The sequence below is a fragment of the Streptomyces sp. NPDC006655 genome (genome assembly GCF_040703965.1).
Classification (GTDB): Bacteria; Actinomycetota; Actinomycetes; order Streptomycetales; family Streptomycetaceae; genus Streptomyces.
Map to the genome: position 1 here is coordinate 1 of NZ_JBEYJU010000077.1, position 43,673 is coordinate 43,673.

Sequence of the window (43,673 nt, forward strand, 5' to 3'; positions counted from 1 at the left end):
GCGCGGGCGGCGGAGGGCCCCCGCACGGCCGAGGGGCCGCGGGCAACGGAGGGCTCGCACACGGCCCAGGGCCCGCGCACGGCCGAGGGCCCGCGGGCAGCCGAAGAACCGCGCACGGCCCAGGGCCCCCGCACGGCCGAGGGGCCGCGGGCAACGGAGGGCTCGCACACGGCCCAGGGCCCGCGCACGGCCGAGGCCCCGCGGGTAGCGGAGGATTCGCACACGGCCCAGGGCCCGCGCACGGCCGAGGCCCCGCGGGCAGCCGAAGAACCGCGCACGGCCCAGGGCCCGCGCACGGCCGAGCAGCCGCGGGCGGCCGAAAGCTCGCGGGCCGGCGCCGAACGCGAGGCTCGGGAAAGGACGCGCGGCACGGCTCCGGCCGAGTCCGCCAGGCCGGCGACCGAGTCGACCAAGGACGCGGCCGAGTCCGTCAAGCCGGCGGCCGAGTCGGCCAAGGCCCCGGCCGGGGCCGTGAAGGCCGCCGCCGACGCGATGTCCAGGTCCGCCGGCCGCCCCGCGGCCAAGTCCGCCGCCGGCTCCTCCACCTCCGCCGCACCGCGCAGCGGCCCCTCCTTCGCCCGTGCCCTCCCCCTCGGCTTCGGCATGATCGAGGACCTGCCGAACTTCGTACCGCTCCTGGCCCGGCTGCGCACCCGCCTCGCGGAGAGCGGCCGGCAGGACCTCGCCGACGACCTGCTGCCCCGGCGGCAACTGGCCGACCGCAACGACAACGTGCAACGGCTGCTGCGCGTCCTGGACCGCGACGGCAGCACCGGCCTGCTCTCCGGCGCCATGGACGGCGGCGTCACCGTCGAGCTGTTCGACGGCCGGAGAACCCCGTACTGGGCGGTGTTCAGGATCAACCGCCTCGGCGACGGCGTTGACGACGGCCCGGCGGCCGACGGCCGGGACATGGAGTACATCACCGCGGCCGTCGCCCAACAGGCCACCTCCCACGACGACGGCGTGACGACCGGCGTGGAGGGGATCTTCGCCGGCTCCGGCAAACCGGACGGCGGCGCCGGGCAGCTGAAGAGCACGGGCGGCGCGGCGGGGCTCGGCGCGGGCTGGGGCGGCTCCCGGCGCTCCGGCACGGCCGGCCGCGGGCAGCTCGGCATGAAGACGGTCGCGGAGGCGAAGACCGCGACGTCGTCGAGGATGCGGCTGCCGATCGAGGCGACCCTCGAACTGCACCGTGGCGACCGCCGGCTCGCCCTGGTCTCGCTGGGCCGCCAGGCACTGACCCACCGCGTCCTGGACCAGGACCTCGCCGCCCTCGGCCGGCTGACCGCACCGCGCCACCAACCCCCGGCACCGGCACCGGCACCAGCACCAGCACCAGCACCAGCACCAGCACCGGGTCCCCGGGACGACCACCGGGCCGCGCTCGGCACCTGGCGCTCGGGCGGCGTACGACTGCCGATGGAGGCACAGGTCAACGGCTTCCAGGGAGCCCCACAGGTACGGGAGCTGGTCAACGCCGCGGTCCGGGAGGCGGGCGGCGGCGACCGCTTCCGCACCAAGGGGCAGGCCGCCGCCTACGCCCTGAACGAGGCCGTCTCCACCGAGTGGCTGATCGCGGCGCTGCCCCTGCTGACCTCCGCCGGGGCCGAACTTCCCCCGGTGCACGCCACCGGAGCGGCGGGCCAGGACCTGCGGACGTCACTGCACGCGCGGCTGCGGGACGGACGGGTGCTGGGCGTCGGCGACAAGATGACCTTCGAGACGGTGGGGCAGAGCCATCTGGACGCACCCCGGCCCACCCAGACCGACGGCCTGAGCTCCGCCGACCACGGCAGGTCGGCGCGCGGTCTGGCGGGCGCGGGGCTGCTCAACGCCGACGAGTTCCGCCTCAACCAGCTGATGGGCAACGCCGGTGGCGCGGGCGGCGCGGCCGGCCTGGCGGCGAACTCGGCCGGCTCGATGCCGCTGCACAAGCCCAAGTCCAGTGCCGTACTGGTGCAGTTCACGCTGGACGTGCGGGTGATGGCGCAGGTGACCGACCGCGTCCGCTCCGGCCGTACCGGCACGGCCGTACGGGAACTGACCCTGCCCCGGCCGGTGGTGATCCGGATGCCGGAACCGGTGGTCCGCCGCATGCTCGCCGCGCAGCCGGACCGGCTCCAGGACCCGGACGACCGGCTCGGCCTGAGGAGAACGGCGGCACCCCCGCCCGAGGCCTGAGCCGCCGCCGAGCCCCCCGTGCCGCCGCCCCGCCCCGAGCCGGGCCCCCCGTGCCGCCACCCCGAGCCCCCGACCCGAGCCCCGTGCCACCGCCCCGAACCCCCGAGCCGCCACCCCGAGCCCGCGACCCGAGCCCCCTGTGCCGCCGCCCCGAGCCCCGAGGCGGCCGGTGGCTCATCCCTCCACGCGGATCCCCAGCTGTACCGCCAGCACCGGTGCCAGGTCCAGCAGTTGGGACATGCTGATCACCGCCCCGGCCAGCCGCTCCACCCCGCTCGCGACCTCCAGCGACGCGGCACCGCGCAGATCGACGTCCTTCATCGTCACGCCCCGGAAGTCCGCCCCCTTCACGGCGCAGTCGACGAACTCCACCCGCTCCAGGACGGCGTCGCCGAAGTCCGGCTCCACCAGGACGCAGCTCTCGAAGACGACGTCCCTGAGCCTGGCCGTGCGCAGGTTCAGGTAGTCGATCTTGCCGCCGCGGACCACCACCCGCTCCAGCACCGAGCCGTGCAGTTGGGTGCCGCCGAGGCGGGCGTCGACCAGCTCCACATCGCGCAGGGTCGCCTCGGCCAGGTTCGTGCCGACGCCTCTTATGCCGGTGAGGACCGTGTCCAGCACCCGGGCGTGGCGCAGCCCCGTCTCGTCGAAGGCGCAGTTCGTCACCGCGCAGTCCATGAAGCGGGCGCCCGCGCCGTCCTGCCCGGCGAAGTCCGTGTCCCGGAACTCCACCCCGTCGTAGTCCCCGTCCGGTTCCAGCCCGCCGTCGGCCCACGGCTCCAGCGGGGGCAGCCGCACCTCCGGCCGCCGCGCACCCTTCACCCTGCCACCACCGACCCCGCCGGACCCGCCGGCCCCAGTCCTCGCCATGCCCCCCATAGTGCAGCCCCCCACTGACAATCCCTGTCACACTCCGGCCGCCCGATCCGTCGTACCGGTGAGGAAGCGCAGTCTTCGGCCGGCACGGCCGGGAAGGTGGTCCTGGAACCATGACCAGGAACAGCACAGCACGGGATGCGGCCCGTCCCGATCCGTGGTCTTCTGACCGAATGAGCAGCGCCCGGACGGGTGGGACGAACACCGGTGCGGAGGGGGCCGACCCGCGCCGCTGGTGGGGGCTGGTCGTCATCGCGCTGGCCCAGCTGATGGTCGTACTCGACGCGACGATCGTGAACATCGCCCTGCCGTCCGCGCAGCACGCCCTCGGCATGTCCGACGGCAACCGGCAGTGGGTGATCACCGCCTACACGCTCGCCTTCGGCGGACTGCTCCTGCTGGGCGGCCGGATCGCCGACCTGGTCGGCCGCAGACGCACCTTCGTCATCGGGCTCGTCGGCTTCGCCGCCGCCTCCGCGTTCGGCGGCGCCGCCCAGACCCCGGGGATGCTGTTCGGCGCCCGCGCCCTCCAGGGCGCCTTCGCCGCCGTCCTCGCGCCCTCCGCGCTCTCCCTGCTCACCACCACGTTCACCGACCCGCGCGAGCGCGGCAAGGCCTTCGGCATCTACGGCGCCCTCGCGGGCAGCGGCTCCGCGATCGGGTTCATCGTCGGCGGCCTGCTCACCGAGTACCTGAACTGGCGCTGGTGCCTGTACGTCAACGTGCCCATCGCGATCCTCGCAGTCGCCGGCGCGCTCGCGCTGCTGCGCGACCGGCCCGGCCACACCGGCGCCCGCCTCGACGTGCCCGGGGCGCTGCTCGGCTGCGGCGGACTCGTCGCGATCGTCTACGGCTTCAGCGAGGCCCAGCCGCGCGGCTGGAGCGACCCGCTGGTGCTCGGCCTGTTCGCGGCCGGTGCCGTCCTGCTCGCCGGGTTCGTGTGGTGGCAGACGCGCGCCCCGAGCCCCCTGCTGCCCCTGCACATCGTCAAGGACCGCAACCGGGCGGGCAGCTTCCTGACGATGGCGCTCGCGACCGTCGCCATGTTCGGCCTGTTCCTCTTCCTGACCTACTACCTCCAGGTCATCCTCGGCTACTCCCCGGTCCGGGCGGGCCTCGGCTTCCTCCCGCTGACCGTGGCGATCATCGTCGGCTCCACCCAGATATCCGCCCGCCTGCTGCACCGGGTGGCCCCGCGCCTGCTCATGGTCCCCGGCCTGCTGCTCGCCGCCTGCGGCCTGCTGCTCCTGACCCGGATCACCGTCCACTCCTCCTACCCCACCGAGATCCTGCCCGCCCTGCTGCTGATGGGCCTCGGCATGGGCCTGACCTTCATGCCGGTGTTCGCCACCGCCACCTCCGGCGTCGCCCCGCAGGACTCCGGGGTCACCTCGGCCACCGTCAACACCTCGCAGCAGGTCGGCGGCTCCATCGGCACCGCCCTGCTCAACACCGTCGCCACCACCAGCACCGCCGGCTACCTCGCCGCCCACCTGCACGACCCCGCCCAGAGGGCGACGGTCGTCCCGGCAGCCGTCGTCCACGGCTACACGGTGGCCATCTGGTGGGCGGTGGGCGTGATGCTGCTGGCCGGCCTGGTCGCGGGCCTGCTGGTGACGGCGAAACCGCCGAAACACGACGCCGAGGCCGAGACACCGATGCCGGAGCCGGTCGGCTGACCCCCCACCGGAATGTCATTCACCCGCGTGACGTCACCGCCGTGCGTGAATCGCCTCATGGGATTTCTCCGGGGCCTCGGCAGCAGGGCGTGGGCGTACGTCCGCAGCGCCCCCGGCACGTACATCTGGCTGGCGATCCTGTTCGTGACGACCGTGGCGCTGCACTACATGTCACCGGCGTTCGAGCAGCAGTTCCTGCGGCAGCGCTCCACCAACCTGCGGGAACTGTCCGACAACCCCGTGCGGGTGCTGATCGCCAGCGCGATGTGGATCGACGGCGGGGACTGGGTGCCGTACGCGCTGCTCTACACCGTCTTCCACGCGCCGGCCGAGCGCTGGCTGGGGACGGTGCGCTGGCTGCTGGTGTGCGTCCTCGCGCACGTGCTGGCGACGCTGATCAGCGAGGGCGCGCTGCTCAAGGGCATCCACGACGGCATCGCCCCGCACTCCGCCGTCAACGCCCTCGACTTCGGCGTGAGTTACGCACTCGCCGGGGTGATCGGGGTACTGACGTACCGGATCGCCGGGCCCTGGCGGTACGCGTACGCCCTGATCGTCCTGCTCGGGTACGGACTGCCCCTGACCGAGTCGCCCACCTTCACCGACCTCGGCCACTTCGTCGCCGCACTGATCGGCCTGGCCTGCTATCCGCTGGTCAGAGGCCGCGGAAAAGCATGGAATCCGAAGGAGACACTGGACGCCCTCAGAGGTTAGCGTCCGGACATGACCAGCTCGGCAGGCAGTTCGGCAGGCAGCGTCGTCAACGGCGGCATCTCCTTCTGGTACGCGGACGACGGCCTCCCCACGGGACGGGAGCCGCTCACCGGCGACGCCTCGGCGGACGTCGTGATCGTCGGCGGCGGCTACACCGGTCTGTGGACCGCGTACTACCTGAAGCGGGCCGCCCCCTTCCTCCGGGTCACCGTCCTGGAGCAGAAGTTCTGCGGCTACGGCGCCTCCGGCCGCAACGGCGGCTGGCTCTACAACGGCATCGCCGGCCGTGACCGGTACGCCGCGCGGCACGGCCGGGAAGCCGCCGTACGCCTCCAGAAGGCCATGAACGAGACGGTCGCCGAGGTCGTCGCGGTCACCCGGGCCGAAGGCATCGACGCCGACCTGCACCAGGGCGGAGTCCTCGAAGTCGCCACCACCCCCGCCCAGCTCGCCCGCCTCAGGGCCTTCCACGAGCACGAGCTGTCCTACGGCGAGACCGACCGCGAGCTGTACGGCGCCGGAGCGACCCGGGAACGGATCCGGGTGGCCGACGCCGTCGGCTCCACCTGGACCCCGCACGGCGCCCGGCTGCACCCGGTGAAACTGGTGAAAGGGCTGGCGGCGGCCGTGGAGGCACTCGGCGTGGTCATCCACGAGTCCACTCCGGTCACCGAGATCCGGCCGAAGCACGCCGTCACCCCCTACGGCACGGTCCGCGCCCCCTACGTGCTGCGCTGCACCGAGGGCTTCACCGCGAACCTCAAGGGGCAGCGGCGCACCTGGCTGCCGATGAACTCCTCGATGATCGCCACCGCGCCGCTCACCGAGGAGCAGTGGGAGACGGTTGGCTGGACCGGCCTGGAGACCCTCGGCGACATGGCCCACGCCTACATGTACGCCCAGCGCACCGCCGACGGACGGATCGCGCTCGGCGGGCGCGGAGTGCCGTACCGCTTCGGCTCCCGGACCGACAACGACGGCCGCACCCAGCAGGCGACCGTCGACGCCCTCCGTGACATCCTCGTCCGCTTCTTCCCCTCCCTGGCCGGTCTCGCGATCGAACATGCCTGGTCAGGGGTGCTCGGAGTGCCGCGCGACTGGTGCGCGACGGTCACCCTGGACCGCTCCACCGGCCTCGGCTGGGCGGGCGGCTACGTCGGCTCCGGCGTCGCCACCACCAACCTCGCCGCCCGCACCCTGCGCGACCTCGTCCAGCTCGACTCCGGGCAGGCCGGCCGCACCGACCTGACCGAACTGCCCTGGGTGAACCACAAGGTCCGCAAGTGGGAACCGGAGCCCTTCCGCTGGCTCGGCGTCCACGGCATGTACGCCACCTACCGGGCCGCCGACCGACGCGAACGCCTCCACCCCAGCACCACCTCGTCCTCCCTGGCCCGCATCGCTGACCGCGTCGCGGGCCGCCACTGACCCACCGCCCCCGCGTCCCTCCGGCACCGGACCCGCACCGCGCTGCGGGAAGTCCGTTACGGCTGCTGCCCAGGGGTACCCGTGTGCCACGGCCGGCCGCCTCCGGCACCCGCACCCCACACAGCGCGGAGCAGATACGTGAAGACCCTCGTCACCAGCAGAACCCACCGGACATCCCCCGTGCCCCCGCAGCCGCAGGCGCTGCCTCCCACGGGCGGCGCACGGCCGCCCCAGCCCACCGGACGACCGCCCGCCGCGTATGCCACGACCATGAACACCGCCCACGCAGCCGCCGCGGCGCCGGACAGAGAACCGTGGGGGCTCCGGGCGACGGGAGTCTCCGGATGACGGTCGACTCCCTCACCTCCGCCCCCCGGTTCCGGTGCTGGGCCCCGCCGGGGGTCTACCGGCCGCAGACCGACACCGGGCTGCTCGGCCGGGCGCTGCACCGGGAGCACATCACCAGCCGTACCGAGGTCCTGGACCTGGGCACGGGCAGCGGCGCCCTCGCCGTGCAGGCCGCCCGGCTCGGCGCCCGGGTCACCGCCGTCGACATCTCCTGGCGGGCGCTGGCCACCACCTGGTGCAACGCCCTGCTGAACGGCCGGACCGTACGGGTACGCCACGGTGACCTGGCGTCCGCGGTGCCCGGCCGCCGCTTCGACCTCGTCGTCACCAACCCGCCCTACGTCCCCGCCCCGCCCGGCGACGGCCCGCCCCGGGGCCCCGCCCGCGCCTGGGACGCCGGCACCGACGGCCGCCTGCTGATCGACCGCATCTGCGCGGCTGCACCGACGGTGCTGCGCCCCACGGGACGGCTGCTCATGGTCCACTCGCACCTCAGCGGCGTCGAGGAGAGCCTCGACCGGCTGCGGGCGGCCGGCCTGCGCGCGGAGATCGTCGACCGCACCCGGCTGCCCTTCGGCCGCGTACTGCACTCCCGCCTCGCCTGGCTGCACGAACGCGGACTGGTCGCCGACGGCACCGGCCGCCCGACGGAGGAACTGGTGGTGATCCGTGCCGAACACACCTGACCGGCCGCGCCGCGTCCGCGTCCAGCGCGACGGCCCGCTCCTGGTGGAAGGGCCGGTCGAAGTGGTGGGCGAGGACGGCGAGGTGTGCGTGTCACGACGCTTCATGGTGGCCGTCTGCACCTGCCGCCGCACCCGCACCCCACCCTGGTGCGACACCAGCCACCGCCGCCGTACGAAACGGGACGAGACCTCATGACCGGTGCCCCCCTGCCCGCGCCCCGCGGCCCGCTCTCGGCCGCGCTCCTCGCCGCCCTGCGCGGCTCACCCGTCCCCGACCCGCCGCCGCCGCTCCCCGCGGACCCCTACGGCGACGACCTCCAGCTCTCCCTCTACGTCCTCTACGAACTCCACTACCTCGGCTTCGACGGGGTCCCCGACGACCGCGAATGGGACCCCCGGCTCCTCGCCCTGCGCGCCGCGCTGGAGGCCCGCTTCCTGCACGCACTGCGCACCGACGTGCCCGTCGAGCTGACCGCGACCGCCGCCCGGGCACTGGACGAGCTCCAGCTCGAACCGGTCGGCGAGGTCGACGGCAGCCTCTCCCACTTCCTGCGCGACCACGGCACCCTCGACCACTTCCGCCAGTACGCGGCCGTGCGCTCGCTCTACCACCTCAAGGAGGCCGACCCGCACGCCTGGGTGATCCCACGGCTGCGCGGACGCGCCAAGGCGGCCATGGTCGCGGTCGAGTTCGACGAGTTCGGCGGGGGCCGCGCCGACGAGATCCACGCCCAGCTGTTCGCCGACCTGATGGCGGACCTGGGCCTGGACACCTCCTACGGCCACTACCTGGACACCGCCCCGGCCGAAGCGCTGGCCACCGTCAACCAGATGTCCCTGTTCGGCCTGCACCGGGCCCTGCGCGGCGCGCTCGTCGGCCACTTCGCCACCGTCGAGGTGACCTCGTCCCCGGCCTCCCGCCGCCTCGCGGAGGCCCTGCGCCGCCTGGACGCCGGCCCGGCGGCCGTCCGCTTCTACACGGAGCACGTCGAGGCGGACGCGGTCCACGAACAGGTCGTACGCCACGAGGTGGTCGCGGGCCTCCTGGCGGACGAACCCCACCTGGAACCCGACGTGGTCTTCGGCATCCGCACCACCGGCCACCTGGAGGACCGCCTGGCGGCCCACCTCCTGAACACCTGGCGGAACGACCGCTCGGGCCGGGAGAAGGACCGGGTCACCACGGTGTGAGCGGCTCGGCGTGGTGCGGATCGGCTGCGGTGACCGTCGCGGCGGGTTCGGACGGCCGGGTGAGGCCGAGCAGCGAGTCGAGTCGCTGCTCAGGGCTGCCGGTGATCGTGCGGACGGTGACGCCGGACGCGTGGAGGGTGTCCAGGAGCAGCCGGTCGGAGAGGGTGCGGAAGTGCTCGCCGATCGGCGGCGGGGCGTCGTGGAGGGGGAACTCCACCGGGAGATGGACGAAGACGTCGTACGAGGCGAGCGCGCGGTGCAGGAACTCACGGCCCAGATGGTCGAGCACCCTGCGGTAGGGGTCGTCGGAGGCGGCCGCCACGAGCTGCGGTCCCTGATCGCGCCGGGGGTACCGGCCGACGGCGAGCCGGACGGTGGCGTAGACCCACTCGTGGAGGAGGGAGCCGTCGGAGAAGAACCCCTCCGGGTGGGCGGCCTCGGCGAGCAGCCGTTCGGCGTGGCGGCGCACGACGAGCTGGACGAGTTCGGGCTCGGTGGCCTCCTCCAGCGGCTTGGGTCGGCTGCCGAGGGGGTCGCGCATGGGGGTGCCGTGTGCGGCGGGCAGCCCGGTGCGGGCGGTGGCGGCGGTGATCAGGGTGGTCTTGCCGGCTCCGTAGGCGCCGACGACGGCGATCCTCACAGCAGTGCTCCTGGCGGGGACGGGTTCGGTTCGGGCAGCGGTACGGCGAGGGGGTCGGGCGCCTTGGGCAACCGGTGCCAGCCGTGGTGGGCGGCGAGGCGCCGCAGGTCCGGGTCGTCGCCGACGATCACGGCGCGGCCGGTCAGGGACAGCAGGGGGGCGTCGGAGACATGGTCGCCGTAGGCGGTGGAGGCGGTCAGGTCGATGCGGTGGGCGGCGGCCAGTTCCCTCACGGCCCCCGCCTTGGCTTCACCGATCATCGGCTGGTGCGGTCGGTCGGCGAGCCGACCGGTGTAGGTGCGGGCGATCGGCGTGATCTCGGGCTCGGTGCACAGCAGATGGTCCGCCGCGCAGTGCTCCAGGAGCGGCAGGAGCACCGCCGGGAAGGAGCCGGAGACCAGGACGACCGGGTGGCCCTCCCGGCGGTGGGCGTGCAGGGCTCGCAGGACGGGCTCGTGGAAGAAGGCGCCCTGGGTCAGCTCGGCCTGGAACCAGTCCTCGGCGTACCGTGCGATCTCGGCGGCCGGGGCGCCGGCCAGCAGCCGGAAGTAGGCGCGGTTGGTCTCCTCCCGGCTGACGCCGGCCGCGGTCATGGCCTTCAGCCGCTGCCGTTCCCGTACGGCGTCGCGCGGGGGTCTGCCCCGGGCCGCGTACCAGTACTCCAGGAAGCGGAAGAGGGCCGTGCCGCGGGTCAGGGTGTTGTCGACGTCGAAGAAGGCCGCGGGGCGGTGCTCGGCGGAGGTCATGGCGGTCCATCCCGGTGGAAGGGCGCGGCCGGCCCGGACGGGGCCGGCCGCGCGGGTGGTCGAGGTGACGGCCGGGTCAGGCGACGGCGCCCTTGGCGGCCAGGAGCTCGGCGGTCCGGGCGGCGGTGCCGGCCTCCTGGAGCTCGTCGTCGGCGACCTCGATGTCATAGCGGCGACTGAGGTCCACGGCGACCTCGACGAGGATGAGCGAGTCGAAGCCGAGGGCTTCGAACTCGGTGTCGACGGTCATGGTCTCGGCGGGCGCCTCGTATTTCTCGACGAGGAGCTTCACGACCGCGTCCGCGAGGGTGGCGGCGGATGCGGACGTCACGGAGCTGCTCATGGAAGGGTGTTCCTCTCCGGTTCGGTGTGGTGCACGGTTCCGGTGCGTTGCGCGCGGAAGGTCCGCGCCGGTGACGTGCGTGCGGGACGCGCGCCCGGTGCGACGGCGGCGTGCGGGCGCCGTCAGGCGGGGGTGATGTCCGGCCAGGTGAGGGCGGCGGATCCCCACGTCAGGCCACCTCCGAAGGCGGTGAGCAACAGGCGCTCACCGGTGCGGAGCTCTCCCGTCGTCGCCGCGTCGGCCAGCGCCAGGGGGATGGAGGCGGCGGAGGTGTTGCCCACCTTGTCGAGGTTGGTGACGGCGCAGCCGGGTTCGAGGCCGATCTGCTCGGCGACGGCCCTGAGGATGCGGAGGTTGGCCTGGTGGCCGACCAGGTGTCCGACCTGGTCGGTGGTCCAGCCGACGCTGCGGAGCAGGGCGAGCGACGATTCCGACATCCGGCGGACCGCCTGGGCGAACACCTTCTTGCCCTGCATGGTGAAGTAGTGGTCGTCCTCGGGTGCGGCCACCCCGCTGGAGCGCTGTCGGGAGCCGCCCGCCGGGATCGTGATGAGGTCCCTGCCGGTGCCGTCGCTGCCCAGGTCGAAGCCGAGCAGCCGGCCCGGCTCGTCGGGGGCGCCACGGCCCAGCACGACGGCACCGGCCCCGTCGCCGAAGATCACGGAGGTGGTGCGGTCGTGGGGACTGAGGATGGTCGAGTACGTCTCGGCCCCGATGACCAGCGCCCGTTCGACCCGGGCCGCCTCGATGGCGTTGGTGGCTGCTTCGAGGGCGTAGACGAAACCGGAGCAGACCGCGGCGATGTCGTAGGCGGCGGCGTGGGCGAGGCCGAGGCGGGCCGCCACGTCGGGTGCGGTGCCCGGGCACGGGTGGTCGGGTGTGGTGGTGGCGACGATGAGCAGGCCGATGTCGGCTCCGTCGTCGAGGCCGGCCGATTTCAGGGCGCGGCGGCCGGCCTCGGTGGCCAGGTCGCCGGTGGACTGGCCGGGGCGGACCCAGCGGCGCTCCTTGATTCCGGTGCGGGTGGTGATCCACTCGTCGGAGGTGTCGAAGAGGGTGGCGAGTTCGGCGTTGGTGACGCGTCTGGGCGGCAGGTGGGTTCCGAGCCCCCGCAGGACGGCGTACGGCATGGAGGTCCCCCGTCTGTCTCGTGTGGGTTGTCGTTGTCTCTTCCTGTGCGGCTCTCTTCGGTGACGGCGGTGGGGTACGGGGTTCAGGCGGCGCGGGTGAGTTCCGAGCTGGTGTCGATGAGCGCGTACTCCGCCTGGGCCCTCTCGATCGCCTCGTCGATGCTCACCACGGGCTGGAAGCCGTAGATGTCGACGATCTTCTGGAGGCGCTCGGGGACGGTGCCGCCCACCGTGTGGTACGGGATGTTGAGTTCCTTGAGGGTCTTGAGCATCAGCTCGTCCGCGAGGGACCGGAAGCGCTCGTTGACCGGGCGGTGCCCGTCGGGGACCAGCGGGAACTCGATGGGCAGGTGGACGAAGGAGTCGTAGGTGGCCTTGGCGTGCTGCTTGGCGGGCACCGCCATCTGGTCCAGGACCTTGGCGTAGAAGCTGATCTCCTCGGTGAGTTCGATCGTCTCCAGGTCGATCGACTCGTTGGGGTTGATGCCGACCAGGACGCGGACGGTGCCGTAGGCCCACTCGTGCAGCGAGGAGCCGTCCGAGACGAAGCCGTCGGGCAGGTGCGACTCGTTGACCGCGCGCTCCTGGTTGCGCCGCATGATCAGCATGATCAGCTCCGGCGGGGTGCACTCCTCCAGCGTCTTGCCGGGGATGGATATGGGCAGCAGTTCCCGCATGGTCTTGGCGGCGGAGCGGGGCAGGCCGGTCAGGTGCGAGACGGCCATCGTGGTCAGCGTCTTGCCGACGGAATAGGTGCCGGCGATGGCGAGCTTCATGTGCTTCTCCCGTGAGTGGTGGAACCTGGGTTCAGGTGGCGGATCGCGGCAGCCGGTGGGCCACCGAGCAGACGACCGTGATGTCGGCGAGGTGCGCGACGATGTCCGCGCGGCGCCAGGTCTCGCCGTGGCGGTTGCCCAGCAGCAGGGCGTCGCGCAGTTCCGCGCGCAGCGGCAGGGGTCCGCCGTCGGCGGCGGTCCGGGGCCGGTGCGGGGTGGTGGTCTCCAGCAGCGTGCTGCGCATCCACAGGGTGTCGGAGGCGGCCCGCTCCACGCGGTCCAGCTCGTACAGCAGGACCTGTCCGACCTGGAGGGCCGTCACGAAGGCGTCCACCAGGTGCACGGACGGCTGGTGTTCGCCCTCCATGCCGCCGAGCGGGCCGTCGGGTCCGTCGGTGAGGCGTACGTCCGCGGTGGCGACGTTGGTGCCGGGCCTGACCTGCATGCTCTCGACGCGGTGGCCGCCGAGCCGGTGGGTGTCCCCGTAGCCGCCGGCTCGGACGACGGGCTCGGCGCCGGGGCGCTCACCCGGACGGACGTCCGGGTGGTCGGCCTCCAGCCGGACGCGCAGGGTGCCCACGGTCGCCTCCACGGCGGTACGGGCGCGGCCGGGCCTCGGTGCGGGCAGCCGCTCGGCGACGCAAGCGGTGACCGGGAACCCGGACAGGTCCTCCTCCACCGGGCGGGATCCGGCCTTGATGCGGACCCGGGCGAGCCAGACGGTGGCCAGCTCCCCCTCGGTCAGGCCCAGGTGGGCGACGAGCAGGGCCTCGGTGAGCTGGGCGACGAGCAGCAGGACGTCGACGGTGGACAGGTGCGGCCGTTGGTCGACGTCGCCCTTGCGTGACCAGTCGCTCGGATAGACGACCTGCGCGGTGGCGCCCAGTCGGGGTCTTTCGGCCCCGGCGGCCCCATCGGCCGCCTCGGGTATGTGAAAGCCGGTCAGACGGTGCCGGGCCCGCCGGTAGCCCTCCCCGAAGAACCGGCGCTCGGGGGCGCCGAGATAGTCGGAGATGTCCGCGAGATACGGCGGCTCGGCGACGGACAGCACGGATGAGTCGGAGCTACCAGACATCGGGTTCCTTCCTCGTACGTGGGCGAGGCGGGTACGGGGCGAGGACGCCCCGGGCCCGGGAGAGCGGCCGAGGCATGGATCACTGAGCGGGGGTGAGGGTGGGCTCCCCCTCGCCGTCGGCGACGTGGACCGCGGGGTGCGCAGGGGACTTCGCGGCGCGCAGCAGGGCGGTGATGACGAGGGCGCCGGCGAGGACCACCAGGCCGTCGACGAGGATGGCGAACGTGGTGCCGTCGAGAACGCCGGCGGCGGAGGCGACGCCGTCGGTCAACTGCCCGTACCGGGACGCGGCGACGGCCGACATCACCGGGATGCCGAGCGTGAACCCGATCTGCTGGGTCATGGCGGCCAGACCGGTGGCCAGCCCCTGCTCGCTGTCCTGGATGCCGGAGGTGCCGACGACGGTGTAGGAGACGATCGCCAGGACGTGGCCGAAACCGCCGACGAACGTGGTGACCAGGACGGCGGCGATGCCCGCGCCCTTGTTCTCCCCCAGCCAGAACAGCGCGCCGGTCATCACGCCCTGCACGGCGAGGCCGAGGACCAGGCCGCCCTTGGCGCCGGTGCGGGCGAGGATCCTGGAGGCGAAGGTGCCGCCGAGGAAGGCGCCGAGTCCGAGGAAGCCGAACATCAGGCCCGTCTGGAACGGGGTGAGACCCAGCACCTGCTGAAGGTAGAGGGTGAGCAGGAAGGAGAGCGCGGACTCCATGGAGAAGGTGATCAGGCCGCCCAGGTTGCCCCACTTGACGGAGTTCGCCTTGAGGATGCGCACCGGCGCCAGCGGCGCGGCGGACCGCAGCTCGATCACGTAGAAGGAGACCAGCAGTACGGCGGCGACCAGCAGGGTGCCCCAGGTCTGCGTCGAGCCCCACCCTTCGCGCTCGGCGCTGGTGATGCCGTACACGAAGGCCAGCAGGCCCGCGGTGACGGTGACGGCACCGGGTACGTCCAGCCTGGGCCGGTCCTCGGCCACCGACTCGCGGATCACCGCGATGCCGGCGACGAACAGGGCCACGCCGACCGGGACGTTGATGAAGAAGTCCCAGCGCCAGGAGAGCACGTCGGTGAGCACGCCCCCGAGCACCGCCCCGGAGGCGAAGCCGAGGGAGAGCAGGGCGCCGTTCAGACCGAGCGCCTTGGTGCGCAGTGGTCCTTCCTCGAAGCTGGTGGTGATCAGCGCCATGCCCGACGGGGTGACGATCGCGGTGGCCAGACCCTGCAGCACCCGGGCCACGATCATCAGCCCGGGGCTGGTGGCGAGCCCGCCGAGCAGGGAGGAGACGGTCAGCAGCGCCATGCCGACCAGGAAGAGCTTCTTACGGCCCACCAGGTCGCCGATGCGTCCGAACAGGAGCATGAAACCGGCGGCGGTCAGCGCGAACGCGGTGGAGACCCACTGCAGGTTGTCGAGCCCGAACCCGAGGTCCGATCCGATCCTCGGCAGGGCGACGGTGAGGATGGAGAAGTCGACGGCGAACATGAATTGCGCGCCCAACAGGACGACGAGGGTCGTCTTCTGCTTCCCCGTCATGGAGAGTGGTGAGGACTGTGTCTTCGGCATGGCCAGAAGCCTCACGCCGGACGCAACCACCAAACAGTGCGCGCTCAACATATTGGTCGTCCCAACAGGCTGGGCCCCTTCCGCACGCCCGCCCGTTCACTCCAGAGGCTGCCACCGGTGTCCGCCGTCCGTGCCGGTGACCCTGCCGAAGACCACGTCGGCGAAGTGCCCGGCGTAGCAGACGGTGTCCGGCCGGGCCGCCTCCTCCAGCACCGCCCGGCGGGTCGCGATCGCCTGCCCGCCGGCGCTGTCGAAGAACACCGGCCAGGCGGGGTTGGCCACCTGGGCGGGCGAGTGCAGGGCGTCCCCGAGCACCAGCACGCGCCGGACGCCGTCGTCCCCGGCGTCGGCGACGTCCACCGCGTATCCCGCGTGCCCGCCGGTGTGGCCGGGCCACTCCCGGAGGGTGACGCCGGGGAAGACCTCGCCGCCGTCCGGCACGGTACGGACCCGTCCCGCCGACCACGCCGGGAGCAGGCCGCCCCGCTCCCGCCACTCGGTCTCCGACAGCACGACGGACGTGACGCCCTCGAAGTGGGCCCCGCCGTCCGCCAGCATCCAGCCGATGTGGTCGTCGTGCAGATGGGTGAAGGCCAGCGTGTCCACGGCCTGCGCACGCACCCCCGCCGCGTCCAACTGCGCGATCAGTTCGCCGCCCGCCAACTCGCCCAGGGCGGGATGGGACTGCGCCGCCTCCAGGCGCCGGGGCCCGAACCCGGCGTCGATCAGCAGCGACCGGCCCCGGTGCTCGATCAGCAGGCCTCCCACCGAGCCGACCAGGAAACCGTCCGGATCCTGGTACGGGGCGAGCGCGGCGAGGTCGTTCCGGCCGAGTCCGGTGAACCAGCCGTCGGGCCTCAACTGGACCATCCCGTCGGGGACATGGGTCAGCCGGAAGTCCCCGAGGGTGAGGGACCGCAGGGGCGAGGGACGCGTCAGCCGCTCCAGCGGCAGCGCAGAAGACATGAGGAGGCTGCTTTCTGAGAAGGGGGAACTGCTGTCCGAAGCAAACAGGCACAAAAAGGGGCTGGTTGTCGTCCCGCCGAACCCGGCGGGACGACAACCAGCCCTCAGGCTGCCGAGCCCGTCACCTTCCGCTGGGCAGTGAGCAGCGGCAGGACGCGCTCCGCCCGGGTGCCGGGGACCGGCATGAAGACGGTCAACCGCAGTCCCAGCCGGGGGGTGAAGTCCAGTGTCGTCCGCCGCAGGGACAGCTCACCGACCCGCGGGTGCTGGAGCAGGTCGATGCCGCAGGAGTCCTCCTGGACCTCCTGCGCGTGCCACAGCTTCGCGAACTCCCTGCTCCGCGCGAGCAGTCGGTCCACCATCGACTCCAGCAGCGGATCTGCCGCGTGGTTCGCGGCGTGCGCCCGGAAGCGCGCCACCACCGTGGCCGCGTCCTGCTTCCAGTCGGGGTGCCGGGAACGGGTCCCCGGGTTGAGGAAGAAGTCCTCCAGGAGGTTGCCGCAGCTGCCGTCCAGGGCCAGCAGTTCGCGGGCGGCGTCGTTGGCCACCACGACGTTCCACACCCGGTCGGCGATGTAGGCCGGGTTGGGCAGCCAGTTGTCGACGAAGGGCTTGAAGGACTCCGCGTCCGGTGCGGGCGAGGAGGCGAAGTGCGACGAGCCCAGACCGGCCAGGCGCCACACGTACTGACGCTGGGCGTCGTCCAGGTTGAGGACTCTGGAGATCGCTGCCAGCACCTCGGCCGACACGTTCTCGGCCCGCCCCTGCTCGATCCACGTGTACCAGGACACCCCCACACCGGCGAGGAGAGCCACTTCCTCACGGCGCAGTCCGGGTGTCCGGCGCACTCCGGCCGCCGGGAGGCCCACTTCGATGGGGTTCACTTCCCCTCGGCGCGCCTTCAGGAATTGTCCGAGTTCCTTTAACTGACGGCCAGTCGGCATGACACTCCGCCCCTTTGTCCAGCCGTGTGCACTGAGATGTACACCACCCTAGCCACTCGTCCTCGTGCCATGGGCGACACGTGACAGGGGTTACACCTCGATGGTCGGGCACCGAAACGTACGTACGCAAGCGGGCGTGGGACGGGACCGACGTTGACCACTCTTCTCCTCCGGAGGACGTCACCGTGTGTCAGCGGATCGGACGCGGCCGACGCGCCGAACGCGCCGCCGCACGCGGGAAGACCTAGCCGAGCGCGCCAAAGCACGCCTTAAGGCCGCACGCCGCCAGAAGGGCCCTAGGCCGGCTTTAGGCGGCTCGCCGACGATGCCCCGGTCCGTGGCCCACGTCGCCCGGGAGGGCAGGAACCAGTGAAGACCGTCACCGACCTCAGGCCACCGCCGGCCGGCGCGTCGATCCGGCTGTTGTGCTTCCACCACGCGGGCGGCGCGGCCTCCTCCTTCGCCGCCTGGCGGGACGGACTCGGTCCGGGCGTCACGGTGGTCCCGGTCCAGCTGCCGGGGCGGGGACGCCTGGTGCGTGAGCCGCGGTTCCGTGACTTCGACCGGCTCCTGGACCGCCTCGACGAGCAGCTCGACCCCTTGTTGGACGAGCCGTACGCGGTGTACGGGCACAGCCTGGGCGGCATGATCGCCCATGAGCTGACCCGGCGCCGGCTGGCGACGGCTCGGCGTGCGCCGGAGCTGCTGATGGTGGGGGCGTGCCCGCCGCCGCATCTGCCGCGCTCCGCCGTCGCCCCGCGGGACGCCTCCGACGCGGAACTCGTCTCCTGGATACGGGACCTGGACGGCATGCCGGACCGGGTGCTGCGCCATCCGGAGTGGCTGCGGAGGTCCGTCGCGCTGCTGCGGGACGACCTGCGCCTCGCGCACAGCCGCCCGCACCGAGCCGTCGTACCGCTGGCGGTCCCGGTGCGGGTGCTGACGTCGGCCCGTGACCCGCTGCTCACTCCGGCGCAGGCCCGGGAGTGGGCGCGGCACACCACGTACGACGTCCAGGTCCACACGATGCCGGGCGGCCACTTCTTCCACCGTGAGTTTCCCGAGGTCACGCTCAAGGTGGTCGGCCGATTGCTTCAGCACTGTGAATATCAGGCTTCAGGCTCGTCAAATCAAGCTTCCCGCTAGACTTCGATTGTCACCGCTCAATAATTTTTCCCCCGCATGACAAAACAATCATTATGGTTGAAACACGCGGCCGGACGGGGGAAAGGTTTCAGCCATCGTGGAAACACCCGTGCGCTCTGACGAATCCGCACAGCTTCTGCGTGCGCTGGAAGGAGTCGCGGACGGCCACGGCGGCGTCGTCGACGTGCACGGCGACCCGGGGTCGGGAAAGACGCGGCTGCTGGCGTGGCTGATGGCGCGGGCGCGGGAGCGGGGAGCCCTGGTGCTCGACGGCCGCTGCTATCCGACCGAGCGCGACGCCTTCTGCGTCTTCACCCGGGCCCTCAGCGACCTGGTGACCCCGGAGCGGCTGGCCCGGCTCTCCCCCGCCCACGCCGACCTGGTCCGGGCGGGACTGTGCGCCCGGCGCGGCCGCACCGATCCCGCGCCCCGGCCGCTCCCGCTCTCCCAGGCGGTGCGCGCCCTGCTGACCGACGCCGCCGTCGAGGGGCTGCTGCTGGTGCTCGACGACTTCCACTGGGCCGATCCGCGGTCCCTGGAGTTCGCCGACCACCTGGTGCGCTGGTCGCTCAGGGCGCCCGTCCTCATCGTCATCGCCCACCGCCCCCGGCAGACCGACCCGCTGCTCCTCAGCACGCTCGCCTACGGCGCCGAGCAGGGCAGGGTGACCCGCGTCGCGCTGAGCCCGCTCCGCCTCGAACAGGCGGCCCGGCTGCTGGACGTGCGGCCCGACACCGACTGGCTGCCGCCCGTGCACCGGGAGAGCGAGGGCAACATCCTGAGCCTGCTGGTGCTCGGCGAGTCCGCACCGCTCAGACCGTACCTGTCCGCCGGCCTGGTCGCGGGCCGACTGGCGCCGCTCTCCGCCGAGTTGGAGCTGCTGAGCCCGAGCGAACGCCTGGTGGCCGAATCCGGCGCCGTGCTCGGCAACCGCTTCACCCGCGAGGAACTGACGGCCGTGTGCGAGCTGCCCTTCCCCGAGGTGTGCGCGGCCGTCGCCGAGTTGATCCGGCACGACATCATGCGCCCGCTGCCGCTCTCCGCCGCCCGGTTCACGTTCCGCCAGCCGATGGTCCGCGACCTGCTCAACGACCGGGCGGACCGCTACTGGCAGCAGCAGGCCCACCGCAGGGCCCTGGCCCTGCTCAACCGCCGGGCGGCCCCGGCCACCGAGCGTGCCGCGCACATCGAGCTGGCCACCAGCAGCTTCACCCCTCAGGACCTTCAGACGCTGGCCCAGGCCGGCGAGGAGGCGGTCCTCAGCGCCCCCGAGGACGCCGTGCGGTGGCTGTCGCTCGCGCTGCGCGGCCTGCCCTCGGACGACGGCTCGACGGACCGGCTGCTCGGCCTGATCCCGCCGCTGACCCGTGCCTTGCAGTCCACCGACTACCTCCACGACGGGGAGGCACTGCGACACCTGATCGGCGAGGACGCCGGGACCCGCCCGGACGAGGCCCGCTACGCGGCGATACGGCTGTGTGTGCTGGCGGAGACCCTGCAAGGACGGTTCACCGACGCCGACGCGTTGCTCCGCGCCGAACTCGTCCGGCTCGGCTCCGACACCGCCGACCGGGACAGGCTCGCCCGCCTGACGGTCCTGCGCGGCATCACGGCGTGCCTGCGCGACGACGCCGAGCTGCCCGCCGTGGCCTCCACCGCACTGCTGCTGGCCCGCTCCGGCGGGCGCCCGGCGACCCTGGCCGCCGCCCTCTCGCTGCACGCCCTCGCCGAACTGACCGCCGGCCGCACCACCCAGTCGCTGGCCGCCTACTACGCCGCCGTGCGCCAGATGGACGCACTGCCGGACGCCGAACTGCGCCCGCACACCGAGTACGTGTCCCTGCTGGGCTGGTGCGCCTCCTCGCTCGGCCGCCCGAGAGAGGCGGAGTCCTTCTACGACCGCGGGGTCGCCGTCTCCGCGCGCCGCTCTCCCGACGTCCTGCTCCCCGCGCTGCTCAGCGGGCGTGCCGAGGCCCGGTTGCGCCAGGGGCGGCTGAGCGAGGCCCGGCGCTCGGCCGCCGAGGCCGGGCGACTGGCCGGACACCTGGGCGCGGACCAGCTGCGGGCGTACGCGGCGGCACAGGAGGCACTGTGCGCCACCTACGCGGAACCGCCGGGCAGCAGCCGCGCCTCGGCACGCACCGAGGAGGCGCTGCGGGCCCTGCACCCGGCGGCCGGCGCCTGGCACTCCGTCGCGGTCCTCACCGTCGCCGAGTCGCTGTTGCTCCAGGGCAGTCCGGAGCGCTGCACCGACCTGCTCCTCGACCTGGCCGCGCCCGACCTCGGCACCCTCACCCTCCCGTTGCGCGCCCGGGCCTGCGAACTGCTCGCCCTGGCCGCCCTTGCCTGCGGCACCCCCGTCTCGCCGTGGGCCGACCGCGCCGCGCAGGTGCTGCGGGCCTGCCCACTGCCGCAGATCCGGGCCCACGCGCTCATGGCCCGCGGCCACGAGTTCGTCCAACAGGACGACCCGGCCGCGGCGATCGCCGCCTACCAGGAGGCCGAACGGCTCGTCGAGGGGCGCGAACTGAGGTTGCAGCGCCTGTGCGCGGCCGTGGGGTCGGCGCGGGCCGCCGGGTCCGGCGGTCGGTCCGAGGAGGCGGCGAAGCTGTGGGCCACCGCGCGGGAACTCGCCCGTCAGCTGCACGTCCTGCGCTTCGCCGGGCCGCCGTCCGCGGCGTCCCCGAGTCACGACACGCCGCCCGGACCCGCGCCGACCGCGCCCGAGCTCGCCACGTTGACCCGACGCGAGCTGGAGGTGGCGCGTCTGGTCGGTACGGGTCGGCGCACGCGTGAGGTCGCCGGGGCGCTGAGGGTGAGCCCGCGCACGATCGAGGTCCATCTCTCCCGCATTTACCGGAAGCTGGGCATCGGCTCTCGCGCCGAACTGGCCAGACTGATGGCCGTACGTGCTTTCACTGATGCACGCGCATAGGGTTCTTGAGAGGCTACACCTATCTCGATGAGGAGACCCCGACCCGGGCGACGCGAATAACGGACAGCCTGTGATCAAGGGAAAGTCCGTCATCGAACATTCCTCGTGGCCGGGTCCCGTGTTTCCCCACCAGGAAGGCAGCGTCATGCGGTTCGAGATCCTGGGAAGCCTGCGCATCACCGACGGTGAGGACGTGATCACGGTCAGCGCCCCGAAGATGGAGTCCCTGCTCGCCGCCCTGCTGGTCCGTGCCGACGACGTGGTCTCCATGGACCAGATGTGCACCGAGATCTGGGAGGACGAGCCCCCGCGCCGGGCCACCGCCACCCTGCACGTCTACATTTCGCAGCTGCGCAAACTGCTCGGGCGCGGACACCAGGGCGAGAGCCCGATCGTCACCCGGTCACCCGGCTACGTCCTGTGCCTGGGCGACAGCGGCCTGGACGCGCACGAGTTCCAGCGGCTGGCCCGGCAAGGCCGGGCGGCGATCCGCGCCGGGCGGTACCAGGAGGCCTCGGCGGCCTGCGGCCAGGCGCTCGCGCTGTGGCGCGGCACGGTTCTCGGCGAGGTGCGCGGCGGACCCATCGTGGAGGAGTTCGCCACCTGGGCCGAGGAGACCCGGCTGGAGTGCGTCGAGTTGCGCAACGAGGCGGAGCTGACGCTGGGCCGCCACCGCGAGCTGGTGGGTCCGCTGTACGCGCTGGTGAACCGGCATCCGCTGATCGAGGCGTTCCACGGTCAGCTGATGCTCGCCCTGCACCGCTCCAACCGGCGCGCCGAGGCCCTGCGGGTCTTCCAGCACCTGCGCGTCACGCTCGACCGCGAGCTGGGCATCAGTCCGTGCCGACAGCTGCACGAGATGCACCGGCAGATCCTGGCCGACGAGGAGTCGCGCGTGCCGGCCGCCGCGTGAACGCCCCCGCACCGGGCCCGCGCACGCGGCTGCCGCCGCACCGGGCCCTACCCGGCCCGGTGCGGCGGCGGCGCGTGGTGACACCTTGTCAGCCGGCGGCCTGACCGCGCGGTCGTGCTCCGTGGTCGGGGAGGGTGAGCTTGCCGCCGAACAGGTCGCGGTTCTCCTGGTACCAGCGGGCGGACTCGGCCAGCGGGCGGGCCGAGCCGGTGAAGTGGGGAGCCACGTAGCGCGCCAGCAGGTCGTAACTGCGCCTGGTCCGCTCCTGGTCGGCCCAGTCCTGGAGGTACACCAGGAGGGTGCCGAACCCGCCGGTCTCCTCCTGGATGCGGCGGATACCCGCCACGACGTCGTCGACCGAGCCCACGATCACACTGCCCGCCTCGATCGCCGCCTCGATCGCGTTCTCCGGCTCGACGCCGGGGATGTTCACGTCGAGCCCGCGCAGATCGCCCCAGTACTCGTAGGCCCAGCGCCGGTAGCCGGCCCGCACGTCGTCGATGGCCTGCGCACGCGTCTCGGCGACGTGGATCGGCAGGGTGATGCGCCAGTTCGCGCGGTCGACGGTCCTGCCGTGCTCGGCGGCGGCCTCCTCCGCGTACCGCCACTGCGTCTTCATGTCCGGGGGCCGGTGACCGGGCCGCGACACACCGAACGAGACGGTGCTGATGCCGAACTGCCCCGACAGGCGCACGCTGTGCGGCGAGGCGACACTGGCGGCGGCGATCTCCACTTTGCCCGCCCGGTAGGGCGCGAGCTGGAGCTTCGCGTCCTGGAGGGTGAACCACGGCGTCTTCCTGGTGACCGGCTGGTCGCCGTGCAGCAGTTCCACGACGGCCTCCAGCGACTCCCCGAACATACGGCGCATCTCGCCCCATTCGCGGCCGAGCATGTGCGCGTCCACCGGGCTGCTGCCCGCGCCGACGCCGAGGATGAAGCGGCCGCGCGTCAGGTGGTCGAGGTGCAGGGCACGGGTGGCCACCATGAAAGGGTGGTGGTACGGCAGGGTCATGACGCCGGTGGCCAGCTTGATCTGGCGGGTCCGCTCGGCGGCGGCGGCCACGAACAGCTCGGGGACGCCGATGCTGTTCCAGCCCAGGGAATGGTGCTCACCTATCCAGAATTCGTCGTAGTTGAGCCGGTCGAACAACTCGATCAGTTGGAGATCCCGCTCGAACTGGAGAGTGGGGTCCTCTCCGAGCGGGTGGAACGGGGCCAGGAAAGCGCCGAATCGCAGGCGTTCCGGATTCATCAAAATCCCCTCTCTGTCTTCGGCGGGGCGCCACCGGAAAAATATAGGCGCTGTGCCGGTACCGAGGAGGGAGTGAATTTCTCCTATGAGCCGCACCAACACGTTCACCGGCACCAGCACTGTTCACAGCCGGACCGGTTCGCTCTGGAGAGACATTTTCCGCTCACCTAATGTGGGCAGTCCTATTCGCGATGACATGAAGAGCGGGCGGAGCAGACATATGCGCCTTGGCTTCAGCCTTCCGACGTTCGGTCCGGCTGCGAACGAGGTGAATGGCATCACGCGGTTCGCCACCGACGCGGAGAAACTCGGGGCGACCAGTCTCTGGGTCGGCGACCGGCTGTTGACCCCTGTGGACCCGACGGTCGGATACACCCCGGATTCCCCCGCCATTCCGGACGAGTTCCGGGTGGCGGCCGACCCGTTGACCGCGCTGGCACTCGCGGCGGCGGTCACCGGCGAGGTCCGGCTGGGCAGCAGCGGCATCATCGCGCCGTGGTACTCGCCGGCACTGCTGGCACGCGCGCTGACCAGCATCGACGTGGCCAGCGGTGGTCGGCTGACGGCCGGGTTCGGCAGCGGCTGGTCGCCCGAGGAGTACCAGGCCGCGGGCGTGCCGTTCGCCTCGCGCGGCGCCCGGCTGGACGAGTTTTTGGACGTGCTGCTGGCCTGGTGGACCGCCGACCCCGTGGCGCACCGGGGCGCCCTGTTCACGATTCCGGCGTCTCACGTCGACCTCAGGCCGGTGCAACGGCCGCGTCCGCCGATCTACCTCGGCGCCTTCGGACGACGGGCGCTGCGGCGGATCGGGGAGCGGGCCGACGGCTGGATGCCGGTGTGGTGGGCGCCGGAGGCCTTTCCGGCGGCCCGGCTGACCGAGGGGTGGGCGACCATCCGGCGGGCGGCGGAGGAGGCCGGGCGGGACCCGGACGGGATCGGGTCGATCCTGCGCGTCAACGTGGCGGCCGGCACGCCCGTGTCGGTGGTCGCCGAGGAAGTGCGGAAGATCGGCTCGGTGTTGCCGGCCGACGACGTCTTCGTCGACTTCACCTTTGTGGCACGCAGCGTCGATCACACCGTCGACCTGGCCGGCCGTCTGCTGGAACTCGTCTCGGCGGACTGACGGCGCGCGCGTCCGGGCCGCTGTGCCCAGCCCTGTCCGGGGCGGGCACAGCGCCCTCGACACGGCATGTCTCACACGGCGACGGCGGCTTCACGGCGTTCGGAACGGGCGATCAGCAGCCACGCCCCCACGGCGCCGGCGAGATACGCGACGCCGATCAGCGCGAAGCACAGCGCGGGCCCGCGGTTCCAGTCCGAGGTGGTGCCGAGTACGACGCTCATCGCGGCGATGCCCACGAGCGTGCCGATCTGGCGGTTGGCGTTGAGCACCGAGCCGGCCACGTTGGCGTGTTCGGGACCGGCCGCGTCCACCAGGGCTGCCGTCATCCCGGGCGAGATGATCCCGGCGCCGATGTTGGCCAGGCCGACGGCCAGCGCCAGCACCCAGTAGGGCGTGGTCGAGGACACGGTGACCATGGTCAGCGACGCGAGGCCGGCGACCAGCAGGAAGACGGTCAGCAGGGCGCCGTTGGAGAACCGTGCCGAGATGCGCGAGTAGACGACGTTGGCCAGCGGGAACCAGATCGTCATCGGCAGCAGTTCCAGCCCGGCCCGGAAGGGGCTGGAGCCGCGGGCGTGCTGTAGGTACAGGCTCAGCATGAACATGCTGCCGTAGAGCGCGAGATTGAAGAGGAAGCCCACCAGGTTCGCGCCGGCGAAGCTGGGCCGGCGGAACAGGGTCCACGGCATGACCAGGTTGTCGGCACGGCGTTCACGGACCACCAGGGAACCGGCGGCGACCAGCAGCACGGCGTACGCGACCAGCATCCCGCCGTCCCCCCAGCCGCGCCGCGGCCCTTCGATGAGGGCGAAGCTCAGCGCGGCGAGGGCCACGATCCACAGGAGGTGGCCGGGCACGGCCAGCTTGGTGGGGCGCACCTCGGACGGGGAGATGTAGCGCTGGGTCAGCAGCATGCCGACGATGCCGATGGGCAGGTTGAGGACGAAGATGCTCTGCCAGCCGAAGCTGCTGACCAGGAGCCCGCCCACGGTCGGACCGAGGCCCGCGGAGGTGGCGACGATCGCCGACCACAGGCCCAGCATCCGGGTGCGCTCCCGCTTCTCCGGGAACGAGAACACCAGCAGCGACAGCGAACTGGGCATGAACAGCGCGGCCCCCACACCCTGCACCAGCCGCGCGACGATCAGCGCCGCGGCGCTCGGCGCGATCGCGCACCCGAGGGAGGCGACGAAGAAGACCGCCATGCCCCACAGGTAGACGGTCTTCGCCCCGAGCCGGTTGGCCAGGCCGCCGGCCAGCAACAGCAGCGAGCTGAAGACCAGTACGTACCCGTCCACGATCCAGGTGAGCTCGGGCAGCGAGGCGTGCAGACGCTCCTGGATCGCCGAGCCCGCGACGTTGACGACGGTCACGTCCAGCGCGGCCATGACGAAACCGGTCGCGAGTGCGGTCAACCGCAGGCCCGGGGGAACGGGCCGGTGACGCGATGCCGCGTCACCGGCCAACGACACCGCTGCGGACTCGGCACTGGGCATGGCTCTCCTCCGGAGTACTCGACCATTGAACCGACTACGACGATAGCCGTCAAATTTGATTGCCATCAACCTTTGACAGTCATCAACCTTTGATGGCTGTCGTACGATGAAGTCGCCGAGTCGGAACCCAGGAAGGCCCAGCCACGTGACCGCACAGACCACTGAGCGCATCACCGATCACGTCGCCGCCGAGGACATCACCCTCCAGGGCGTCCTGGAGGCGCTGACCGACCCGGTGCGGCGCGGGATCGTCCGGCAACTCGCCGACTCCGAGCAGGACATGGCGTGCGGGACCTTCGACTTCACCGTGAGCCGGTCCACCAGCACCCACCACTTCAAGATCCTGCGCCGGGCCGGGATCATCCGGCAGCACTACGCGGGCACCGTGAAGCTGAACTCCCTGCGCCGCGACGACCTGGACCGCGCCTTCCCGGGCCTGCTCGACGCGATCATCGAGGCGGCCCGCCGCGAGGTGAACCGGTAGCCGGCGCCGGTCCCCCTCACTCCGGGACGGGCATGCCGGGTCCCCTCACTCCGGGACGGGCATGTAGAGCATGAGCAGCGGCTCGGACCTCTGATGCAGCCCCAGCACGACATGGTGGAACGCGGTCCTGCGGCCGGGAGCGGACCGGACCTCCACGGTCGCCATGCCCGTGTCCCGGGTCTCGTGCCGTGCCCACAGCCGCTCGAAGTCCGCGCTGGCCGAGCACAGCCTCCCGGCCATGAGCTCGAAGCGCGGATCGTCGAGGAAGCGCACGGCCTGGACGCGGAACTGGCCCACGAGCCGGCCTGCCACGTCCAGCCAGTGCGGGTAGCGGCTCCGGCTGCGGGCATCCGTGAAGAACGACCACAGGTAGTTGCAGTCCCCCTCCTGCACACCGAGCACGGTGCGCGCGGGCGCGTTGCTCACCAGGACGTTCCAGTACCGGTCGACCACGAAGGCCGGGGCCGGCTGCCACGCCTCCACGGCGAGCCGGAGCCGGGACACCTCCTCCGGGGTCACCTCCTGGCTGGCGGCCGGCGGATTGACCCCGGCCAGCAGATACAGGTGCGCGCGCTCGGTGCGGTCCAGGTTCAGCGCCTTGCTGACGGAGTCGAGCACGTCCTGGGAGACCTTGATCGCCCTGCCCTGTTCCAGCCACGTGTACCAGGAGGCGCTCACTCCGGCCAGCACCGCGACCTCCTCGCGGCGCAGACCCGGTGTGTTCCGGCGCCCGCCCGCCGTCAGTCCGACATCGCCGGGAGAGAGCCGTGCCCGGCGCGAACGGAGAAAGTGGCGCAGTGCCGCGCGCCGCTCCCTGTCGACGTCTCTGGTGTCCCCGGCCTTCTCCTGATCCCGAACGATGCCGCCGGCCCTCATGCAGTCCACCCTTCACACGCGAAGAATCAGTCCGAGTGGCCCGGGAACGGGTGACCACCCGACCCGGCCCGCCGACCCGCCCGGCCCGCCGACCCACCCGGCCCGCCGACCCACCCACTCCGAGCCGTCGCTCGGACCGAGCCGTCAGAAGGCGAGGATCAGGCGCCCACGCACGCCGCCGGCCTCCAGCCGCCGGTGCGCCTCAGGAGCCTGCTCCGGGGCGAGCACCTCGGCGGTGCGCAGGGTCAGCACGCCCTTCTCCGCCAGGCCTGCCAGCTCCTCCAGGGCCGCACGCTTGTCGGGATGCCCCGGCACCTGCACCGACAGGACGGTGATGCCGCGCTCCCCGGCGAGTTCGTACGGACGGCACTTGGCGAGCTTGCCGCCGTCGCGCACGATGCCCAGCGCGGGGGCGCCGAGGACGGCCGCGTCGACGACCGCGTCGGCCCCCTCCGGCAGCGCCGCGCGATAGGCGTCGACGAGCCGGGCCGGGACGGCGGCCCGCTCCACGACCACGTCGGCGCCGAGCCCACGGACCAGATCACGGTCGCGCTCGGCCGCGTCGACGACCACCCGAAGCCCGCGGTGCTTGGCCAGTTGCACCGTGTACCCGCCCAGCGCCCCCGGTGCCCCCGTCACGGCCAGCGTCGCGCCTTCCGGCAGCCCGAGGAGGGAGAGGGCGAGATGCGCGGTGAGCCCGTTCATGGGCAGACCGGCGACCTCGCGGAGGTCGAGACCCCGGGGGGCGGCGACGACCTGGTCGCGGGGCACCACGACGTACTCGGCCTGCGCTCCGCCCGCGGCCTGGAAGGGGTTGACGAACGCCATGACCGGCTCACCGATCCCCAGATCGACGTCGGCACCCACCGCGTCGACGACTCCGGAGGCATCCATGCCCGGCGTGTACGGAGGCTCGAGCCGGGCCGCGGCGGCGGCCAACTCTCCCGAACGCAACAGCAGATCGGTGGGGTTGACCGCGGCGGCGACGACCCTGATGCGGACCTGCCCCGGGCCGGGGACCGGGAGCGGACGGTCGAAGACCCTCAGCACATCGGGTCCGCCGTACTGTTCGAGTCCGACAGCGCGCATGGAGTGAGCGTTCCTTTCACGAAGCGAATCAGGCCGTGGCGGGAAACGAGGTCTCTCTTCCGCATTCCGACGACGCTCCATGGAGGGCGAGAGAAACCCGAACTCGGCGTGAACCGTCCCGACATGTCGACGATGATTCACCGAGTACCTGCGTCGAACCAGTTCGCAGACGTCATATTGGCAGCACCAACATGAACGACCACCGCTCCGCTCATACGATTTCCTCATGAGTGATCGGAGAGCAATGGCAACGCATGCGGATGCCTCGACCTTCGACTCGGCGCACTTCCGTCGGGTACTCGGACATTTCCCGACCGGGGTGGTGGCCGTCTCGGCGATGGACGGGGAAGAGCCGGTCGGTCTGACCGTCGGCTCCTTCGCCTCGGTGTCGCTCGACCCACCGATGGTCGGCTTCTTCCCGAGCCTGTCCTCCACCAGTTGGCCGCGCATCGAACGAGCCGGGACCTTCGTGGCCAACGTGCTCTCCGAGCATCAGGCGGAGCTGTCGACGGTGTTCGCGACCAGCGGGGGCGACAAGTTCGGCGAGTTCGGCTGGCACCCGGGAGTCACGGGCGCACCGGTGCTGGACGGCGCCGCCGCGTGGATCGAGTGCGCGGTGGCGGACGTCGTCCCGGCCGGCGACCACCTGTTCGTCCTGGGCCGCGTACTCGACCTGGCGGTCGCCGGCGACCACCGCCCACTGGTCTTCTTCCGGGGCGACTACGCCCGCCTGGCGGACCGCCTCCACGCGGACACCCGGCAAAGCGCCTGACGCCCCCGCAGTGCCCCTCCTCGGCGGCCTGCCTGTTCTGCTGGAGCCCCCTGTCGGATTCGAACCGACGACCTACGCATTACAAGTGCGTTGCTCTGGCCAGCTGAGCTAAGGAGGCGTGCACACGCGCGTGGCGGTGAGTGCCAGTGCAGTGTACCCAGGTCCCGGACGGGGCCTGTCGAAAATTTCCGCGAAGTTCACAGGGCTCCGGGTACTGACATACAGGGTGAACGCCGGGTACCGTCTCGATCCAGTTCACCCTCGTGGACTACACCACCTTCCTACAACGGATCGTCCGGCACGTTCCTGCCGGTAGAAGGGGGCCTCTGAGCCATGGCCACTGTCACGTTCGACAAGGCGACCCGGATCTACCCGGGGTCCACCAAGCCCGCCGTCGACGGCCTCGACATCGCGATCGAGGACGGCGAGTTCCTCGTCCTGGTCGGCCCGTCGGGCTGCGGCAAGTCCACCTCGCTCCGGATGCTCGCGGGGCTCGAGGACGTCAACGGCGGCGCCATCCGCATCGGCGACCGCGACGTCACGCACCTGCCGCCGAAGGACCGGGACATCGCCATGGTGTTCCAGAACTACGCCCTCTACCCGCACATGACCGTCGCCGACAACATGGGCTTCGCGCTCAAGATCGCCGGCGTCAACAAGGCGGAGATCCGGCAGAAGGTCGAGGAGGCCGCGAAGATCCTCGACCTGACCGAGTACCTGGACCGGAAGCCGAAGGCCCTGTCCGGTGGTCAGCGCCAGCGTGTCGCGATGGGCCGTGCCATCGTGCGTGAGCCGCAGGTCTTCCTCATGGACGAGCCGCTGTCCAACCTGGACGCCAAGCTCCGCGTCTCGACCCGTACGCAGATCGCGTCGCTGCAGCGCCGCCTCGGCATCACCACGGTCTACGTCACCCACGACCAGGTCGAGGCCATGACGATGGGCGACCGCGTGGCGGTCCTCAAGGACGGCCTGCTCCAGCAGGTCGACTCGCCCAGGAACATGTACGACCGGCCCGCCAACCTCTTCGTCGCCGGCTTCATCGGCTCCCCCGCCATGAACCTGGTCGAGGTCCCGATCACCGACGGCGGCGTGAAGTTCGGCAACAGCGTGGTGCCGGTCAACCGCGAGGCGCTCAAGGCCGCCTCCGACAAGGGCGACCGCACGGTCACCGTCGGCGTCCGCCCCGAGCACTTCGACGTCGTCGAGCACAACGGCGAGGCCGCCTCCGCGCTGTCGAAGGACACCGAGGACGCCCCGGCCGGCCTCGCGGTCTCCGTGAACGTCGTCGAGGAGCTCGGCGCCGACGGCTACGTCTACGGCAGCGCCAAGGTCGGCGACGAGCTCAAGGACCTGGTCGTCCGCGTCAGCGGCCGCGCGGTACCGGAGAAGGGCGCCACGCTGCACGTCGTGCCGCGTCCGGGCGAGACCCACGTGTTCTCGACCTCCACGGGTGAGCGTCTCTCCGACTGAGCGCTCGTCACCGTGACAAACCTCTGACCAGGGTGAATCCACCCAGGTTGACGTCGAGGGCCCCGCAGCCTGCTGCGGGGCCCTTTCCGTTGCCCGATTTACCCCGGCAAGCGGGTGGTTTTCGAGCAGCGTGCGTCAACCCCTTACCCAGAACAAAGCACTTCCTCGTCCCCCGAACCGGTGACTAAATGTCGCCAAATCATTACCGCACGCTACCCTCACACGCGTGAAGCACTCCACCACCCCTCAGACGCGACGTGGCCATCGGGGCGGCCCTGCCCGCCGGATCGGCCGCACACTCGCCCTCGTCCTGCCCGTCGTCCTGGTGCTCTCCGGGACTCTCGCCGTCACCCGCGTCAACTGGACGGGAAGCCCGCGGAGCTCGGTGCTCACCGCGACCGACGTGACCGACGCGAACCTCTCCCGCAAGGCCACCGTCCAGGCCCCGCAGGACGTGCTGCGCGACCAGCTGATGACCGAGCTCCAGGACAAGAACCCCGGCCAGGTCCTGACCCACCTCCAGCAGGCGGTCAACGGTCGTCCGTCGCTGGCCGAGCACTGCGCGTCCATCGCCCGCGCGCTGGGCCGGGCCGCCGTGCGCATCTACGGCGCGTCGCGCGCCCAGTCGTACGCCCGCCCGGTCTGTGACACCTCCTTCGCGTCCGGCGTCCTGGCCGCGCACAGCTGAGCGCCGGCAGGTAAGGGAGGTAACGGCTCCTTAAGGGCCCCCGGGCGGCGGTCGGCCGCCCCCGGGGCGCGTCGTACAGTTCGGGGCATGACCCATCCGAACGCCGCGTTGCGCCCCACTCAAGCCGTGGTCCTGGCCGGTGGCCAGGGCTCACGGCTTCGTCCGTACACCGATGACCGGCCCAAGCCGATGGTCGAGATCCCCGGTACGGGCACGCCGATCATCGGCCACCAGTTGACGTGGCTCGCCGAGGAGGGCGTCACGGACGTGGTGGTCTCCTGCGGCCACCTCGCCGAGGTGTTGCAGAAGTGGCTGGCGACGGCCGACCTGCCGCTCTCCGTCACCACGGTGGTGGAGAACGAGCCGCTGGGCCGCGGTGGCGGCCTCAAGTACGCCGCCGCGCACCTTCCCCACCCCGACCGGCCCTGGTACGCCACGAACGGCGACATCTGGACGCGGTTCTCGCTGCGCGACATGGCCGACTTCCACACGGAGCGGGACGCGGTGGCGACGCTGGCGCTCGCCCGGCCGCGGATCCCGTGGGGTGCGGTGAAGACGGACGGCTTCGGGCACATCACCGACTTCATCGAGGCGCCGCCGTCGACGTTCGAGATCAACGCGGGTGTGTACGTGTTCTCGCCCGCGTTCGCCGGGATGCTGCCGGAGCGGGGGGACCATGAGCGGACCACGTTCCCGCATCTGGCGCGGAGCCGGCAGCTGGCCGGGTTCCCGATTCCGCAGGGGGCGTACTGGCGGGCGATCGACACCGCGAAGGATCTGACGGAGGCGGCGAAGGAGTTGGCCGCGCTGGGGCGGTAGGCCGAAGGGCCGGTTTCGGTCGTTCGCCGGCTGCGGGCGGGTGGGGGCTTGTCGCGCAGTTCCTCCCCCAGCCTTCGGCCGGGGGTACCCCCAGCGCCCCTTGGGGGCGCCTGTACTCCCGCTTCTCAAGACGGAGGGGGCCCACGCCGTAGGCGTGGGCCCCCTCCGTCTGCTGGTTGCCGGTCAGCCCAGCAGGCCGCCCACCAGGCCAGGTTGGCCTGTGGAGGTGCCGCCGCCGGTGGTGGTGCCGGTGGTGGTGCCGGTGCCTCCGGAGGAGGACGTGCCGCCGGTGGCGGTGCCGCCCGAGGTCGGGCCCGCGGTGGTCGGGGCCGGAGCCGTGTGGCGGGGCGGGGCCTGGCCCGTGGTGCCCTGGGTCTGGCTGGGGGTCGTGGTGGTGGTCCCGGTGCTGTGGGTCGCGCCCGGGGTGGATGCCGACCGGGACGGGCCCGCCGTGGCGCCGCCGGAGGGAGCCGTGGCGGCCGAGGGGGTCTTCTCGGGGTGGCGCTTGGTCGACTCGCCGGGGAGCGGGGAGCCGGGGAGGTTGTTGCGGGGGGCTTCGCCGGGGCCGGGGACGATGACGCGGCTGGAGTCGCGGACCGCGCCGCCGAGCAGGGAGCCGACGAGGAGGGTGAGGCCGATGGTGACGGCGGTGATCAGGGCGCCCCGGCGGAGCACGAAGGCGCGCAGGTCCCAGATGTCGGAGTGCGGGCCGAGGCGGCGCCAGGCGCTGCCCGCGAGACGGCCGTCCACCGAGTAGACGGGGGCGCCGGCGATGATCAGCGGCGACCAGGCGGCGAGGTAGATGATGTCGGGGGCGTCGTACGCGGGGACCGTCTTCCAGCTGACGGTGACGATGAGCGCGGCGGAGAGCAGTGCGCCGACGACCGCGGCGACCCGCTGCCAGCAGCCGAGGACGGTCAGCACGCCGACGATCACCTGGAGGAAGGCGATGACGAGGCCGGAGCCGACCGGGTGCTGGAGGGCGAACTGGCGCAGTGGCTCGGCGACTTCCCAGGGGTGCAGGGAGTCGAGCCACTTGACCATGGAGCCGCGCTTGCCGCCGTCGAAGTAGACGGGGTCGCACAGCTTGCCCATGCCGGCGTAGACGGAGATGAAGCCGAGGAAGATCCGGAGCGGGAGCAGGACGACGCCGAGGTTCATCCGGCGGCCGGGGTAGTAGGCGTGCCGGGCGGGGTCGCCTTCGCCGGTCCGCCTGGCCGACGCCGGCTCGCCGAAGTCCTCGAACCGGTCGTCGCCGTAGCCGTGGTCGCCGTAGCCGTGGTCGCCGTAGCCCGACCCGTGGTAGCCCGGTTCGTCGTAGGCGCTGCCCACCGGCGGCATGTCGGGGAGCAGCCGGTTCTCGCCGGAGGCCGGGGAGCGGGGGTGGCCGACCAGCGGTGTCTCGACGGTCTGGTCGAGTGCGCCGTAGCCGTCGTCGACGCGCGGGATGACCTGGGTCGCGCCGGCCGGTTCGAGGGGTTCCTCGGCGTGCCGGACGCTGCCGCCCCGGACGGCCTGGAGCAGCCGGTGGGCGCCGGTGTCGTCGGGCGCGGACTTGCCGCTCCAGACGACCGGGCGGCGCCGGCCGGGTGCCGCGCCCGCTCTGCCCGCCGGGCCGGAGACCGGGATGCGCGCGGTGTCCTGGGTGGCGCTCAGGTGCCGTGCGACCCGGGGGGATTGGGTACGCCGGGTCGATGCGCCCAACTGCACGCGGAAACTCGCGTGGTTGACGATGACCTGCGCCGGATCGCTCGGCACCTTCACCATGCTCAGCGCGGGAGCGTCGTCGGGCCCGGAGGCGAATCCGGAGCGGAATCCCGGCGAGCGGTCCCCCGTGGGAGTGCGGGGTGTTCTGGTGTCCACACTCATCTAACCGAGTGACGTGGAGTTAGGACACTGCTTTGACCCGCCGGATGTGTCCGGACCCCGTCAAGGATGTCCTCGACGCCGGAATTACCCCGCACGGGTGAGGTTCCGTACGTTTGTTCCGTCCCGGCGCCGGGTCGCCTCGTACTGTGGTCAGCTCCGCTGCCGTGCCGCCTCGTACAGCACGATTCCCGCCGCCACACCGGCGTTCAGCGACTCCGCGCCGCCCGGCATCGGGATCCGCACCCGGAAGTCGCAGGTCTCGCCGACCAGCCGCGACAGGCCCTTGCCCTCGCTGCCCACGACGATGACGACCGGGCCGGACAGGGCCTCCAGGTCGCCGACCTCGTGCTCGCCGTCGGCGGCGAGGCCGACGACCACGATCCCGGCCTTCTTGTACGACTCCAGCGCCCGGGTCAGGTTGGTGGCGCGGGCGACGGGCGTACGGGCCGCCGTGCCGGCCGACGTCTTCCAGGCGCCCGCCGTCATACCGGCCGCGCGGCGCTCGGGCACGACCACGCCGTGGCCGCCGAACGCGGAGACGGACCGGACGACCGCGCCGAGGTTGCGCGGGTCGGTGACCCCGTCGAGGGCGACGATCAGCGGGTCCTCGCCCTCGTCGGCGGCCGCGTTCGCGAGGTCCTCGGGGTGCGCGTACTCGTACGGCGGGACCTGGAGGACCAGGCCCTGGTGGTTGAGGCCGTTCGTCATGCGGTCCAGCTCGGGGCGCGGGGCCTCCATGAGGTTGATGCCACCGCGCTCGGCGACGAGCTGGAGGGCCTCGCGGACCCGCTCGTCGTTGTCGATGAACTGCTGGACGTAGAGGGTGGACGCCGGGACGCCCTCGCGCAGCGCCTCGACGACCGGGTTGCGGCCGACGACCATCTCGGACGTGCCCTTGCCGCCCCGGCCGCGCGCGACCGGACGGCGCTGGGCCTGCTTGGCCTTGGCGGTGGCGATGCGGTTCTTCTTGTGGCCCTTGCGCATTTCGGCGGGCGGGGTCGGGCCCTTGCCCTCCAGGCCCCGGCGCCGCTGGCCGCCACTGCCGACCTGCGCGCCCTTCTTGCCGGACATGCGGCGGTTGTTGGCTGCCATGAGTTACCCGTCTCCGTGAGCTTCGTTTCGTACGTGCGTCTTATGCAGTGTGCCGCCCGGGGGGCCGGGCGGCACAGTTGATCTTCAGATCGGGGCGGCTGGGGCCCTAGGACCTGAGGGTCCAGCGCGGGCCCGAGGGGCTGTCCTCGATCGCGAGACCGGACTGGTTCAGCTGGTCGCGGATGGCGTCGGCGGTCGCCCAGTCCTTGCGGCCGCGGGCGGACTCGCGCTGGTCGAGGACGAGTCGTACGAGGGCGTCCACGACCCCGTGCAGGTCCTCGCCCTTCTCCGTCCCGCCGGCCCAGTGCGCGGCCAGCGGGTCGAGGCCGAGCACGCCGAGCATCGCGCGGACCTCGGCGAGGCGGGCGACGGCCGCTTCCTTGTCGTCGGCGGCCAGCGCGCTGTTGCCCTGGCGGACCGTGGTGTGCACGACGGCGAGCGCCTGCGGGACGCCCAGGTCGTCGTCCATCGCCTCGGCGAACGCCGGCGGGACCTCCGCCGAGGGCTCGACCGCTCCCCCGGCCAGCTCCACCACGCGCTGCACGAAGCCCTCGATCCGCGCGAACGCCGACTCGGCCTCGCGCAGCGACTCCTCGCTGTACTCGATCATCGAGCGGTAGTGCGGGGTGCCCAGGTAGTAGCGGAGCACGATCGGGCGCCAGTGCTTCACCATCTCGGAGACGAGCACCGAGTTGCCGAGGGACTTCGACATCTTCTCGCCGCTCATGGTGACCCAGGCGTTGTGCACCCAGTACTGGGCGAAGTCGTCGCCGAACGCCTTGGCCTGGGCGATCTCGTTCTCGTGGTGCGGGAAGATCAGGTCGAGGCCGCCGCCGTGGATGTCGAAGGCCTCGCCGAGGTACTTGTGGGCCATCGCCGAGCACTCCAGGTGCCAGCCGGGACGGCCGCGGCCCCACGGCGTCTCCCAGCTGGGCTCGCCCGGTTTGACGGCCTTCCAGAGCGCGAAGTCCCGCTGGTCCCGCTTGCCGGTCTCGCCCTCGCCGCTGGGCTGGCGCAGGCTGTCCAGCTCCTGGTTGGAGAGCTGGAGGTAGTCCGGGTAGGAGCGGACGTCGAAGTAGACGTTGCCGTCGGCCTCGTAGGCGTGTCCGCGCTCGATCAGACCGCGCATCATCTCGATCATCTCCGGTACGTGCCCGGTCGCGCGGGGCTCGTACGTCGGCGGGAGGCAGCCGAGCGCGGCGTAACCGTCGTTGAACGCGCGCTCGTTCTCGTAGCCGATCGCCCACCAGGGGCGGCCCTGGTCGGCGGACTTGGTGATGATCTTGTCGTCGATGTCGGTGACGTTGCGGATGAACGTCACGTCGTAGCCGCGGTATTCGAACCAGCGGCGCATGATGTCGAAGTTCAGGCCCGAGCGGATGTGGCCGATGTGGGGCGCCGCCTGCACGGTGGCACCACAGAGGTAGATCGAGACACAGCCCGCGACGAGCGGGGCGAAGTCACGGATCTGCCGGGCGTTGGTGTCGTACAGGCGAATAGTCACGGGACCAAGGGTAGTGGGCGGAGGGCGGTGCGCGGCACCGGTATGGGAAGCGCCGCGGTCGTGTGCGGAGCAGTGCGAACCGGGCACGCAGTTCCCCGCGCCCCCCGGGTGAGACCGGTCAGCCGTTTTTGACGACCAACGCCGTAGCCACCGCCATCAGGCCCTCTCCCCGGCCAGGAAATCCGAGCCCGTCCGTCGTGGCACCCGACACCGAGACCGGAGCCCCCGCCGCGGCCGAAAGGATCTTCTCCGCCTCGTCGCGCCGCTTTCCGATCTTCGGGCGCGGCCCTACCACCTGCACGGCGACGTTCCCGATCACGAATCCGGCGGCGCGGACGATCCGGGCCGCCTCCGTCAGCAGGGTCACCCCGGACGCGCCCGACCACTGCGGGCGCCCCGTGCCGAAGTGCTGTCCCAGGTCCCCGAGCCCGGCCGCCGAGAACAGCGCGTTGCACGCGGCGTGCGCGACGACGTCCGCGTCGGAGTGCCCGGCGAGTCCCGGGCCCTCGCCCTCCCACTTCAGCCCGGCGCACCACAGCTCGCGGCCCTCCTCGAAGGCGTGGATGTCGGTGCCGATGCCCACCCGGGGGAGGATCACCTCAGAACCCATCGTTCAGCCTCCTGCGGGCCAGGACCGCTTCCGCGAGCACCAGGTCGAGGGGGCGGGTGACCTTGAAGGCCTCCTCGTGGCCGGGGACGACCACGACCTGCTCGCCGAGCCGCTCGACCATGCTCGCGTCGTCGGTGACGTCGTCGGTGACCGTCTCGTGGGCGCGGACCAGCGTCGCGCGGTCGAAGCCCTGGGGCGTCTGGACCGCGCGCAGGCGGTCGCGGCGCGGGGTGGCGACGACGGGCTCGGGGTCGCCGGGTACGGCCGCCGGCTCGACCTCCTTGACCGTGTCGGCCAGGGGAAGGGCGGGGACCACGGCCCGGGCGCCGTCACGGACCGCCTGGACGACCGAGTCGACCGTGTCGACGGGGACGAGGGGACGCGCCGCGTCGTGGACGAGGACGATGTCGTAGTCGGGGGGCAGCGCGTCGAGGCCGAGCTTCACCGACTCCTGGCGGGACTCGCCGCCGGGGACCACGAGGAAGTCGGTGCGGTCGGGAAGCGCGTGCGCGTCCAGCAGGGACTTGACCTCGGGGGCGCCGTCGGGCGGTGCCACGACCACGACCAGGGAGACGGCGCGGGAGGCGGCCAGCGCGCGCACGGCGTGGACGAGCATGGGGGTGCCGTTCAGCGCGCGGAGCGCCTTCGGGGCGCCCGGACCGAGCCGTACGCCCCGGCCGGCGGCGGGAATCACGGCTGCCGTGCGCAGTGCGGTGCGCGGTTCCGCCGGCCGTTCCGTCAGCGGTTCCGGACGCGGAGGACGCGAATCGTCAGACATCGGTTCCTGTCAGGTTTGTGTGCGGGCCTGGCGTGGGTATGGCCTGGGAAGTGCCGGGCGCGACGCCTTGACCGGACCCTTCCGTGACACTGGTCGAGCCAGCAGCCCGGGCCCGGCACGCCTAGTATCGGGGGTCCCCGCCGGGGTGGGTCTCAGGGCGGGTTTCCGAGTGAGCGTCGCGTACGGTGGGTGCCGTGTCCGCAGGACGGGTGCCGGGCACAGACATGCCGCAGCGCCCGGCGACAGTTGATTGTCATCGGGCACCGCGGCATTTCAGTGTGCGGAGTTCAGCGTTTCAGCGTGCCGAGCCGGACCGCGTCAGGACGCGAGCACCTCGTCGAGCAGGGCCTCGGCCTTGTCCTCGTTCGTGTTCTCCGCGAGGGCGAGCTCGCTCACCAGGATCTGGCGTGCCTTGGCGAGCATGCGCTTCTCACCTGCGGAGAGTCCGCGCTCGCGCTCACGACGCCACAGGTCACGCACGACTTCCGCGACCTTGATGACGTCGCCGGAGGCGAGCTTCTCCAGGTTTGCCTTGTATCGACGGGACCAGTTCGTGGGCTCCTCGGCGTACGGCGCGCGCAGCACCTCGAAGACCCGGTCCAGCCCGTCCTGACCGACCACATCACGCACGCCGACGAACTCCGCATTGTCCGCTGGCACACGTACCGTCAGGTCACCCTGGGCGACCTTCAGCACCAAGTAGGTCTTGTCCACGCCTTTGATCTGGCGAGTTTCGATAGCCTCGATCAGCGCGGCCCCGTGATGGGGATAGACCACGGTGTCGCCAACCTTGAACGTCATGTGACAGGTACCCCTTCCGTGGCTATCCAGGGTAACACGGAAACCGGCGGTTCTGAATGGCGTTTTCGCAGGTCAGGGCATATCTCGGGGCTTGACAACAGCAACAGGAACGTGCTGCGCGGGCCTCCCGGAGGCAGGTATTCGCAGGTCGGAGCGGCTCTCCGGGCAAAGAGAAACGCGTACGTTACACACGTCCGGACAGCTCCTCAAGTGGCTTAACGTCCACAAATGTCCGCTTCCAAGCGTACGACTTCCGCTACTCCGTTCGGTCACCCGCGCCGGATCCGAGGCGTTTCAGAAATTGATCACCCGCGTCCGACCGAACGGTACGTGATCGATTTCCCCGGTGGTCACGCATTCCTTCACGTAGATTTTGCGCCGCGTGTTGCGGACGAGTTATGTGAATGCCTGACGAGCGTCGCGGCAAAGTGGCCGGGGAGCCACGTGCGGCACCCGGGGTACCCCCTCGTGGAGGGAAGGACGGGGGCTTGGGGAGGGTCGGGTGCGGCCGCGCCGGAACGGCTCGGTAACCTAAGGCCGCTGACAGACACTTAGGGTGGCTTTATAAGGGAGTCGCCCGCGCGTTCAAGGAGATGCCGCCGCCGTGAGCAGCAGCCTTCGACGCGGCGCCCTCGCCGCCTCCGCCATCGCCTTCTCCGTCGCCTCGCTCGCCGCGTGCGGTGCCGGCAACGACTCCCAGACCCTGGAGATCAAGCCGGACAACGCCGCGACCAGCGTCGGCGACATCAAGGTCCAGAACGCGACCGTGATCACCCAGCCCGACCTCACGTCGACCGGCCCCGCCGTGGTCTCCGCGACCATCTTCAACACCGGCACCCAGCCCGAGACGCTCCAGTCGATCGTCGTCGCCGGCACCGACAAGACCGCCGAGCTGCACGCCACCAAGTCGCAGCCGCTGACCATCCCGGGCGGCGGCCGGCTGATCCTGGGCGGCAAGGACAACGCCTCCGCGGTGCTGCCCAGCAGCCGTGAGGCGATCAAGGACGGCAACGCCCAGAAGATCACGTTCACCTTCAGCAAGACCGGTGACGTGAGCCTGCGGGCGTTCGTGGTGCCCGCGGAGAGCTACTTCACCGGCTGGGGCCCGAGCTCGGTCCCGTCGCCCTCCGCGTCGGCCTCGGCCTCGACGTCCGCCTCCGGCTCCCCGGCCGCGGGCAGCAAGGCGAGCGAGAGCGCCAAGCCGGGCAAGGGCAAGGCGTCGGGGAGCGCCTCGGCCAACCCGAGCGACTCGGCGTCGGCGTCGGCGAACGCCGGCTGAGCGGTCGTACGAGAACGTCTGAAGGGCGGCCCCCAGCGGGGTGCCGCCCTTCACCGTAGGACCGGATCAGCGGTCTACGGCTCGAACTTGTACCCGAGCCCCCGGACCGTCACCAGGTACCGCGGCGCGCCCGGGTCCGGCTCGATCTTCGCGCGCAGGCGCTTGACGTGGACGTCGAGGGTCTTGGTGTCGCCCACGTAGTCGGCGCCCCACACCCGGTCGATGAGCTGCATGCGGGTCAGGACGCGGCCCGCGTTGCGCAGCAGCATCTCCAGGAGGTCGAACTCCTTGAGGGGGAGGTCGACCTTGGAGCCGGAGACGGTGACCACGTGGCGGTCGACGTCCATCCGGACCGGGCCCGCTTCGAGGGCGGCCGGGGTGACCTCCTCCGGCTCACCGCGGCGGCGCAGGACGGCCCGGATGCGGGCGACCAGCTCGCGGGAGGAGAAGGGCTTGGTGACGTAGTCGTCGGCTCCTATTTCGAGCCCGACGACCTTGTCGATCTCACTGTCCTTGGCCGTCACCATGATGACGGGGACGTTGGAGCGGCCGCGCAGCTGGCGGCAGACCTCGGTACCGGGCAGCCCCGGCAGCATCAGGTCGAGGAGGACGAGGTCGGCGCCGTTGCGCTCGAACTCGTCGAGTCCGTCGGGCCCGGTGGCCGCCACGGCGACCTCGAAGCCCTCCTTGCGGAGCATGTACGACAGGGCGTCGGAGAAGGACTCCTCGTCCTCGACGACGAGCACACGGGTCACGGAAGGACCTCCGGGGCGGGAAGCGGTTCGTACGGGGATGACTCGGTGGTGCCGGCCTCGTCGTCGAGGTCGGGGTCGGGGTGCTGCGACGCGCGGTCGCGTACCGCGCCCGCCTCCGGCAGCCGGAGGGTGAACGTGGAGCCCTGGTTCTCGGCGCTCCACACCGTGACCTCCCCGCCGTGCGAGGCGGCCACGTGCTTGACGATGGCGAGGCCGAGGCCGGTGCCACCGGTGGCCCGGGAACGGGCCGGGTCGACGCGGTAGAAGCGCTCGAAGATGCGCTCCTTGTCCTTGTCGGTGATGCCGATGCCCTGGTCGGTCACGGCGAGCTCGATCATGTCGCCGCCGGGCGCGTTGACCCGGCGGGCGGCTATCCCGACCCGGGTGCGGGCCGGGGAGTAGTTGACGGCGTTCTCGACCAGGTTGCCCAGCGCGGCGGCGAGCTGACCGCGGTTGCCCCAGACGTGCAGGTCGGCGGTGCCGCCGGCGGCCATGGTGATCTGCTTGGTGCCGGCCTGGTGGCGGCACCGGTCGATCGCCTCGGCGACGAGTTCGTCCACGCGGACGGGCTCGGCGTCCTCCAGCGGATCGTCGTTCTGCACTCTCGACAGGTCGATGAGCTCCTGGACCAGGTTGGTCAGGCGCGTGGCCTCGATCTGCATGCGACCGGCGAAGCGCTGCACGGCCTCCGGATCGTCCGAGGCGTCCATGACGGCCTCGGAGAGCAGGGAGAGCGCGCCGACCGGGGTCTTGAGCTCATGGCTCACGTTCGCCACGAAATCACGTCGTACCGCCTCGATGCGGCGGGCCTCGGTGAGGTCCTCGACGAGCAGCAGCACGAGCCGGGAGCCGAGCGGCGCCACCCGGGCGGAGACCGCGAGGGCCTCACCGCGGCCGGTGCCGCGTCGGGGCAGGTCCAGCTCCACCTGTCGTATCTCGCCGTCCCGGCGGGTGTCCCTGGCCATCCCGAGCATCGGCTCGACGGCGAGTTTGCCACCGCGCACGAGTCCGAGGGCGTACGCCGCCGAGCTCGCCTTGACGACGGTGTCGGCCTCGTCCAGGACGACCGCCGAGGAGCGCAGCACGCTCAGCACGGTGTCCACGCCGGGCGGCAGTACGGGGTCGGTGTGCAGAGAAGTCCTGGTCGGTCGCTTCTGGTCGCGTTCGCTCCAGCGGAACGCCAGCATGGCGATGACACCGGTGAGTACCCCGGCGATCGCTGCCGCTGCGGCGACCGCCGCGTTCACGTCCATGCAAACAGGTTAAGCAGGGGGTACGACATCCCCACAGCCATGGACGTGCGACCTCGAACACTCGTCGCCCAGAGTTCACCTTGGAGCCAGTATTGGTTCATTTGGGGTGGCAGAAACGGTCGCGTTGAGACCGGAACGTGGGAGCGTGGGGTTCGCAGCTGGTTTCGGCCACCGGGCCCCGGCCCCCGGAACCCCTGGAACACACGCACGAGAGGGAACCCTGATGCGGGACGCGTACCACGAGGAACTCGACTCGATCGGCGACAGCCTGGTCGACATGGCCAGGCTGGTCGGCTCGGCCATCGGGCGCGCCACGACGGCGATCCTCGACGGCGACCTGAAGCTGGCCGAGAGCGTCATCGAGGCCGACCAGAAGGTGGACGAGCTCCACCACGACCTGGAGGCGCGTGCGATAGCCCTGCTCGCCCGCCAGCAGCCGGTCGCGACCGACCTGCGGATCGTCGTCACCTCGCTGCGGATGTCCGCCGACCTGGAGCGCTCCGGCGACCTCGCCCAGCACGTGGCGAAGCTGGCCCGGCTGCGCTTCCCGGACCGCGCGGTCCCGCGGGACCTGGAAGCCACCATCCTGGAGATGGGCCAGCTCGCGCAGCGCCTGATGGCCAAGGCCGCCGAGGTCATCGTCACCAAGGACGTCGACCTGGCGCTCCAGCTGGAGCAGGACGACGACGAGATGGACCTGCTGCACCGCACGCTCTTCTCGCACCTGCTGGACGACCGCTGGAAGCACGGCATCGAGACGGCCGTCGACGTGACGCTGCTCGGCCGCTACTACGAGCGGTACGCCGACCACGCGGTCGCCGTCGCCAAGCGCGTCGTCTTCCTGGTCACCGGCGAGCACGCGGACGATCTGCAGCCCGACATCCAGCCGGTGACGGGCACCGAGGGGGCATGACGGGCGCCGAGGGGGCGTGACCGCCTCGGTGGGCGGGGCTCGCGCGGTGCGGGGCAGGCGTGCGAGCGCCACTGTGCGCCGTTGATGCGCCCAGCGGAACGGGCATGAAATGGGCAAGGGCACCACGCCCTGCCTCTGGGGAATCCAGGGGCCAGGGAATCTAGGGACCTCTAGGAGGGATCCATGGCCGAATCCCCCAGCACCACGCCCGACCCCACGCAGGAACGCGACACCGACCAACCCGCCGAGATCAAGAACCTGCTGGTCATCGGCGCCTGCGGGTGCGGCTCGGGCTGCGGCTGCGGCTGCCAGTCGGGCGGCCCCTGCCAGTGCGGCTGAGCGGGCGACCCGGACACGGCGGAGGGCCCCGGACTCAAGGTCCGGGGCTTTTCGCATGCCGTACGGGCGTGTCGGGGGGGCGGTGCGGTCGCGCGCGTGCCGTCCGCCCGTGTCGGGGGCGGTGCGGTCG

General features: G+C 71.9%; 40 protein-coding genes, 1 tRNA gene and 1 pseudogene. 19 read left to right on the top strand and 23 right to left on the bottom strand.

The window, feature by feature from the left end:
• Positions 1–2,184: pseudogene (locus tag AB0958_RS32830) on the top strand (hypothetical protein); the annotation flags it as partial.
• 174 nt (positions 2,185–2,358) lie between these two features.
• On the opposite strand, the gene AB0958_RS32835 reads toward AB0958_RS32830, so the two are convergent.
• Positions 2,359–3,054 carry a pentapeptide repeat-containing protein gene (locus tag AB0958_RS32835; RefSeq protein WP_366894117.1) on the bottom strand — a complete coding sequence of 232 codons (696 nt, stop codon included), beginning with the start codon at positions 3,052–3,054 and terminating at the stop codon, positions 2,359–2,361.
• Between the two features lie 179 nt (positions 3,055–3,233).
• On the opposite strand from AB0958_RS32835, the gene AB0958_RS32840 reads away from it, so the two are divergent.
• The 6 genes from AB0958_RS32840 to AB0958_RS32865 all read left to right on the top strand — a co-directional run bounded on the left by AB0958_RS32840 (position 3,234) and on the right by AB0958_RS32865 (position 9,106).
• Positions 3,234–4,739: an MFS transporter gene (locus AB0958_RS32840; protein ID WP_366894118.1), complete on the top strand. Its 1,506-nt coding sequence runs from the start codon at positions 3,234–3,236 to the stop codon at positions 4,737–4,739.
• A 57-nt stretch (positions 4,740–4,796) separates the two neighbouring features.
• Positions 4,797–5,453 carry a rhomboid-like protein gene (locus AB0958_RS32845; RefSeq protein ID WP_366894119.1) on the top strand — a complete coding sequence of 219 codons (657 nt, stop codon included), beginning with the start codon at positions 4,797–4,799 and terminating at the stop codon, positions 5,451–5,453.
• 9 nt (positions 5,454–5,462) lie between these two features.
• Entirely contained in the window at positions 5,463–6,881 is a 1,419-nt protein-coding gene (locus tag AB0958_RS32850) for an FAD-dependent oxidoreductase (protein ID WP_366894120.1), read from the top strand.
• Positions 6,882–7,225: 344 nt separating this feature from the next.
• Positions 7,226–7,915, top strand: coding sequence for a HemK2/MTQ2 family protein methyltransferase (locus AB0958_RS32855; RefSeq protein WP_366894121.1), 690 nt, complete (start codon positions 7,226–7,228; stop codon positions 7,913–7,915).
• Positions 7,899–8,111, top strand: coding sequence for a CDGSH iron-sulfur domain-containing protein (locus AB0958_RS32860; RefSeq protein WP_358974444.1), 213 nt, complete (start codon positions 7,899–7,901; stop codon positions 8,109–8,111). The genes AB0958_RS32855 and AB0958_RS32860 overlap by 17 nt, the downstream gene beginning before the upstream one ends.
• Positions 8,108–9,106 (top strand): iron-containing redox enzyme family protein, encoded by a 999-nt coding sequence (locus tag AB0958_RS32865; RefSeq protein WP_366894122.1) that lies wholly within the window; start codon positions 8,108–8,110, stop codon positions 9,104–9,106. Before AB0958_RS32860 ends, AB0958_RS32865 begins: the two co-directional genes overlap by 4 nt.
• On the opposite strand, the gene AB0958_RS32870 is transcribed toward AB0958_RS32865, so the two are convergent.
• The 9 genes from AB0958_RS32870 to AB0958_RS32910 all read right to left on the bottom strand — a co-directional run bounded on the left by AB0958_RS32870 (position 9,093) and on the right by AB0958_RS32910 (position 17,287).
• Positions 9,093–9,746, bottom strand: coding sequence for an AAA family ATPase (locus AB0958_RS32870; protein WP_366894123.1), 654 nt, complete (start codon positions 9,744–9,746; stop codon positions 9,093–9,095). The two genes, AB0958_RS32865 and AB0958_RS32870, sit on opposite strands and share 14 nt — an antisense overlap.
• Positions 9,743–10,492 carry an HAD-IB family hydrolase gene (locus AB0958_RS32875; protein ID WP_366894124.1) on the bottom strand — a complete coding sequence of 250 codons (750 nt, stop codon included), beginning with the start codon at positions 10,490–10,492 and terminating at the stop codon, positions 9,743–9,745. Before AB0958_RS32875 ends, AB0958_RS32870 begins: the two co-directional genes overlap by 4 nt.
• A gap of 76 nt (positions 10,493–10,568) precedes the next feature.
• Positions 10,569–10,835: an acyl carrier protein gene (locus AB0958_RS32880; protein WP_366894125.1), complete on the bottom strand. Its 267-nt coding sequence runs from the start codon at positions 10,833–10,835 to the stop codon at positions 10,569–10,571.
• Positions 10,836–10,957: 122 nt separating this feature from the next.
• Positions 10,958–11,965: a beta-ketoacyl-ACP synthase III gene (locus AB0958_RS32885; protein WP_366894126.1), complete on the bottom strand. Its 1,008-nt coding sequence runs from the start codon at positions 11,963–11,965 to the stop codon at positions 10,958–10,960.
• Positions 11,966–12,048: 83 nt separating this feature from the next.
• Positions 12,049–12,741, bottom strand: a complete 693-nt coding sequence (locus AB0958_RS32890; protein ID WP_366894127.1) for an AAA family ATPase — start codon at positions 12,739–12,741, stop codon at positions 12,049–12,051.
• Positions 12,742–12,772: 31 nt separating this feature from the next.
• Entirely contained in the window at positions 12,773–13,816 is a 1,044-nt protein-coding gene (locus tag AB0958_RS32895; protein WP_366894128.1) for an AvrD family protein, read from the bottom strand.
• Positions 13,817–13,895: 79 nt separating this feature from the next.
• Positions 13,896–15,377 (bottom strand): MFS transporter, encoded by a 1,482-nt coding sequence (locus AB0958_RS32900; protein ID WP_366894129.1) that lies wholly within the window; start codon positions 15,375–15,377, stop codon positions 13,896–13,898.
• A gap of 96 nt (positions 15,378–15,473) precedes the next feature.
• The gene (locus tag AB0958_RS32905) at positions 15,474–16,343 is read right to left on the bottom strand and encodes an MBL fold metallo-hydrolase (protein WP_366894130.1); all 870 of its coding nucleotides are present in this window, start codon (positions 16,341–16,343) and stop codon (positions 15,474–15,476) included.
• 104 nt (positions 16,344–16,447) lie between these two features.
• Positions 16,448–17,287 carry a helix-turn-helix transcriptional regulator gene (locus AB0958_RS32910; protein WP_366894131.1) on the bottom strand — a complete coding sequence of 280 codons (840 nt, stop codon included), beginning with the start codon at positions 17,285–17,287 and terminating at the stop codon, positions 16,448–16,450.
• Between the two features lie 369 nt (positions 17,288–17,656).
• Here AB0958_RS32910 and AB0958_RS32915 point away from each other — a divergent pair, with 369 nt between their 5' ends.
• The 3 genes from AB0958_RS32915 (at position 17,657) to AB0958_RS32925 (ending at position 22,281) form a co-directional block, all read left to right on the top strand.
• A complete protein-coding gene (locus tag AB0958_RS32915) occupies positions 17,657–18,433 on the top strand; it encodes an alpha/beta fold hydrolase (protein ID WP_366894132.1) in 777 nt (258 codons plus the stop codon).
• A 109-nt stretch (positions 18,434–18,542) separates the two neighbouring features.
• Positions 18,543–21,368, top strand: a complete 2,826-nt coding sequence (locus AB0958_RS32920) for a BREX system ATP-binding domain-containing protein (RefSeq protein WP_366894133.1) — start codon at positions 18,543–18,545, stop codon at positions 21,366–21,368.
• Positions 21,369–21,513: 145 nt separating this feature from the next.
• Positions 21,514–22,281, top strand: a complete 768-nt coding sequence (locus tag AB0958_RS32925; RefSeq protein WP_366894134.1) for an AfsR/SARP family transcriptional regulator — start codon at positions 21,514–21,516, stop codon at positions 22,279–22,281.
• 88 nt (positions 22,282–22,369) lie between these two features.
• Here the strand turns inward: AB0958_RS32925 and AB0958_RS32930 are convergent, their stop codons facing one another.
• Positions 22,370–23,533 (bottom strand): LLM class flavin-dependent oxidoreductase, encoded by a 1,164-nt coding sequence (locus AB0958_RS32930; protein ID WP_366894135.1) that lies wholly within the window; start codon positions 23,531–23,533, stop codon positions 22,370–22,372.
• Positions 23,534–23,618: 85 nt separating this feature from the next.
• Between AB0958_RS32930 and AB0958_RS32935 the strand changes: the two genes are divergently transcribed.
• Positions 23,619–24,656 carry a TIGR03619 family F420-dependent LLM class oxidoreductase gene (locus tag AB0958_RS32935; protein ID WP_366894136.1) on the top strand — a complete coding sequence of 346 codons (1,038 nt, stop codon included), beginning with the start codon at positions 23,619–23,621 and terminating at the stop codon, positions 24,654–24,656.
• Positions 24,657–24,727: 71 nt separating this feature from the next.
• Here AB0958_RS32935 and AB0958_RS32940 read toward each other — a convergent pair whose 3' ends face one another.
• Positions 24,728–26,152, bottom strand: a complete 1,425-nt coding sequence (locus AB0958_RS32940) for an MFS transporter (RefSeq protein ID WP_366894137.1) — start codon at positions 26,150–26,152, stop codon at positions 24,728–24,730.
• Positions 26,153–26,297: 145 nt separating this feature from the next.
• Here AB0958_RS32940 and AB0958_RS32945 point away from each other — a divergent pair, with 145 nt between their 5' ends.
• Positions 26,298–26,636 carry a helix-turn-helix transcriptional regulator gene (locus AB0958_RS32945; protein WP_366894138.1) on the top strand — a complete coding sequence of 113 codons (339 nt, stop codon included), beginning with the start codon at positions 26,298–26,300 and terminating at the stop codon, positions 26,634–26,636.
• A gap of 45 nt (positions 26,637–26,681) precedes the next feature.
• Here the strand turns inward: AB0958_RS32945 and AB0958_RS32950 are convergent, their stop codons facing one another.
• Together AB0958_RS32950 and AB0958_RS32955 are read right to left on the bottom strand one after the other, a co-directional pair.
• A complete protein-coding gene (locus AB0958_RS32950) occupies positions 26,682–27,512 on the bottom strand; it encodes a helix-turn-helix transcriptional regulator (RefSeq protein ID WP_366894139.1) in 831 nt (276 codons plus the stop codon).
• A 144-nt stretch (positions 27,513–27,656) separates the two neighbouring features.
• On the bottom strand, positions 27,657–28,601 hold the full coding sequence (locus AB0958_RS32955) for an NADP-dependent oxidoreductase (protein ID WP_366894140.1): 945 nt from the start codon (positions 28,599–28,601) through the stop codon (positions 27,657–27,659).
• Positions 28,602–28,845: 244 nt separating this feature from the next.
• Between AB0958_RS32955 and AB0958_RS32960 the strand changes: the two genes are divergently transcribed.
• Complete coding sequence (locus AB0958_RS32960) at positions 28,846–29,373, top strand: flavin reductase family protein (protein WP_366894141.1); 528 nt, start codon at positions 28,846–28,848, stop codon at positions 29,371–29,373.
• Positions 29,374–29,414: 41 nt separating this feature from the next.
• Here AB0958_RS32960 and AB0958_RS32965 read toward each other — a convergent pair.
• Positions 29,415–29,491 (bottom strand) — tRNA-Thr (locus tag AB0958_RS32965).
• Positions 29,492–29,706: 215 nt separating this feature from the next.
• On the opposite strand from AB0958_RS32965, the gene ugpC reads away from it, so the two are divergent.
• The 3 genes from ugpC to AB0958_RS32980 all read left to right on the top strand — a co-directional run bounded on the left by ugpC (position 29,707) and on the right by AB0958_RS32980 (position 32,350).
• Entirely contained in the window at positions 29,707–30,843 is a 1,137-nt protein-coding gene (gene ugpC / locus AB0958_RS32970; protein WP_132892032.1) for a sn-glycerol-3-phosphate ABC transporter ATP-binding protein UgpC, read from the top strand.
• A gap of 226 nt (positions 30,844–31,069) precedes the next feature.
• On the top strand, positions 31,070–31,531 hold the full coding sequence (locus AB0958_RS32975; RefSeq protein ID WP_366894142.1) for a hypothetical protein: 462 nt from the start codon (positions 31,070–31,072) through the stop codon (positions 31,529–31,531).
• Positions 31,532–31,618: 87 nt separating this feature from the next.
• Positions 31,619–32,350: a nucleotidyltransferase family protein gene (locus AB0958_RS32980; protein ID WP_366894143.1), complete on the top strand. Its 732-nt coding sequence runs from the start codon at positions 31,619–31,621 to the stop codon at positions 32,348–32,350.
• A 183-nt stretch (positions 32,351–32,533) separates the two neighbouring features.
• Here the strand turns inward: AB0958_RS32980 and AB0958_RS32985 are convergent, their stop codons facing one another.
• The 6 genes from AB0958_RS32985 to AB0958_RS33010 form a co-directional block, all read right to left on the bottom strand.
• The gene (locus AB0958_RS32985) at positions 32,534–34,219 is read right to left on the bottom strand and encodes a DoxX family protein (RefSeq protein WP_366894144.1); all 1,686 of its coding nucleotides are present in this window, start codon (positions 34,217–34,219) and stop codon (positions 32,534–32,536) included.
• 150 nt (positions 34,220–34,369) lie between these two features.
• A complete protein-coding gene (gene rlmB / locus AB0958_RS32990) occupies positions 34,370–35,311 on the bottom strand; it encodes a 23S rRNA (guanosine(2251)-2'-O)-methyltransferase RlmB (protein WP_366894145.1) in 942 nt (313 codons plus the stop codon).
• Between the two features lie 106 nt (positions 35,312–35,417).
• Positions 35,418–36,815 carry a cysteine--tRNA ligase gene (gene cysS / locus AB0958_RS32995; protein WP_366894146.1) on the bottom strand — a complete coding sequence of 466 codons (1,398 nt, stop codon included), beginning with the start codon at positions 36,813–36,815 and terminating at the stop codon, positions 35,418–35,420.
• A 118-nt stretch (positions 36,816–36,933) separates the two neighbouring features.
• Positions 36,934–37,425 carry a 2-C-methyl-D-erythritol 2,4-cyclodiphosphate synthase gene (gene ispF, locus AB0958_RS33000; protein WP_366894147.1) on the bottom strand — a complete coding sequence of 164 codons (492 nt, stop codon included), beginning with the start codon at positions 37,423–37,425 and terminating at the stop codon, positions 36,934–36,936.
• On the bottom strand, positions 37,415–38,203 hold the full coding sequence (gene ispD, locus AB0958_RS33005) for a 2-C-methyl-D-erythritol 4-phosphate cytidylyltransferase (protein ID WP_366894148.1): 789 nt from the start codon (positions 38,201–38,203) through the stop codon (positions 37,415–37,417). Before ispD ends, ispF begins: the two co-directional genes overlap by 11 nt.
• Positions 38,204–38,521: 318 nt before the next feature.
• Positions 38,522–39,004 (bottom strand): CarD family transcriptional regulator, encoded by a 483-nt coding sequence (locus AB0958_RS33010; RefSeq protein WP_003953493.1) that lies wholly within the window; start codon positions 39,002–39,004, stop codon positions 38,522–38,524.
• Positions 39,005–39,608: 604 nt separating this feature from the next.
• On the opposite strand from AB0958_RS33010, the gene AB0958_RS33015 reads away from it, so the two are divergent.
• Positions 39,609–40,283, top strand: coding sequence for a DUF461 domain-containing protein (locus AB0958_RS33015; protein WP_366894149.1), 675 nt, complete (start codon positions 39,609–39,611; stop codon positions 40,281–40,283).
• A 74-nt stretch (positions 40,284–40,357) separates the two neighbouring features.
• Here AB0958_RS33015 and AB0958_RS33020 read toward each other — a convergent pair whose 3' ends face one another.
• Both AB0958_RS33020 and AB0958_RS33025 read right to left on the bottom strand, forming a co-directional pair.
• Positions 40,358–41,038: a response regulator transcription factor gene (locus AB0958_RS33020; protein WP_010358452.1), complete on the bottom strand. Its 681-nt coding sequence runs from the start codon at positions 41,036–41,038 to the stop codon at positions 40,358–40,360.
• The gene (locus AB0958_RS33025; RefSeq protein ID WP_366894150.1) at positions 41,035–42,291 is read right to left on the bottom strand and encodes an ATP-binding protein; all 1,257 of its coding nucleotides are present in this window, start codon (positions 42,289–42,291) and stop codon (positions 41,035–41,037) included. The genes AB0958_RS33020 and AB0958_RS33025 overlap by 4 nt, the downstream gene beginning before the upstream one ends.
• Positions 42,292–42,514: 223 nt before the next feature.
• Here AB0958_RS33025 and phoU point away from each other — a divergent pair, with 223 nt between their 5' ends.
• The gene (phoU, locus tag AB0958_RS33030) at positions 42,515–43,204 is read left to right on the top strand and encodes a phosphate signaling complex protein PhoU (RefSeq protein ID WP_366894151.1); all 690 of its coding nucleotides are present in this window, start codon (positions 42,515–42,517) and stop codon (positions 43,202–43,204) included.
• A gap of 183 nt (positions 43,205–43,387) precedes the next feature.
• On the top strand, positions 43,388–43,543 hold the full coding sequence (locus AB0958_RS33035; RefSeq protein ID WP_358974491.1) for a hypothetical protein: 156 nt from the start codon (positions 43,388–43,390) through the stop codon (positions 43,541–43,543).
• Positions 43,544–43,673 lie beyond the last annotated feature (130 nt).

Bases quoted from the DNA above. Each gene is read 5' to 3' on its own strand.
- AB0958_RS32835 (WP_366894117.1), bottom strand. From the start codon at position 3,054: ATGGCGAGGACTGGGGCCGGCGGGTCCGGCGGGGTCGGTGGTGGCAGG.
- AB0958_RS32840 (WP_366894118.1), top strand. From the start codon at position 3,234: ATGAGCAGCGCCCGGACGGGTGGGACGAACACCGGTGCGGAGGGGGCC.
- AB0958_RS32845 (WP_366894119.1), top strand. From the start codon at position 4,797: ATGGGATTTCTCCGGGGCCTCGGCAGCAGGGCGTGGGCGTACGTCCGC.
- AB0958_RS32850 (WP_366894120.1), top strand. From the start codon at position 5,463: ATGACCAGCTCGGCAGGCAGTTCGGCAGGCAGCGTCGTCAACGGCGGC.
- AB0958_RS32855 (WP_366894121.1), top strand. From the start codon at position 7,226: ATGACGGTCGACTCCCTCACCTCCGCCCCCCGGTTCCGGTGCTGGGCC.
- AB0958_RS32865 (WP_366894122.1), top strand. From the start codon at position 8,108: ATGACCGGTGCCCCCCTGCCCGCGCCCCGCGGCCCGCTCTCGGCCGCG.
- AB0958_RS32875 (WP_366894124.1), bottom strand. From the start codon at position 10,492: ATGACCTCCGCCGAGCACCGCCCCGCGGCCTTCTTCGACGTCGACAAC.
- AB0958_RS32880 (WP_366894125.1), bottom strand. From the start codon at position 10,835: ATGAGCAGCTCCGTGACGTCCGCATCCGCCGCCACCCTCGCGGACGCG.
- AB0958_RS32885 (WP_366894126.1), bottom strand. From the start codon at position 11,965: ATGCCGTACGCCGTCCTGCGGGGGCTCGGAACCCACCTGCCGCCCAGA.
- AB0958_RS32890 (WP_366894127.1), bottom strand. From the start codon at position 12,741: ATGAAGCTCGCCATCGCCGGCACCTATTCCGTCGGCAAGACGCTGACC.
- AB0958_RS32895 (WP_366894128.1), bottom strand. From the start codon at position 13,816: ATGTCTGGTAGCTCCGACTCATCCGTGCTGTCCGTCGCCGAGCCGCCG.
- AB0958_RS32900 (WP_366894129.1), bottom strand. From the start codon at position 15,377: ATGCCGAAGACACAGTCCTCACCACTCTCCATGACGGGGAAGCAGAAG.
- AB0958_RS32905 (WP_366894130.1), bottom strand. From the start codon at position 16,343: ATGTCTTCTGCGCTGCCGCTGGAGCGGCTGACGCGTCCCTCGCCCCTG.
- AB0958_RS32910 (WP_366894131.1), bottom strand. From the start codon at position 17,287: ATGCCGACTGGCCGTCAGTTAAAGGAACTCGGACAATTCCTGAAGGCG.
- AB0958_RS32925 (WP_366894134.1), top strand. From the start codon at position 21,514: ATGCGGTTCGAGATCCTGGGAAGCCTGCGCATCACCGACGGTGAGGAC.
- AB0958_RS32930 (WP_366894135.1), bottom strand. From the start codon at position 23,533: ATGAATCCGGAACGCCTGCGATTCGGCGCTTTCCTGGCCCCGTTCCAC.
- AB0958_RS32935 (WP_366894136.1), top strand. From the start codon at position 23,619: ATGAGCCGCACCAACACGTTCACCGGCACCAGCACTGTTCACAGCCGG.
- AB0958_RS32940 (WP_366894137.1), bottom strand. From the start codon at position 26,152: ATGCCCAGTGCCGAGTCCGCAGCGGTGTCGTTGGCCGGTGACGCGGCA.
- AB0958_RS32950 (WP_366894139.1), bottom strand. From the start codon at position 27,512: ATGAGGGCCGGCGGCATCGTTCGGGATCAGGAGAAGGCCGGGGACACC.
- AB0958_RS32955 (WP_366894140.1), bottom strand. From the start codon at position 28,601: ATGCGCGCTGTCGGACTCGAACAGTACGGCGGACCCGATGTGCTGAGG.
- AB0958_RS32960 (WP_366894141.1), top strand. From the start codon at position 28,846: ATGGCAACGCATGCGGATGCCTCGACCTTCGACTCGGCGCACTTCCGT.
- ugpC (WP_132892032.1), top strand. From the start codon at position 29,707: ATGGCCACTGTCACGTTCGACAAGGCGACCCGGATCTACCCGGGGTCC.
- AB0958_RS32980 (WP_366894143.1), top strand. From the start codon at position 31,619: ATGACCCATCCGAACGCCGCGTTGCGCCCCACTCAAGCCGTGGTCCTG.
- AB0958_RS32985 (WP_366894144.1), bottom strand. From the start codon at position 34,219: ATGAGTGTGGACACCAGAACACCCCGCACTCCCACGGGGGACCGCTCG.
- rlmB (WP_366894145.1), bottom strand. From the start codon at position 35,311: ATGGCAGCCAACAACCGCCGCATGTCCGGCAAGAAGGGCGCGCAGGTC.
- ispF (WP_366894147.1), bottom strand. From the start codon at position 37,425: ATGGGTTCTGAGGTGATCCTCCCCCGGGTGGGCATCGGCACCGACATC.
- ispD (WP_366894148.1), bottom strand. From the start codon at position 38,203: ATGTCTGACGATTCGCGTCCTCCGCGTCCGGAACCGCTGACGGAACGG.
- AB0958_RS33010 (WP_003953493.1), bottom strand. From the start codon at position 39,004: ATGACGTTCAAGGTTGGCGACACCGTGGTCTATCCCCATCACGGGGCC.
- AB0958_RS33025 (WP_366894150.1), bottom strand. From the start codon at position 42,291: ATGGACGTGAACGCGGCGGTCGCCGCAGCGGCAGCGATCGCCGGGGTA.
- phoU (WP_366894151.1), top strand. From the start codon at position 42,515: ATGCGGGACGCGTACCACGAGGAACTCGACTCGATCGGCGACAGCCTG.
- AB0958_RS33035 (WP_358974491.1), top strand. From the start codon at position 43,388: ATGGCCGAATCCCCCAGCACCACGCCCGACCCCACGCAGGAACGCGAC.